This is a genomic window from Bacillales bacterium (genome assembly GCA_035700025.1).
Classification (GTDB): Bacteria; Bacillota; Bacilli; order Bacillales; family DASSOY01; genus DASSOY01.
In genome coordinates, this window is record DASSOY010000073.1 from 1 (window position 1) to 44,742 (window position 44,742).

Genomic DNA, 44,742 nt, shown 5'->3' on the forward strand with positions numbered 1-44,742 from the left:
TATATCATTCGTCATGGAGAATTGATTGTTTTTACACCGGAAGCAGCTGACAATGACAATACATTGAGCAGAATCACCGCTGTTTCCTACGATCATTACAAAGCGGAAATGTATCGTTGGAAGGATCGAATTTCTGAACAGACCAAGCATCTACGGTTTAAAAGAGACCCAGAAAGATATCTTAAAGCAATTGAAGAGAAGTGGATAACGGAATAATTGTGCTAATTATTCCGTCCAAGAAAAAAAACGCCGCCGACAGCGGCGGAGTCTTCGAACGTATTTCTGCGATGGACAGGAGGGGACACGGCGGAGTTTGCGCGCTTTTATTCTCACGCTTCCGATCCGAAAGATCGAAACGGCGATTCCAAATGGGAATCAATGTGACTCACATTCCCTCAAAAATGAAATCCCGTTAGATCACATGTTTCATAAGAAATCCAAACGCATCATATGAGCCGTTTCCAGTTCCCCCGCCGCCCCGCGTTGCAAAGAATACCGATCATTGGGCTCCGAGCGGTCTACATCCCCTTGACTAGTGGGTCCGTAAAGAACAAATAATACAAAACCGATCAGAACGGCAAGAATGAAAAACTGTAAACCCCATCTGAATACCGTGTTCCGTCGCACAATCATCATTGCCCTTCCTTTTTCTTTTCATCTATTTAGACGAAACACGTCTGCAAAAGGTTTCATGTTTTTCATATATTTGCAAAATGATTTTTCAAACGTGTAAATAGAAGTAACGGACACCTCATCTCCTAGAAGCTCCTTACTCCATACCCATGAAAAAGGTCGAAAAAAGAGCGCTAAGCGGATCAAATGTCCGTTTTCCAAAACGATCAGTTTCTACAGCCAAACGAAACGCTTACATGTCCTCGTTCGACTTCTCTTTGGCCGCACGTTTTTCTTCTTTCATTTTCGGCACGGTCACGTCGCGGCTCGCGGGTGAACCGTGAACGCCGAATTCTTCGGCAATCTCTTCTTTATGACGATCAAGCATCGCTTCAATGCCGGTAACGATCAGTTTGTTTTTTGCGCTCATCGCAAAGCCTCCATTTCGTGTCGTTTACGCATTAGCATAACCGATCGAGACGGATATTATTTTTTCGAAGCTGCGAAATCTTGCTCCAACCGATAGACAAAGGCGAATACTTCCGCCACCACTTGATACAAATCGGGCGGAATCGATTCGTTGATGTTCAACTCCGATAAAACCGCGACGAGCGAAGGATCTTCCTGAATCGGCACTTCATGCTGCTCGGCGAGCCGAATGATCCGTTCCGCTGCATCCCCCTCACCTTTTGCGGAAACATGAGGGGCTTCCCGTTTCTTTTCATCATAAGCCAGTGCGACCGCCCGTTTTCGCTCCGTTTCTTTTCTCATACGCGGTAATCGACCCCTTTTTGTTGGTTGAATTCGTTCGCTTGTCGTGGTTTTTCCGCTTTTCCCTCCGCTTGGATAAAGGAAGACAGCTGATAACCGGACGTTTCAAGATGCTCCCTCAAGGCCGGTAAGCAAGCTTCGATGAGGTCGCGCAAATCGTACGATTCATTGTACAGTTTCACGGAGACGATCCGTTTTTGAACGTTGACGTCAAGAGCTGTTTCATGTAAATGAGCCAAATTTAGGTAAAATAAAATGCGGCAATGGTCCGCGTCCCATTCCCCGTTTTTCCGTTTCTTCCCATGCCATTCGATGGTGATATCCGTAAAAGATTTGCCGTTGTAAAAAGGCAACTGAATGACCGATTGGTACGGAGCCGCCGCCTGCAACTGACTGCCGGTCACATGGTTTAGAAGCGTTTGCGCCGCTTGTTTCGTCTCGGCATTCGGCACCTGTTGAAGCACCTCCATCAGCATCGCTTTCAACGGCAATGCGCGCGGAGGACCGCTGGTTGCCGTACCGTCGGATGACGCTTGATGGGAGATAACGAAGCGAAGTAGTTCCTTGAAAAATTTCGGGCGGCGCGAGGCAGTCAAGTCTTCGGAAAGCTGCACCAATAACCGATTTGCCTCCGTTTTCACGTCGGGAATCGGGGACTGGCCGCTCATATGCGTGAGCATCGTTTTCACTGATTCTTCCACCGTCGATCGCGACCCGACGGCTTTCGCAACGGCTTGTTCGTAAGACAATCCAAGGGTGTCGATCGCTCTTTGCAACTGTGCCTTCATCTCCGTGCCTGAAGGCCGCATTTGCAAAAACAAATCGCCGATTTGCTTACGCACCGTTTTAGCCGCCGCGTCATCGATACCGCTTCCGCCGGCGGACAACAATGCAGCGAACAGGTTCAACGACTCAGACAGAGGTGTCTTTAAGGACGTGAGCAACCCGTCAAAAACGGTTTTCGAAAACGGCAGCTGTTGTTCGAACATCATTTGCAACGCACGAAACGCGGATTCAGTCGCACCGGCTTGTTTCAACCATCCGGCGCCGCTCTCTACGACAGAGCGAGAAAGCGGAAGGTCCGCTTCCAATATCATTTTCACGAGTAGTTGATGCGTTCGGTCATTCGGCAGACCCAGCTTTTCAAGCAATTGGCCAATCGTTGCTCCCATCGAAGCTTCGGCACGCGTCGGCAACACTTTCAACTCCGGTGTTCCGTTTGCATTTTTCACTTCCAGCCAATAGAAATTTCCGGCAACAAGCGGTGCATACACTTTTGCTCGAATGTGACGGCCGGCTAATTCGACGACCGCCAAGTTTTCCGGAAACCACCGCAAAAGTTTACCCCTGTAGATTTGTCCTTCCATAAGTTTCAACGGTTTCGTTTCAAGCCGTTGATTCATCTTCATGGAATCGGGAGTCAAGCGGAGTTGATCCATCGTTTTTCGTCCCCTTTTCGATGCCGTTAATTGATCTGTTCCCGAACAGGCGCGAACGAACGCCGATGAACTTCGCAAGGACCATGCTTCCGCAACCGGGCCAAATGGTCCGCGGTGGGATACCCGAAATGACGGGAAAATCCGTACTCGGGAAAACGCCGATCCAATCGTCTCATGATTCGGTCACGGGTGACTTTCGCAACAATGGAGCCGGCAGCGATTGAGACGCTCAATCGGTCTCCTTTCACGATCGCCGTATCGGGAATCCCGCAATCGAGCCGCATCGCGTCGACAAGCACGTGCTCCGGCCGCTTATCCAAAGAAAGAACCGCTTCGCGCATCGCCCGTTTCGACGCCTCATAAATGTTCAAACGGTCGATGTCTTCCGGCTCGACAATCGCTATCGCTACGGAAGCGTTCGATTCAATGATCTTCTCATAAAGTTCCTCACGTATTTTGTCGGTCAATTGCTTTGAATCGTTTAGCCCATATAACGGCCGATCCGGATCGAGGATGACGGCAGCGGCGACAACCGGTCCTGCCAGCGGACCGCGCCCCGCCTCATCGACGCCCGCAATGCGTTCCATCCCTTGGTGCCGCAAATTTCTTTCATAACTCGACATCTCTATGTATTGCCGTTTTTGCAAAAGTTCTTTCTCCCGCAACCGCTCCCAGCGGCCGAGCAATTCGCGCACCCCTTTTCGATCATCGGCGCGGAAAGCTGCCATCTCCGCTTTCGTCGGCGTTTCGGCCGCTTCAAAAAGCCGTTTTCTAATCGCATCGATCGTTTGTTTCAACCATTGTCTCCCCTTACTAAAGAAAACTTCATGCTTTTTATTTCTACATAAAAAGATGAAGTCCTTTTCTTACGGACGCTCCAGCGAAATGCGGCCGATTTTTCCCGTTTGAAAATCCCTGATCACGACTGCGCCTGTTTTTTCGTAATCGACCTCCCCGCCGCGTACAATGCAGCCGCGCCGCCTGCCGATTTCATCAAAAAGGGCGATGTCGTCTTCCGGAACGTCCCCGATGCCGTATCGAGATTTTAATTGCTCGGCATAATGAACCTTTAAATACCGAAGCAAAGCCAATGCTGCATCTTGCGAAACGAATCGTTCGTCGCGAATCGCTCCGGTGACCGCCAGCTTGATGCCGGTTTCCTCATCTTCGAATTTCGGCCATAAAATCCCCGGCGTATCGAGCAGCTCGAGCTTGCCTTGCACTTTCACCCATTGTTGTTGTCTCGTAATGCCGGGGCGATCGCCGATTTTGGCAATTTTCTTTCCCGCAAGCCGATTGATCAACGTCGATTTGCCTACGTTCGGAATTCCGAGAATCAGGGCGCGAACCGCTCGCGGACGAACACCTTTGGCTCGCAACTTTTCATGTTTTTCCGCCATAACTTGCTCGGCTGCAATAACGATTTTCTCAGTCCCGGCCCCGGTTTGCGCATTCACCGGCAACGTTCCGGCAATACCTTGTTCGAGAAACGCGTCCTGCCACATTTCAGTCACTTCAGCATCGGCGAGATCGGCTTTATTGAGCAGCAACAGCCGCGGTTTGCCCGCCGTCATTTCATCGACCAGCGGATTCCTTGACGCCTGCGGAATTCTCGCGTCAACGATTTCAAATACGAGATCGATTTGTTTCATTTTTTCCTGTACTTGGCGTTTCGCTTTTGCCATGTGACCCGGAAACCATTGAATGGTCATGGGCAAATCACCTACTTTACGATGTGAAAATCACTGAGCGGCCAAAATTGCAGGACGACTTTTCCAACGACGTCATCTTCTTCAACGGGACCGATGATCCGGCTGTCTTTGCTGTGAAGGCGGTTGTCGCCCATCACAAACAAGTCTCCTTTCGGAACCGTCGTTTCAAAATCGCGTGTCAAATCGCCTTTCGTTTTTTGTTTATAAGGTTGCAAATACGGTTCTTTCACCTTATTGCCGTTCACATACAACGTGTCGTCCCGATAAACGATATGGTCGCCGGGAAGGCCGATGACGCGCTTAATAAAATCTTTCGTCGGCGTCGCATGAAAAACAATGATGTCGAACCGATGCGGTTCCCCGATATCGTAGGCCAACTTATTAATGATTAACCGGTCGTGATTATGAAAAGTGGGCATCATCGATCTTCCATCGACAATGATTGGAGCAAACAAGAAATAACGGATGAGCGCCGCCAAAACGAAAGCAATCAAAAGCGCCTTAGCCCACTCCCACGATTCTTTCTTTACCGACATGTTCTCTCCTCCAAACCGAAATAAAAGAGCAAAAAAGGGACTTGGCATCAAGTCCCTCATTTGCGAGATTACGCTTCTTTGATTCGTGCCGCTTTCCCGCGCAATGAACGTAAGTAGTAAAGCTTCGCGCGGCGTACTTTGCCGCGGCGTGTTACTTCGATTTTGTCGATTCGCGGTGAATGCACCGGGAACGTCCTCTCGACGCCGACGCCGTAAGAAATTTTGCGAACCGTGAACGTTTCGCTGATTCCGCCGCCGCGCCGCTTAATGACGACGCCTTCAAACACCTGAATTCTTTCTCGTGAGCCTTCAACGACTTTCACGTGTACTTTCAACGTGTCGCCGGCGCGAAATTCAGGAATGTCCTGTTTCAACTGCTCTTTCGTAATGTCTTGAATTAAATGATGCATGGTCGTGATTCCCTCCTTCTGGCCACGTTCTTGTCCGTCCATGACAGCGGAACATGGTGATCACACAGGCATAATGCCACAAAAAATATCCTATCACATCCAGATGCAACTTTCAAGCGTCGTCGGACGGCACGTTCTTTTTGATTTCGTGCAACATTCGTTTTTCTTCATCCGACAAATGGATCGTTTCAAGCAAATCCGGACGCCGCTGCCACGTTCTTCGAAGCGATTCCTTTTTGCGCCAGCGATCGATTTTTTCATGGTGGCCGGACAGCAGCACATCGGGAACGTTCATTCCGCGAAACTCGGCGGGACGCGTATAGTGGGGATGTTCTAACAGTCCGTTGCTGAACGAATCATTCAAGTGCGATTGTTCATTCCCGAGCACGCCGTGCAGCAACCGCACCACGCTGTCGATAACAACCATCGCCGCCAGCTCGCCGCCGGTCAACACATAGTCGCCGATCGAGATTTCATCGTCGGCCAATGCCGTGCGAATGCGTTCATCATACCCTTCATAATGGCCGCAAATAAACAACAAATGGTCTTCTTTCGCTAGTTCCTGCGCTTTTTTCTGATCGTAACGCGCTCCTTGAGGAGACATGAGCACAACGCGAGGGTGCGTCTCACCGGTGCTTTTCAAATGGTCGACGGCGTCGAAGATCGGCTGCGGCATGAGAACCATGCCTTGACCGCCGCCGTAAGGATAATCATCGACCTTTCGGTGTTTGTTTTTCGAAAAATCGCGATAATCAGTGACGGAAAATGAGACCGCGCCTTCATCTTGAGCCTTTTTCATGATCGATTGCCGGAAGACGCCGGAAAACATGTCCGGAAACAGCGAAAGCACGTCAATCTTCATCGATGAGCCCTTCCAGCAGATGAATGGTCACTTGCTTGTTTTCAACGTCGACTTTTTTGACGACATCTTCTATGTAAGGAATCAATGCATCTTTGCCAAATTGGCGCTTGACGACCCAAACGTCATTCGCACCCGTCTCCAAAATTTCTTTGATGGTCCCGATCGTTTTCCCATCATCGGTTACGACGCGGCAGCCGATAATTTCATGATAATAAAATTCTCCCTCGTCAAGCAGGTCCAAATCTTCAATCGGAATTTTCAGTATGGCGCCGTTCAACGCTTCGACATCGTTAATCGTGCCGTAACCTTCAAAGCGGATGAGTTCAAATTGCTTGTGTGTGCGGCGTGTTTCCACGACAAGCGGCTTTTTCGGCTTGTCCTTCCCTTCATCCAAATACAGCGTATTTCCCGGCGCAAAACGTTCGTCGGGAAAATCGGTCGTCGCATAAACTTTCACTTCGCCGCGCAGTCCGTGCGGCTTTGTGATTTTTCCGACGTTCAGCCATTTCGACATCGTCAATGTCCTCCCTGGCGAATTTCAAACACTTTTCCGTTTTTGATGACGACGGACGGTTCCGACATGATCTTGTCCCAATCGTCGCCAATGTCCACGTCGACGATCATGTCGACTTCTCCGTCATTCAGCTCACTTCCGAGCGGCAATACGTCGAGTTGTTCAATTTGGTATTCCAACAGCTTACTCTTTTCTCGCCTGCGGTCGATTTCCTGCTCAAAATGTTGTTTCAGTGAACCTTTGTCGAATTTTCGCTCTCGCCCCTGGCGCCGCAACTCAAACGTGAGCTGCTCACATTCTTTTTGCACTTTCATTTCGAAAGTTTTCCAACATCGTTCGCTTGCTTTGTTCAGTCAAAACTTTTTTTACGGTTACGGGCCTTATAAGTTTCATACCATCACTCCGAGGTTCACGATTTGAAAAAAATTCGGCCGACCGTGCAGACGAAAAAAGCTGAAAAGGAGAGGCATCCCTCCCCTTTTAGTCCTCGATATCGAGATGTACTCTTTGGTTGGCCCCGGACGCAGCCGCGCTTAAGACGGTGCGAATCGCCTGAGCGATCCTCCCTTTTTTACCGATCACCTTACCCATGTCTTCCGGGTTCACGGAGAGCTTATAAGTGACTGATCTTTCGCCGGGAATCTCGGTGATCTTGACGTCTTCTGGATAATCAACGAGTGATTTCACAATCGTCTCCAATAAGCGTTCCATTATTCGCCCACCTATTGAGCTTGATTTTTCAGTTTGGCGTTGTGGAGTTTTTCCATCAATCCTTGCTTCGAGAACAAGTTGCGCACCGTATCGGAAGGTTTCGCTCCATCGAGCATCCATTTCAAAGCTTTTTCCTCATCAAGGTTCACTTCTGCCGGATTCACGAGCGGATTGTAAGTCCCCACTTGCTCAATGATACGGCCGTCGCGCGGCGAACGGGAATCCGCAACGACTACGCGATAGAACGGACGCTTCTTCGATCCCATACGTTTCAAACGAATTTTTACTGCCATGATTCATCAGCCTCCTAAAATTGTAACAACCATAACGATTGTTGTTTCCATTCATTATTTTTCGTCGTGCTTTGTTCCACCCGCCGAACACTAAATCCAAATGCAGAACATTTCGATCGGTCGGGCAAACAGCTTACATAAAGGGGAATTGAAAAGGATTTTTCTTGCCTTTCCCTTTTGTCGCACTCGTCATTTGCTTCATCATTTTCTTCATGTCTTCGAACTGCTTAATCAACCGGTTCACATCTCTTACCGAAGTGCCGCTCCCTTTCGCGATTCGTTTCCTCCGGCTGGCATTGATGATTTCCGGCTGTTGCTTTTCCTTGCCCGTCATCGATTGAATGATCGCCTCGATGTGGCTGATCTGCTTTTCATCGATTTGTAAATTTTTCATGCCCTTCATCTTGTTCGCTCCAGGCATCATCGCAAGCAGTTCGTCGAGCGGCCCCATGTTCCGCACCTGTCCGAGCTGTTCGAGAAAATCATCGAACGTGAAGCTGGCGGTACGCATCTTTTGCTCAAGATCTTTCGCTTTCTCCTCATCGACGGACGATTGTGCCTTTTCAATGAGCGTCAGCACATCGCCCATGCCGAGAATTCTCGAAGCCATCCGTTCCGGATGAAACGGTTCGAGCGCGTCGAGTTTCTCGCCGGTACCGATGAACTTAATCGGTTGATCGGTGACTGCCTTGACGGAAAGCGCAGCCCCGCCGCGGGTGTCGCCGTCCATCTTCGTCAAAATGACGCCCGTGAGGCCGAGTCGTTCGTTAAAACTTTCCGCAACATTCACCGCATCTTGACCTGTCATCGCATCAACCACGAGCAAAATTTCATCCGGTTGGACGGCGTTCTTAATGTCGGAAAGCTCTTCCATCAGTTTTTCGTCGATATGGAGGCGCCCGGCCGTATCAATGAGCACATAGTCATGATGGTCTTCCTTCGCCTTTTCGACAGCACCCTCCGCGATTTTGACGGGGCTTTCCTTATCGCCGAGCGAAAATACCGGCAAATCCAATTGCTTCCCGAGCGTTTGCAGCTGATTGATCGCCGCGGGGCGATAGACGTCTGCCGCCGCGAGAAGCGGCTTCCGATTATGCTGTTTGCGTAAATGGTTCGCCAGTTTGCCGATGTGCGTCGTTTTTCCGGCGCCTTGCAATCCGACGAGCATGACGACCGTCGGCGGCTTGTTCGCCGCGGCGATTTTGCTCTGCTCACCGCCCATCAAGCGCGTCAATTCTTCTTGAACGACTTTGATGACCTGTTGTCCCGGCGTCAAGCTTTTGAGCACTTCCTGACCGACGGCGCGCTCTTTGACGCGTTTAATAAAGTCTTTGACGACTTTAAAGTTGACGTCCGCCTCAAGCAAGGCGAGGCGCACTTCACGCGTCATTTGTTTGACGTCTTCCTCGCTTACTTTCCCTTTTCCGCGAATCTTCTTGATTGTTTCTTGAAGCCGATCGGCTAACCCTTCAAAAGCCATCGCAAACGACGCCTCCCAACGTGATCGTTACTCAAGATTTTCAAGAGCATCAATGATGTCGAATAGGTTGTCGGACGAGCCGTCCGCTTGCACGAGCGAACGCAATTGTTCAAGCAAGCCGGAGCGACGTTGAAATCTCGCAAGCAGCCCGAGCTTCTCTTCGAAATCCTCCAGCATCGCTTCCGTCCGCCGCAGCGTATCATGCACCGCCTGTCTCGAAACGTGAAACTGTTCGGCGACTTCGCCGAGCGAATAATCGTCCATGTAATAGAGAGCCATGTATTGCCGCTGCTTCTCGGTTAAAAGCGGATGATAAAAATCGTACAGATTGCTCATCCGCATCGTCTTTTCCAACATTACGGCATCTCCTCGGGATTGTAAAGTGAAACGCCTTTACACATAAAAACAGTTTAGTACCGACACCGATGTTTGTCAAGGTGGGCTGCAAAAAAATCCCCGCTGCTAAGCGGGGAAGCAATCATCATTCGTCTTGCGGCTCCGCAAACAAGCCGAAGACGAATTTCTCTGGGTCGAACGGCTGCAAATCATCGATGCCTTCACCGAGTCCGACAAGCTTCACGGGAATGTCAAGTTCGTTGCGAATCGCGAAAATGATGCCTCCTTTTGCTGTGCCGTCCATTTTCGTTAAGGCAATGCCGGTCACGTCCGTCACCTCGCCGAACATTTTCGCTTGTTGCAGCGCGTTTTGGCCCGTTGTCGCGTCGAGCGCGAGCAACACTTCATGCGGCGCACCTGGCATTTCCCGCGAGATGACTCGTTTTACTTTTTCGAGCTCTTTCATCAAGTTTACTTTGTTTTGCAAGCGTCCCGCCGTATCGCACAGCAGCACGTCGACGTTCCGAGACCGCGCGGCTTGCAACCCGTCATAAATGACGGCTGCCGGATCGGAGCCTTCTTGGTGTTTGATCACGTCGACACCAACGCGTTCCCCCCACACCGAAAGCTGTTCGATCGCACCGGCGCGAAACGTATCGCCGGCCGCAAGCAAGACGGACTTTCCGTCGCTTTTCAGTTGATGCGCCAATTTGCCGAGCGTCGTCGTTTTGCCGGCACCATTGACGCCGACAACGAGAATGACCGTCAACCCGTTCGTTTGCATGTTCAACGCATTGTCACTCTTGCCGGATTGCAAAAACTCGGCAAGTTTCTCGGATATGACCGACTGCAACTGCTCCGTATCTTTAATATTGCGCGTGCGCGCTTCGTTTTTCAGCTCTTCAACGAGATCCATTACCGTTTCAACGCCGACGTCGGCGGTAATCAAAAGTTCTTCCAATTCTTCGAAGAAATCTTCGTCGACCTTCCGGTAATTTTTTACGAGATCATTCACTCGCGAGGCAAACGAATTTCGCGTCTTAGAAAGCCCGCTTTTAAATTTTTCCGTAGCCGTGTCAGAGGTACCGGTAAATTTTTCCTTTAAATTTTTCAAAAAACTCATTGCGTAAACTCCCGTTCTATCAAGATTCAACCAGTTGTTTCGTTTCTTCCAGGCGGACCGATACGAGATTGGAAATGCCGGATTCTTGCATCGTCACCCCGTACAAGACGTCCGCCTCTTCCATCGTACCCCGACGATGCGTGATCACTACAAATTGCGTATGCTTGCTGAACGTTTTTAAATAGTGGGCGAACCGATCGACGTTCGCATCGTCAAGGGCCGCTTCCACTTCATCCAGCACGCAAAACGGAACGGGTCTTACTTTTAAAATCGCAAAAAGCAACGTAATCGCCGTCAATGCTCGTTCTCCGCCGGACAATAAAGCGAGATGCTGAAGCTTCTTGCCCGGCGGCTGTGCCATGACTTCGACGCCGGTATTCAGCAAATCATCCGGATCGGAAAGGCGCAAATCTGCGCGGCCGCCCCCGAACAACTCGCGAAACACGAGACGAAACTGTTCTTGCACTTGGCTGAACGTATGCTCAAACCGCTTCACCATTTCCTCGTCCATTTCCGAAATGACGGTGAGCAAATTTTGTTTGGCCGCGAGCAAATCGTCCTGCTGTTCTTTCAAAAACGCATACCGTTCTGAAACCCGCTCATATTCCTCAATCGCACCTAAATTGACCGTTCCGAGCTCATCAATCGCCCGCTTGATCAGCTTCACTTGCTTGCGCGCCTGCTCGGGATCTTCCGGCACCGCATACCGTTCTCGCGCCGCCTCAAAACTGAGCTCATATTCTTCGCGAAGCGTGTTCAACAAATGATCCAACTCGACATCGAGCCGATTTTGTTTCACCTCTTGGCCGCGAAGCTGCTCGGAAAGCCGCTTCTGCGCCCGCTTCCGCTCCTTCAACTCCCGCTCCTTGTCCTCGATCGCCAATTGCAGCTCAACCCGCCGCTGCCGCTTCCCGCTGATCTCCTCCATCGTCGCGTCCTTTTTGCTCCGCTGCCGCTCAATGCGCTCGTCCAGTTGCTCTTCGCCGGACGAATGATCGCTCATTTCGCCTTCCAGCTGCCAATATTCCTCTTCCGTTTGCTGGCGCAAACGATCCGTCTCTTCCCGTTCGCTTTCATGCTGAGCGATCGCATTCCGCAAATACCCGACGCGCTGCTCTTGTTCCGCCGCTTGTATTTTCAACTCCGTCATCGCCGACTGCGCATCTTCCTTCGACGATTGCTGCCGCTGCAGCACTTCCGTCACCGTTTCGATCTCGCCTTCCAACTGCTTTTCGCGACCGCCGAGTTGCTCGGCCTCCGCCTCCAATTTCCCGAGACGATCGGCGATTTCCGCCATCTCCTCGTCATAGCTAGCTTTCTCGCGATCGTACAGCGTCAACCGGTCGTCCGCATTTTTCGCTTCGACCTCGATCTCGCGCCGTTCGCCGTCTTTCTTTTGCTCTTCAAGGCGGAGCGCTTCCCCTTGTTCGCGCAGCGTTTCAAGCCGGCCGGAAGCTTCCTCGACCTTTCTGCGCAAAGACTCGTACGTTTGCTCGAAACGGAGCGACTCCTTCTCGGCGCGCCGCAGCGCTTTCACCGTTTGCTCCAATTCGCGCTGCCGCCCGAGCAGCGAATGGTTTTGCGCCTTTCGGCTGCCGCCCGACATCGAACCGCCGGGATTGACGACATCACCGTCAAGCGTCACGACGCGTACACGATGGCGCAACAGCCGCGCCAATTCGTTAGCGCCGCGCAAATCTTTCGCAACGACGATGTTGCCGAGCAAATGGTCGACGACAGTTTGGTAACGCTCGTCATGGACGACCAGTTCGGAAGCTGCGGCCACGAAAGCTTCATGCGCCGCGACCGCCTGGCGGTCGGCCGCCGTCAACTGACGCGGGCGAATGACCGACATCGGCAAAAACGTCGCACGGCCGCGGCCGCTCCGCTTCAAATGCGCAATCGCCTCGCGCGCATGCTTTTCGCTTTCGACGACGACATGTTGCATCGCCCCGCCGAGCGCCGTCTCGACCGCCGTTTCATACGCCCTCTCGACCTGGATCAGTTCTGCGACCGCCCCTTCAATTCCTTCGAGCCGCCGCTTCGCTTTCAACACTTCTTTCACCCCGTGAAAGAAGCCGGAATAATCGTCCTGCATCGCTTCAAGCATTTCTTTTCGCGATTTCTTCTGCTGCCACTCGCGCTGCGCGCGCTTCCATTCATTCTCCGCTTCCACGAGCTTTCCGCGGTCCGCTTCCAGCTGCTCTTTCGTCTTGACGTATTCGATCCGCGACCGCTCCAGCTCCGCGCGCTGCTCCTCCAACTCCGCAAGCAGCAGCCGCTTGCGCTCGCGAATCGCTTCCCGCATCGCTATGTACTTTTCGTGATCGTCGTCGAGCCGCCGGCTCTTCTTGAGAAGCTGCTCGCGCTGTTCTTCGAGATAGCGCATTTCGTTGCGCTTGCCGGCGCGTTCGTTCAACACCTCGATATATTCCGATTTCAGCCGCTCCAGCTCCGACTCCGCATCTGCTTCGTGTGCATCGAACTGCTCCGCTTCCTTCCGAAGCGAGTCTTTGATCTCTCGCAAGCGCTCCTCCGCTTCGGCGAACTCTTCTTTTTTCGCGGCAATCTCCCGATCTTTTTTTTCAAGCCGTTCCTTCGCGTCATCGATTCGCTGCTTCAGCAATGCCCGATTTTGCGTCGCATTTTTGCGGCGCTCCTTGAGCACTTCCTTTTGCCCTTCGAGTTTTTCAAGCTCCTCACTGTCGGTCAACAACGCTTCTTGCAGCTGTTCAATGACTTCGTCGAGCGTTTTCATCTCGCTGCGCTGTTTCTCGACCTCCGCATCTTCGCTTTGAATTTCCGCAGACATCGCAATATCTTCGGTTTCGAGCGATTTTACCGATGCGGAAACTTCTTCCCACCGCCGGTGACGATCTTCAATTTCGTGGACGATCAACGCCACCTCGGTTTCCTCGAGTTCTTGCTTTTTCTGCAAATAGTCTTTGGCGACCGAAGCCTGCAATTTTAACGGTTCGACTTGATTTCCAAGCTCGTGAAGAATGTCGTCGACGCGTGCGAGATTGTCTTGCGTATCCGCCAGCTTTTTCTCCGCTTTTTGTTTGCGCGTCTTGTATTTCAATACTCCGGCCGCTTCTTCGAAAATTTTACGTTTTTCTTCCGATTTGCTGTTCAAGATTTCATCGATCTTCCCTTGCCCGATGACGGAATAAGCTTCGCGTCCGAGCCCGGAGTCCATGAACAAATCGACAATGTCTTTCAGCCGGCAAGGCTGTTTATTCATCAAGTATTCACTGTCCCCGGAACGATAGACCCGGCGTGTGACACTGATCTCGTTGTAATCAAGCGGCAAATAGTGATCTTCATTGTCAAGCGTGAGCGTCACTTCGGCGACGTTCAACGGTTTTTTCGCGTCACTGCCGCCGAAAATGATGTCTTCCATTTTACCGCCGCGCAGCGATTTCGCCGATTGCTCGCCAAGCACCCAGCGGACCGCGTCGCTAATGTTGCTTTTCCCGCTTCCGTTCGGGCCGACGACCGCCGTCACACCCGGAACGAACTCGATGTTCACCCGGTGGGCAAACGATTTGAAGCCGACCAAATCCAACTGTTTCAGCAACATTTCATACCCTCCCCCCTTCTTGGTTTATCGGCCGATGGGCGGCCAGCCTTCACATGCAGGCAAAACATGTTACAATAAGTGCAAAGAATGAGAAAAAAACGAGGGATCAAACGATGAATTTATCCGAAAAAAATGAAGAAAACATCCAAGCGATGATCAACGGGTTAAAGGAAAAACTTCAGCTCGTCAATCAAGACGTTTTGCAAGCCGACAAATACGATGTCGAGCAATATGAACCGTTGAAAGACGTTTATGAATGGGTAATGAGCAAGCCGAACTTAACCGTGAGCGAAAAAGAAGCGATCCTCTCGGAACTCGGCCAATTGCGTTCCAAGTGAGCGATACATGAATCCCCCCTGGTGACAGGGGGGTCATTTCGCAGCTTTTAATTTACCCATGCCCTTCTCGGCGGCTTGCTGTTCCGCTTCTTTCTTCGAGCGTCCGCATCCGATGCCGACCGGTTCCGAGGCGACGGTGACACGGGCGACGAATTCCCGGTTATGCGCCGGGCCTTTTTCTTGAATGATTTCGTATTGAATCTCCCCGAGGTTGTTGCGCTGCACGTATTCCTGAAGCTGGCTTTTGTGATCCATCACATGCGAAAAAGCACCTGCGTCGATTTTCGGATAAATGTACTTCCTTAGAAAAACGACGACTTGATCGAGCCCGTTGTCCAAATACAAAGCGCCGATGAACGCTTCGAAAACATCCGCCAGCAATGCCGGCCGTTCCCGCCCTCCTGTCACTTCTTCCCCTTTTCCGAGCAAGATGAAATGCCCGAAACCGAGGTCGCTTGCAAAAGAGACGAGCGAAGGCTCGCAAACAATCGCGGCTCTTAACTTCGTCAATTCCCCCTCAGTCATGTGCGGGTATTTCTCGAACAAATAACGCGAGACCGTGAGCTCGAGTACGGCATCCCCCAAAAACTCGAGGCGCTCGTTATCCTCAAACGGCCTGCGGCGATGCTCATTCACATAGGATGAATGGGTAAAGGCTTGCTTCAACAACGCGGGTTCACGGAAACGGATTCCGTAGTTTTCTGTAAATGCTTCGAACTGAAACGATTTTTGAGTTTTGTTCATGGCACGGCCTCCGATACTTCCGATAAAAATAGAACGAATGGTCACAGACGAAAAGAAAAATGAGATAAAGATCCCGTAAAATCAGGTTACGGGATCTTTTCTTTATTGGCGACCTTTTATGTACTCAATCACGTCACCAACGGTTGTAATTTTTTCCGCATCTTCATCGGAAATTTCCATATCGAATTCGTCTTCCAATTCCATGACGAGTTCCACTACGTCAAGAGAATCGGCATCAAGGTCGTCTTTGAAAGAAGCTTCCGGTTTAATTTTATCCTCGTCGACGTCCAATCGGTCCGCGACGATTTTTTGCACGCGCTTTAAGAGATCCTCGCTCATTGGTCTTCACCTCCCTCTCAATAAAATACCAAAAGTTTGTCCGAGAAGCAAAGCGAATTTATTGCATCACCATGCCGCCGTCGACACAAATCGTCTGGCCGGTGACGTATCCGCTCTCATCCGACGCAAGAAAACGGACGATCGCCGCAACGTCATCCGGCTGACCCAGCCGTGCGAGCGGAATTTGCTTCAACATTTCTTCCTTCATCGCTTCGTCCAGTTCATCGGTCATGTCGGTCGAAATAAAGCCGGGAGCGACCGCGTTGACCGTGATGTTTCGCGCGGCCAGCTCGCGGGCGCTGCTTTTCGTCAACCCGATGATGCCCGCTTTCGCAGCCGCATAGTTCGCTTGTCCGGCATTGCCGATGATCCCAATCACGGACGCGATGTTGACAATCCGGCCGGATCGCTGCTTCATCATTTGCCTCGTCACCGCTTTCGTGCAATGAAAGACACCTTTCAAATTCGTATTCATCACGGCGTCCCAATCGTTTTCTTTCATTCGCATCATTAGCGTGTCGCGGGTAATCCCGGCGTTATTGACGAGAATGTCAAGCGACCCGTACGCATCGGTTACTTGTTTCACCATCGCCTTCACCGCATCGGCATCGGAAACATCCGCTTGGATCGCCATCGCTTTGACACCGAACGTTTCCGCTTCTTGCACGACTTGTTCGGCTTTTTCGCGGTTTCCGGCATAGTTCACCGCAACGTTCGCCCCCGCTTTCGCGAGCGACAGCGCGATCGAACGCCCGATCCCGCGCGAAGCGCCGGTGACGAGCGCCGTTTTCCCTTCAAGCATTAAGCATTCTCCTTCCATTTTGCCAACGCCTTCTCAAGACTTTCTGGATCGTTCACCGGATAAGCTTGAGCGCGGCGATTCACTCGTTTCACGAGTCCGCACAACACATTGCCCGGACCGATTTCGAAAAACGTGTCGACACCTAAATCAAGCAATTTGCGCACCGTTTCTTCCCAACGGACCGGTGAATACATTTGTGCGAGCAAGTTATCGTAAATCATCCCCGCATCCTTCATCTCATCTGCCGTCACGTTCGCGATCACCGGCGTTTCGGCGTTGCGAATTTCAATTTCGTCAAGCACTTGCTTAAACTTGTCAGCTGCCGGTTTCATGAGCCGCGAGTGAAACGGTCCGCTCACATTCAACGGCAATACTCGTTTTGCGCCGGCCGCGGACGCTTTATCACCGGCGATCCGCACCCCTTCGGCCGTTCCGGAAATGACGATTTGTCCAGGCGCGTTCAAGTTGGCCAAGTCGACCGATTCACCTTCGGCGGTCACGCTATCGGCAATCTCCCGCAGCACAGCGTCTTCGAGACCGAGAATGGCGGCCATCGCTCCTTCGCCGGCAGGCACCGCCTCTTCCATATAAAGCCCGCGATGCCGTACGGCATATACGGCGTCCTCAAAGGACAGCGCTCCCGCAGCAACAAGGGCGCTGTATTCACCGAGACTATGTCCGGCCGTATAATCAGCTTCAATACCTGTTTCGCGAAAAACCTCCCATGCCGCGAGGCTCGCTGTCAAGATGGCCGGCTGTGTGTTCTCGGTCAATTTTAATTCCGTTTCCGGACCTTCGAAAATGACTTTCGAAAGCGGAAACCCGAGACGTTCGTCCGCTCGCCGGAAAATGCTGCCGGCTTGTTCGTTTTGGTCTTTAAAGGCTGCTCCCATGCCAACGGACTGTGATCCTTGACCCGGGAACAAAAAAGCGATTTTACTCATTCGTTTCCCCCTCTTTCTTTTGCACCGTTTCGGCAATTTTTGCGGTCACATCGCGCGAGACGATTTCCCTCGCCTGACGAATCGCATTGAAGATCGCCCGTCCGTCCGACGATCCATGTGCTTTCACGACCGGCGCGGCTAGCCCGAACAACCCGGCCCCGCCGTACTCGGAATAATCCATCGTGTTTTTCAAGCCTTTCAATCCCGGTTTCAACACGGCGGCCGCCACCTTGCGTATCGTCGTACGCGTCAGTTCCCGCTTTAGCAATGACATGACCGTCATCGCCGTGCCTTCGATCGATTTCAGCACGAGATTGCCGGAAAAACCGTCGCATACAACGACATCCGCTGCGCCTTCCATCAACCCGCGCGCTTCAACGTTTCCGACGAAATTCACCGGAGCTTGTTCCAGCAGCGAGAAAGCTTCCTGGCTTAGCCGGTTGCCTTTGCCTTCCTCGGTGCCGATATTCAACAACCCGACGCGGGGACGCTGAATACCGCGCACCTTCTCGACGTAAATCGATCCCATTAACGCATAATGATACAGATGTTCCGCTTTCGCATCCGCATTGGCACCGACGTCAATTAACAAAAACCCTTTGCCGTCCGTCGTTGGCAGCGTCGGCGCCAATCCGGGACGGCTGATGCCTTTCATGCGTCCGACGAGAAACAAACCCGCCGCGACGAGAGCGCCGGTGTTTCCCGCGGATATGCAAGCATCCGCTTTTTTTTGCGACACTTCGCGAGCGGCGATGACCATCGAAGCGTCTTTTTTCGCGCGCACCGCCTTGACCGGACTGTCGTTCGGTCCAATCACTTCATTCGTATGTATGATTTCTGCTCGGGACGTCGCCGACAAATACGGGCGGATTTGGTTTTCATCCCCGATCAAAGCGATTTCCAAATCGCCGAACGTCGCGAGTGCTTGCTCGGCTCCGGATACAATTGCTTTCGGCGCGTGGTCACCACCCATAGCATCTACGGCAATTCTCATGGTTGAGTTCCTTCCTTCTGTTTGCTTGTTGACCGATACATCGTGAATGTTCCGGAAAAAACCTGTTCTTGATCCACATAACTGTCGACGGCAACGACGGTGAAATGTTTTTCATGTTTATCGATCCGCGCTTTCGCAACGACGCGTTCCCCTTGCTTGACTTGCCGGTTGAAGCGGATGTCCGCTTTTGCCGTCAACGCCAGCTCGTCATTAATGATCGCGACGGCAAGCGAATTCGCCTGAGCAAACAAGTGGTGGCCGCGGACGATTTTCGTCCTTGAAAAAACATGTTCCGGACCGATGTCCAAAATCGAAATCGCGCTTTCGTCAAGCTGCAGATCGACGATTTCGCCGATCACTTCTTCCAACGGAAGAGCTTTCACCTCATCGAGCTGCCTTTGCGCCACCGCTTTAATTCGCTGCCTCACTTCCGGAATCGACAATTCCATCCGATCGAGCCGAATCGTCTGGACGCTCACTTGAAACTTGCGGGCCAACTCCTCGTCGGTAATAAACGGAAAATCCGCGATTTCGCTTTTCAACAGCTTTTGCCGTTCTTTCTTTCCTTGCTTCATGCTTCACCACCTAATTTGCAACGCCTATTCGTACCGAGTTTCATGAACGTTGAACGATGAATGATCAACGATGAAAAACGTTTCCCGCGATCCCGCCGGAACAAGGTCGTTTCGCTATGCTTTCAGTTAGATGCCATCCGGTCTTATGACTAGGTACTAATAGCAGTATAGGACGAATCCCGTATTTCCGCAAGCGATTCCCGACCCGCCTCGGAACTTCGATGCGTTCAGTCGATTTTCTCCAGCTGAAGCGCACCGGAATCTTCAAGATAACGCCGCAGCGAGGCATAATCTTTGTCGGTCCAGAATGCCGGTTGCTCGACGAGCTTAGCAGCGTCTTCGCGCGCTGCCTTCAACGTGCGGTAATCGTGATTCAAGTCAGCCAGCTTAAACGCCGGCAATCCGCTTTGCGCGCTGCCGAAAAAATCACCAGCACCTCGCAATTTCAAATCTTCTTCGGATAGGCGGAATCCGTCGTTCGTTTCCGTCATGATCCGCATTCGTTGTTTGCCGTTTTCTGACTTCGGATCGGCAAGCAAAAGGCAGTACGACTGGGCGTTTCCTCTTCCGACCCTCCCCCGCAATTGGTGCAGTTGGGAAAGTCCGAAACGTTCGGCGTCATAAACAACCATCACCGTCGCATTCGGCACGTCGACGCCGACTTCAACGACGGTCGTAGAAACAAGCACGTGGCAGCGATTGGCGGCAAACGCCTCCATCACCGCTTCTTTTTCATCTGCGGACATCCGGCCGTGCAGCAAGCCGACATTTATCCCGGTTCCAGAGAATTCGTTCGCAATTTGTGCGTGCACATCAATCGCATTTTGCACGTCCAGTTTATCCGACTCTTCGATGAGCGGACAAATCACGTACGCTTGATGGTCGTGAGCAATTTCCCGTTTGACAAAACGAAGAACGCGCGAAAACATTTCCGGTTTCGCCCAATACGTTTCGATCGGTTGCCGGCCGGCCGGCATTTGATCGATCGTCGAGACGTCCATGTCGCCATACAGCGACAACGCGAGCGTGCGCGGAATCGGAGTCGCCGTCATGTATAAAACATCTGGAGAGTGACCTTTCGACGTTAAATGCCTTCTTTGCATCACACCGAACCGATGTTGCTCGTCGGTTATTGCAAGTCCGAGCCTATGAAAGCGGACCTCGTTTTGAATAAGCGCATGCGTACCGATAACGACATCGATCTCCCCGCTTTCGAGAGCGCGCATCATCGTTTTCCGAACGTTTCCTTTCACCGAGCTCGTTAAGACGGCAACACGAACGCCTTGTGGAGTGAGCAAATCATGAAGCGAAGCCGCATGTTGTTCCGCTAAAATTTCGGTCGGCACCATGAGCGCCCCTTGAAAGCCGGCACGGACGGCGGCATACAAAGCGATGGCGGCGACCACCGTTTTTCCGGAACCGACATCCCCTTGCAGCAAACGATTCATTCGTTGATTTCGACACATATCTTGTAAAATTTCTTGCGTTACCCGCTGCTGGGCATCCGTGAGCGAAAAAGGCAGCCCTGCGGCAAACCGGCGGACGTCCTCCTCTTTAAATCGCATCGCGACCCCGCCGCTGCGCTCGCGCCGGATTTTTTTAAACATCTGCATTTTCAATTGGAACAGCAGCAATTCTTCGTAAACGAGCCGTCGTCGCGCAAGCCTGATTTCCTTATGGTTTTTCGGAAAGTGCATCGCTCGGACCGCTTCCGCCCGTGCGGCCAACCGATACGTTTTCAGCAAAGAATCAGGCAGCACCTCGGGAATCGCTCGTCCGTATTGTCTCCAAGCGGCGGCGATGATCTTTCGCAGCTGTTTCACCGTCACGTTCGCTTTCACCGAATATACCGGAGCGATCGCGTCCCCGGTACGCCGTCCTTTTTTCCATTCCGCTGCCGTAATCGTTTTCCGGTGCAAGTCCCATTTACCGGTCACGGTAATTTCGTCGCCGACGTTCAGCTGTTTTTTTGCGAACGGTTGATTGAACCAGACCGCTTTCACCAAATAACGGTCGACGAGCAATCGCACCGTCAAACGCGACTTTTTGCGGCCATAAAACGAGAGAGAAGGTTCGCCGTGAACCTTCCCGATAATTGTCGTCTTTTCATTGTGGGCGACTTGGCTCAAATCTTTGATTTCGTAATGGTCATAGCGAAACGGGAAGTAAAACAACAAATCCTCGACCGTATGCACCCCGAGTTCCGCCAGAGTTTTCGCCCTTTCCGGACCGATGCCGTTCATCTCCGACACCGGCATCGTCAAGTCCTGCGCCGTCATTTCCGGTGCAGCGGCATGCCGAAAATGCGCCGCTCAAGCTCCCGTCCCGTCGGCGTCGCTGCAAGACCTCCCTGTGCCGTTTCCTTAAGCGCGACCGGCATCATTTGCCCGATCTTGTGCATCGCGTCAATCACCTCATCTGCCGGAATGCGGCTCTTTACCCCGGCAAGCGACATGTCGGCGGCCACGATCGCGTTCGAAGCACCGCCCGCGTTCCGTTTGACGCACGGCACCTCGACGAGTCCGGCCACCGGATCACACACGAGGCCGAGCATGTTTTTCAAGGCAATCGCCATCGCATCGGCCGATTGCTGCGGCGTTCCGCCGGCCAGCTCGACGATCGCCGCGGCCGCCATGCCGGACGCCGAACCGACTTCCGCCTGGCAGCCGCCGCCGGCTCCGGAAATCGAAGCGTTGTTCGCGATGACGTAGCCGAACGCCCCCGCCGTGAACAAATAGCGAACCATTTGTTCACGGGTCGGCTTCAGCTTATCCTTCAAGGCAAACAACGTGCCCGGCACAACGCCTGCCGAACCGGCGGTCGGCGTCGCGCAAATCGTCCCCATCGCTGCGTTCACTTCGTTCGTCGCCATCGCTTTGCTCACGGCGTCGAGCAAAAGCGGTCCGGCAAGGGTATCGCCTTTTTCAATGTACTTTTGAACGAGTACCGCATCCCCGCCAGTGAGCCCGGAGCGGGATTTCACCCCTTCCGTCACACCTCTTTCCACCGCTTTTTCCATCACTTCGAGATTTCTCTCCATTTGCGCGAATAGGTCCTCGCGGCTTTTCCCGCCTTCTTCCATTTCCATTTCGATCATTATTTCCGATATCTTTTTATTTTCTTGTTCGGCCATTTCCACGAGTTCGGCTATATTGCGAAACATCGTCTTCCCTCCTTCACGATCGTCAATTCTCAAGCTTCGACGCGTTCAACACGTTCGGAAGCGTCATCAATTCCGCTAAAACCCCGTCGCTTATGTTTTGATCGACTTCTATGACCATCAACGCCTGTTTTCCTTTTTCCTTGCGGGAGACTTCCATGTGGCCGATGTTGATTTCATGCTTGGCAAGCAAATTGGCCACTGCGGCAATGACGCCGAACCGATCGTTATGCACGACGAACACGGCTGGATAATTCCCGCTTAACCGCAACTCAAATCCGTTCAATTCGGTAATCTCGATTTTGCCGCCCCCGATCGAGATTCCGACGACTTCCAGTTGTTCGTTGTCGTCGCCAAGGCGGAGCCGGGCCGTATTCGGATGGTCGGCGTTTGCATCTTCCGGTGTAATTTTCACCTTCATGCCTAATTTCTCGGCTGCCGACAATGCTTCGACAATGCGCGTATCGTCGGTTTCGTATCCAAGCAGTCCGCCGACGAGCGCAACATCGGTTCCGTGCCCTTTGTACGTGTTCGCGAACGACCCGTACAACGAAATCTCCACCCAATCTGGTTGTTTTCCAAACAACGTGCGCGCCACTTTGCCGATTCGCGCAGCGCCGGCCGTGTGAGAACTTGACGGCCCGATCATGACCGGACCGATAATGTCGAACACGCTTCTGTATTTCATCGTATTTCCCCCTTTCGTTCTAGTTACTCAACTGAAACAATATACGAATAAACGGGCTGGCCGCCGTTTTGAATTTCGACGTCGACCTCAAACTCGTCTTCCGCAAACGACGCCAGTCGTTCGGCATCTATTTCGCCCGCGTTCGCCCCGAAAAAGATCGTCACCAGTTCCGCATTGTCCGTTACCATTTGCCGAAGCAACGCTTTCGCGGCATCTTCTTCCTGCCGTTCGACGGCAACGATTTCTCCGCCGCAAATGGCGAGATAATCACCGCGTTTAATGGAAAAACCGTCCTTTATCGCATCGCGAACAGCATGCGTGACTTGTCCCGATTTCACTCGTTGCACGGCGTCTTCCATCGTCGCTTTGTTCGTTTCCGCATCCGCTTCGGGATGAAAAGCAATTAACGCGGCAATTCCTTCAGGAATCGATTTCGTTTCCACAACCGTTACAAACGCATCCGCCATCTCTGCCGCCTGCCGTGCCGCCAACAATACGTTGCCGTTGTTCGGCAGCACAAAAACGTGCTTGGCGCCTGTTGCGCGAATCGCTTCCACCATGGCTTCCGTGCTCGGATTCATCGATTGCCCGCCTTCAATCACTTTCACAACGCCCATGCTTTCGAACAACGCGCGCAACCCTTCTCCCGATGCAACGGTGACAAATCCATACGGCTCTTCTTTTTTCGTATTCGCTTCTTGACGCGTGTCGCCCGTACCTTTTACAATGTCTCGATGCTGTTCCCGCATATTTTCAATCTTGATTCGAAGCAGTTCCCCGTACGTTTGTCCCTTCGTCAACACTTCTCCAGGTTTTTCCGTATGGATGTGCACTTTCACCCATTCCGGGTCGGCAGCGACAAGCAAAGAGTCACCGTGTTTCTCCAATTCGCTGCGAAACGTTGCTTCATCGAAAGCATCGCCGTGTTTCAATCCAACCGTAAACTCGGTGCAATACCCGTATTCAATCGCGTCCGTCTCGAATCGAACTTGCGCCTTCTTGTGATGGACCGCCTTGATCATCTCGTTCATCGATGGACCTTCGTCGCTCGCGGCCGGCACGTTCCCCGTCAATCCTTCGACGAATCCCTCGTAAATCGCGACGAGTCCTTGTCCGCCGGAATCGACTACCCCGACTTCTTTTAACACAGGCAGTTGTTCCGGTGTCTTCTTTAACGCCGCTTTCGCCTCACGGACGACTTCTTCGAGCAGTTTGACGACATCGTGATTGTTGGCGGCAGATTGAACCGCCCGTCTCGCGCTTTCCTTCGCGACTGTCAAAATCGTCCCTTCCACCGGTTTAATAACCGCCTTGTAAGCAGCATCAACACCGGCTTGCAACGCATCGGCGATTTCTGTTGCCGACAGCTCAGCGTTCCCGGCGACGCTTTTCGCGAACCCGCGGAACAATTGCGACAAAATCACGCCCGAATTACCGCGAGCGCCCATCAACATTCCTTTTGAAAGCGCTTGCGCGCATTCGTTCGCTTTCCCCGAAGAAACACGTTCAAGCTCCGCGACCCCCGACGACATCGTTAAATTCATGTTCGTGCCCGTATCCCCGTCGGGAACGGGAAACACGTTCAATGCGTCTATCGATTCCGCTTGAGAAGATAGATGCGCCGCACCTCCCTTGACCATTTTTATAAATTGAGATCCATCCATCTTGTTCATCAGGCACAACTTCCTCCTTCGCATTCGGCCAGAAACCGCCTGCGGCATTAACGATCGGCGATTCGAACACCTTGCACGTAGATATTGACAGAATCTACCGAAAGACCGAGCATTTGGTCGAGCGTATATTTCACTTTCGTCTGCACATTGTGCGCCACCTCGGAAATTTTCGTTCCGTAGCTGACGATGATGTACATGTCGATATGAACTTGATCTTCTTCTTGACGAACGACGACACCGCGGCTGAAATTTTCCTTCCGCAGCAATTCACTCAATCCGTCTTTCAATTGTTTTTGGGATGCCATGCCGACAATACCGTAACAATCCAGCGCAGCCCCGCCGGCGATCGCCGCGAGCACTTCAGTGGAAACGTCAATGGCTCCATAGTTCGTCTTCATTTCAATCGACATCGCAATCGCTCCTTTGTGCGTACAGTCATAATCATTTTACAATACTTTGCCTTACCGCCACAACCGATGCTGTTTCTTGACAAAGGGGGGCACGACGGTTTTTTTACTTGGCGAATCCTTGAAATCAGGCGAAGAAGATGCTAACATGATAACGTTGCATAAATGCAGACTGGAGGGAATCACATGAGCAGAAAATGTGTCGTGACGGGGAAACAAACACGTCATGGAAATAAACGTTCTCATGCCTTGAATACGGCGAAGCGCACGTGGAAAGCAAACGTGCAGAAGGTTCGCATCATGGTCAACGGAAAACCGAAACGGGTTTACGTGTCGACGAGAGCGCTGAAATCCGGCAAAGTGGAACGCGTATAACCGCATTATGGAATGCGACAAAAAAAGCACCGGTCGGGGTGCTTTTTTTGTTTAATCCTTTTTGACGCTTCCCATGATCGCCCTGATAAATCCACCAAGGAACTTTGGAAGCTTGATCGTATAAAATTTCATACTCTTCCTCCTTCGTCATTCATGAAGCAGTGCCGATTCCGAGCATCTCTCTCATTCATGATGAAGATTTATTATCAGCCTATTCATGGGATGCGGAATAAGTACCTACACATGATGAAATGAGCACATCTATGAATGATCGCGGCTTCTTATTACCATAGCTATGCCGCTGGAAAAGGAATAAGTACCTGTTTTTTCAACGAGTTCGTTGCTCACGGTAAGCATCGCATCCAAATCGATGTCTGCTTTCGTAAGCGGATACTTGAAGCCTCGCAACGTTAACCCTTTGATAGATTCACCGAGCGAAAAAAAGGAAACATAAGGATACGTTTCGTCTCGTTCAATGACATGTTCGCCGGGCATTTTGCATACGAGCTCGTTTTGCCGATCAATGACGGAAGCCTCAACGCCGGCAACAGCTGTTTTTTTCAACAGCAGCTGATTGACCCATTGATGATCAAGCCTGCCTCCGGTCGCCCCGTAAATTTCGAGCCTCTCGGGCTTTTGCCTGACTGCCCAGTCGACAGCGATATGCAAATCGGTCTTCGCCTTTCGCGAAGGAAAGACTTCCTTGCCGTGTTTCGGAGTGATTCTCTCCCTCTCCGCTGAAGTAATAGAATCAAAATCACCGAAAGCGTAATCAGGCTGAATGCCCCGGCTGGCAAGCTCGACAGCTCCCCGATCGACACCGATCCATAGGCCGTCGTTTTTCCGAAACGCTGTTTCCGGAATGAGCGAAGAAGGACCGCCTGCAACAATACGTATCACCATCCTCAGCTCTCACTCGCTTGAAACAGTTTCGGCGCGCCGAAATAGAGCAAAATCAATACAACCGCCGACAAAAGGAATGAAGGAATCATGTAGCCGAGATTGTAGACGAGAGAGTAGACGACGACCGGTGTTCCTTCCGGCGCATACGATCCCCACCAAACGATACCCGAAACAAAATGGGCCGCAAACCGCAAGCCGCTGCCGAGAAGAGTTCCGAGAAACAGGCGTGCCCCGTTCAGCAAGCGTGCGTCCCCTGCTTTCAGACGAAACACCCCGGCAATCCCGACCAACAAAAAGGCGAGCGGATAGTCTACTAAAATGGAAACCGGATGCACCAAATAAGGGTTCAACAAAAAATTGACAATACCGAAAATCAATCCCGTAACTAAGCCAGCTTCGACGCCTCTCCGAAACGCCATCAACAAGATCGGCACCATTTCCAAGGAAATCGACCCGCCGTATGCCCACGGCGCATCAAATTTCACATAACTGAGAACCACCGCGAGCGCCACCATGACCGCCGTTTCCGTAATCAAACGTGTCCGTTTCAAATTCATTCGAAAAACAACCTCCTTCAATAGTCAATAAACGAGTGCGGAGCAGTTTGCATAAAAAAAACAGTTCCACGCACGCAAAGGGGAACTGTCTTCACCGACAATTAACCACAATCCCTACGCAGGCATGATCCATACTCAGGTTTCAAGGGTCGGAAGACTACTTCCCTCTCAGCTCCTCAATCGGAACTCCCCCTGTGGAAGAACGATTCAATTGTATTGAAGTCACTTAGTCGCCGCGAATCGCACGAATCGCCGCGGCACGGTCTTTCTTGTTGAAAATCGCCGAACCGGCCACGAGCACGTCAGCGCCGGCCTCGATGCACGACGAAGCATTTTCTGCAGTAATCCCGCCGTCCAATTCAATTTCAATCGGTCGATTTTCTTGTTTTAGTTTATCAGAAAGTGAACGAATTTTCGATAAAACGCCTTCGATAAAAGATTGACCGCCGAATCCCGGATTTACGGTCATTAACAACACAAGATCGACATCGTCGATGATATGGCGGATGGTCTCGAGCGGCGTTGCCGGGTTCAACACAACGCCGGCCTTCGCCCCGTGGTTTTTAATCGCATGAACGGTCCGGTGCAAATGCGGACACGTTTCCACGTGCACCGAAACGATATCCGCTCCCGACTTCACGAAATCTTCAATGTAACGATCCGGCTGCTCAATCATTAAGTGGACGTCAAGCGTGAGCTCTGTCAGCGGTCGAATCGCCGAGACGACTTGCGGTCCCATCGTAAGGTTCGGCACGAAATGTCCATCCATCACGTCAATATGAATGTAATCGGCTCCTCCTTGTTCAACGTCGCGAATTTCATCTCCGAGTTTCGCAAAATCAGCAGCCAAGATTGACGGCGCAACTTTCATGGGTCAGTACCTCCGTTTTTGTCCTTGAATTTCTTCATAAAATTGTTTGTAATGCTCATGGCGATATGCCGGGATTTCCTTATTGGCGACCGCTTCTTTCACTGCGCATTTCGGCTCCGCCAAATGCGTGCAGCCGCGAAATTTGCATTCGGCCGCCAACGCACGCATTTCTGGAAAGCAATACGACAAGTCCTTCGCTTCGAGATCGCGGAAATCGAGCGAACTGAATCCCGGCGTGTCAGCGACGTAACCGCTCCCGATAGGGAGCAGCCGAATCCGCCGTGTCGTATGTTTTCCTCTTCCGAGCGCTTCGGAAATCGCACCTGTCTTCAATTCGAACCGCGGATCGAGTGCATTAAGCAATGACGATTTTCCGACACCCGATTGGCCGGCGAAAACGGACGTTTTCCCGTCCAAAAGCCGTGTGAGCGTTTCAAAGTTTCGTTGATCAGCAGCAGAAGTAAACAATACCTCGTAACCGATCTTGCGATAATCGGCGGCAAAACGCTCCATTTCTTTACGAATGGCGTCGTCCGCCAAATCCGTTTTCGAAAAACAAATGATCGGCAAAATATCGTCCGCTTCCAGCCTGACGAGAAAACGGTCAAGCAAGAGCGGTTGAAAGTCCGGTTCCACCGCCGAAAAGACGAGGATCCCTTGGTCCAAATTGGCCAATGGGGGTCGCAGCATTTCGTTCTTACGCGGTTTGATCTCGAGAACGTAACCTTCTTTGAAATCGACGATGTCCCCGACAAGCGGGGTCACTTTTTTTTGCCGAAAGTTTCCCCTTCCCCGGCAACGGTAAATCTCGCCGTCGTGCTCGATATCGTAATATCCACTTAGCGATTGGATGATTTTTCCTTCAGGCATTGTCGTTAGTTGTCACTCGTTTCCTTCGTGATTTGATCGTAGCTTTTTTTTATCGTTTGATGCAACTTTCCGTTTTCATATACCCAAATGGTGATACTGCCGTCCGGATTTACGGTCATCGTCAATTCATACGTTTTCGTATCCTTCAACTTTTCCTCGACGAAAACGGCCTTGTCATGATTGGCATCGCTGTACACGATTTTCACGTCGATCGGCTTGCCTTGATCCGGACCTTCCACCGTAATCGGCTGCTTGAAAGTGAACGGCTCTTCCGGATCTGGTTTCGGTCCTTTCGAAACCGTAAACTCAACCTCGTCACCTTTCGTCAATTCCGTTCCCGGCTCTGGAGATTGCGTCAACACAGTCCCTTCCGGAACGGTGTCACTGTATTCGCTGCCTTGAAAATTCGGGACAAGCGACTGTTCCATGATCGCGTTCTCCGCTTCTTCGCGGGTCATACCGCTCAAATCGGGAACGCCCACCGGCTGGGGCCCTTTGCTGTAAAAAAGGACAAGTTTCGTATTTTCCGGAACGACCGTCGTTCCAGCGTCCGGCTCCTGATCGAACACTTCCCCTTTCGCATAATGGGAATCGTACACCCCGCGAAAATCAACGTTTCGAAACCGTTCTCCAGAGACGAGCAGTTCCACCGTGTCTTTATTTTTTCCGATATAATTTTCGAGCACGATTTTCTCTGGACCTTTGCTGACGAACAAGTGAACCGTCCGGCCTTTTTTCAACATCGTTCCCGAAGCCGGATTTTGTTTCGTCACTTCGTCCTTTTCGTATTCGGTGCTGTACACTTTTTCCGTGTCGACCTTCAATTGTTTCTCCTTAATCAATTCGCGCGCTTTCTCAATGTTCATACCGACCACTTTCGGCACCTTAACGTCCTCGACATACAACAAATCCGGAATAATGCCGAGAGCAGCAACAGCTGCACCGCCCAACAGCAATAATCCGAGTATGACGGCAAAGATCGTTTTTTTCGCTTTTCCTTTATACTTCGCAGGCTTATTCCCGTCACCGCCGGATCCTCCCGAATCCATGCTGCCGGTCGACCCGGACCCGCCCGCTCCTGAACCGCTGGCGGAGGCAACGACCGGGGGCATGACTTTCGTCGTTTGCTCGCCGTCATCCGGAACGGAATATTTCGGTTCGTTCAGGCGGTCGGGATCAAGCGCCGTCTTCAAATCTTCCCGCATCGCCTCGACTTTGTCATAACGATGGGCCGGGTCTTTCGCCAACGCCTTCAACACGATGTTTTCAACGCTTTGCGGAATCGCCGGGTTGATTTCCCTCGGATCGGGTATATCTTCCTGAAGGTGCTTCAACGCTACGGAAACGGGTGAAGTGCCGGAAAACGGCAGTTCCCCGGTCAACATTTCAAATAGAACGATGCCGAGCGAATAAATGTCGGATTTCGTGTCTGCGTAAGCCCCCCTAGCCTGTTCCGGCGAAAAATAATGGGCCGAACCGAGCACTGAATTCGTATGAGTAATTGTGGCGGACGATGCGGCAAGGGCGATGCCGAAATCCGTCACTTTCACGTTTCCGCGCAAATCGAGCAAAATATTGTGCGGTTTAATGTCGCGATGAACAATATCATGTTCGTGGGCGTGCTCGATCGCCGAAGTGACTTGATCCATGATCCAGAGCGCTTGTCCGACAGATAACGGCGCTTCGCGCTTAATCAAGTCCTTCAGTGTTTCTCCTTCAACGTATTCCATCACAATGTAGTACACGTTTTCACTGTCGTCGCCGATATCGAAAATGTTGACGACGTTCGCGTGCGACAAAGTTGCAACGGAACGGGCCTCGCGACGAAAGCGGCGAATGAAGTCTTCATCATCGGAAAATTCCGACCGAAGCACTTTCACAGCCACATAACGATCAAGGATCAAATCGCGCGCCTTGTATACAAGCGCCATGCCGCCTCCGCCAATCACCGAGATGAGTTCGTAGCGATCTCCGACTCGCTTGCCGATCATCCAGCATCACCAGCCTTGTCACGCCGTTCTCCTTCTGCGTTCTGGTCTTCCTCATTCGTGCTGCTGCGAACCTTTTCTTCTTGCAATTCGTCCGCCGTTTCAGCGTTGCGAACGAGCGTTAACGTGATGTTGTCGTCACCGCCTGCCGAATTGGCGAGCCGGATGAATTCGTCCGCCTGTGTTTGCAGCGGCTCCCCGCTTGCCAACACTTCGTGAATCGTTTCGTCTGAGACGTGATTCGTCAATCCGTCCGAACATAACATAAGAACGTCGTCCGTTTGCCACTCGAGCACATGGGTTTCGATGTTCACTTCACCTTCGGTTCCGAGCGCTTGCATAAGCACGTTTTTACGAGGATGTGTCTCGGCCTCTTGTGCGGAAATTTGTCCTTGGCGAACGAGTTCATAAACGAGTGAATGATCGTTCGTCACTCTGCGGAGTTCATCGCGGCAAAGCCAATATCCCCTGCTGTCGCCTACGTGGGCGACGACCGCAAAATCGCGCGTACAAACGGCAAGGACGACCGTCGTCCCCATCCCTTTGCACTCGGGATGACTTTCGGCATGAGACATAATTTCTTTGTTCGTCATCGCAACGACACGGCATAGCCAGCCGACCGCATCGTCCGTTGTCTCTAACCGTGTTTCTTCTTTCTCCCACTCGCGGCGAACGACGCTTAACGCCAACGCACTTGCGACATCGCCGGCCTGGTGGCCGCCCATTCCATCGGCGACGACCGCGAGCAAACATCCGTCCCCGCGTTCAAACAGCCCTCCAGAATCTTCGTTATGCGAACGGATCCGGCCGCGATCCGTTTGAAACCCCTTTTCCATCGTTACGATACCCCCTGTTTCTGTAAAGCCGCAATGAAAAATCCGTCCGTCCCCGCTTCATGGGGTAAAATTTGCACCATGCCTTTGTCTTCAGAAAGCCGCAAACGCTCTGGCATTCGTTCGCACAATGTACGATCAAACGTAAAATCCGCGTGGTTTCGCAAAAAGTCGCGGACGACTTGCTCGTTTTCTTTTCTTTCGATCGTGCACGTACTGTAAACCAGCGTCCCGCCTGGCTTTACGAGCGGTGCGACAGACGCGAGAATATCGCCTTGGATGCTGGCGAGCCGCTCGACGTCCTCCGGTCGTTTGCTCCACTTAATGTCCGGCTTGCGGCGAATGACGCCGAATCCAGAACACGGTGCATCAATAAGGATGCGGTCGAACGTTTCGCGGCCGAACGATTCCGCGGCCAACCGGCCGTCCAAGTTCGCAGCGTGGATCGACTTAACCCCGAGACGCGCCGCCAATTGTTCAATTAGTTTGACTTTATGATTATGTATGTCAAGCGCGACAATCTCGCCTTCATCGTTCATGAGCTGCGCGAGATGTGTCGTTTTCCCTCCCGGTGCCGCGCACGTGTCAAGCACTCGCATCCCCGGCTTAACGTCGAGCGCATGCGCGGCAAGCATCGACGCTTCATCTTGAATCGTCAACAAGCCTGCGGCAAAACTTTCCGCCTGCTGAACCGCTCCGCTTTTCACAACGACCGCTTCCGGAGCGAGCGCCCCCTCTTCTACCGTCACACCTTCTTCGCGAAGCGTGCGCATCAACGATTCTCTCGTCGTTCTCAATGTGTTCGTTCGCACGGTCACGTTCGGGAGCTCGTTGTTTGCTTCGCATATGTTCGCGACCGTGTCGCGGTCATAATCATTCATCCACTGTTCCAACAGCCACCGCGGGTGACTCGTCTCGATCGCAAGCCGGTCGAGCGGATCGTGAATCACTGCAAAGTCGACTTCGCCGTTGCGCTGATACGCCCGCAATACGCCGTTGACGAGGCCCGCGATCCCGCGATGACCGCGGCGCTTGGCGATTTCCACCGCTTCGTGAAGCACCGCGCGGTCGGGAACACGGTCAAGCTCCGAGAGTTGATACAACGACAACCGCAGCAAAACGCGCACCCACCTTTCCGGTTCTTTTTTCAAGAACCGGTCCAACATGAAGTCCAACGTGTTTTTTCGCTGCACCGTTCCGTAGACGATCCTCGTCAGCAAAGAAAGATCTTTGGCGTTAAGCCGCCTTTCGCGAGCCGCGGAATGAATAAGCAAATGGCTGTACGCCTGGTTTTTTTCAATTTTCATCAAAAGATCGAGCGCGGTTTCGCGCACGTTGCTTGGCCTCATGTCAAACTCCCATTCTGTCTCCCGGATTCATGCCGGCTCCTTGCAAAAACGCTTCGGCGCGCATTCTTTTTTTCCCTGCTGGCTGCAGTTCTTTTACACGGACGGCGATGTCGTCGCCGCATTTGACGAGAAACGAAGTTTTGTCCACTTCGAGAACCGTTCCCGGCTCCGCCTCGTCCGCTCGTTTTTCTTTCGCGGCGCTCCAAATTTTCATGACTTTCCCATTGTATCGGGTGTAAGCGACCGGCCACGGGTTCAGTCCGCGGATACGATCATACACAGCCGTCCCCGGGGCGTGCCAATCGATTTTTTCATCGTCGCGGGTAAGGTTCGGCGCGAACGTCGCGGCTTCGTCGTTTTGCGGAATCGGATTCAACTCACCCGCCCGCAACGCTTTCAACGTCTCTGCCAACAATTGTTCGCCAGCGCGGCTTAATTTGTCGTGAAGCGTGCCGACCGTGTCGTCCTCCTCGATCGGTACGGTCATTTGCGATAAAAGGTCCCCGGCATCAAGCTTTTCCGCCATATACATGATCGTAACCCCGGTTTCTTTCTTTCCATCGAGAATCGCGCGATGAATCGGTGCTCCTCCGCGGTATTCAGGCAAGAGCGAAGCATGCACATTCACGCAGCCGAAGCGGGGAGCGTCCAGCAGCTTTTTCGGTAAAAGTTGTCCGAAAGCCGCAGTTACGACGATCTCGGGCCGTAACGCGAGCACTTTCTCGACTTCTTCCGGCAGCCGGATTTTTTTCGGCTGCAGCACGGGAATGCCGTGTTTTTCCGCTTCAACTTTCACCGGCGGCGGAGTCAATGCCTTCCTGCGCCCTTTCGGTCGATCCGGCTGGGTAACGACGGCGGCCACCTCATGGCCGTCGGCCACAAGCCTCCGCAAGATCGGCACGGAAAAATCAGGCGTTCCCATAAAAACGATGCGCATCCAATCACTGCCTTTCAAACATTAAAACTATTGTTGACGATCCTTTTCATTTATAATCCCGATTGCAAGACTCACATGAGCAGCTGCGGGGTAAGATCGATCGAAATTTGCAAGTCTTTGTTTTGCGCCGGCTTTCCGTAATGCTCCTGAATTTCCTTTAATGCACGGATCAATTCCGGTTCGCGCTTATATTTTATCACGCACTGGTAGCGATATCTATCTTTGATCCTCGGAATGGCGGCAGTAACTGGCCCGAGAATGATGGCCCGTTCCGTCAGCGCCCCTTTCAAATGAGCGGCGATCTTCTCCGCGATCGCGGCCGTCTTCGTCACATCCGGATCGGAAACCGTGACGAGCGCCAGAAAATAATATGGCGGGTATTTGCGCAGCCGCCGCTGTTCCATTTCTTTCTGGTAAAAAGTCATGTAGTCATGGCGCGAAGCGAGTTCGATACTGTAATGGGAAGGCGTATAGCTTTGAACGACGACTTCGCCCGGAAGTTCATGTCTCCCCGCCCGACCGCTCACTTGTGTCAACAGTTGAAACGTTCGTTCCGCCGAACGGAAATCGGGCAAATGCAGCATCGAATCGGCGGCAAGCACACCGACAAGCGTTACGTTCGGAAAATCGAGGCCTTTCGCGATCATTTGCGTGCCGAGCAAAATATCCGCTTTACGGTCAGCAAACGTTCGCAGCAATTTCTCGTGCATCCCTTTGCGCGAAGTCGTATCGACGTCCATACGGATGACACGCGCCTCAGGCAGCACTTTCGCCAATTCTTCTTCGACCCGCTGTGTACCCGTTCCGAAAAAACGGATGTACGTACTTTCGCACGAGGGACAGGCATCCGGCGGCGATTGCTTATAACCGCAATAATGGCATTTTAACGCGGAGACATTTTTATGATACGTGAGCGAAATGTCGCAATGCGGGCATTCGGGGACGAATCCGCAGTCCCGGCACATGAGGAAGGTCGAAAACCCGCGCCGATTCAACAACAACACACTTTGCTGACCGGCTGCGATCCGCTGTTTTAAGGCGTCAAACAAAAGCGAAGAAAACATCGAACGATTATCGTTGCGAAGCTCTTGCCTCATGTCAACCACCTGAACGGCCGGCAACGCTTTTCGGTTAATGCGTTCTTTCAGCGAAGCGAGCCGGTACACTTTCTTCTCCGCCCGCGCATAAGTTTCCAACGCCGGTGTAGCGCTTCCAAGCACGACCGGGCACCGGTGCGCTTCCCCTCGCCGGATTGCAACATCGCGCGCGTGATATCGCGGAGTTTCTTCTTGTTTGTAGCTTGATTCATGCTCTTCATCGATAATGATAAGGCCGATGTTCGAAAAGGGAGCGAATACCGCTGATCTTGCTCCGACGGCGACGGTCACTTCCCGGCGCTGAATCTTCCGCCATTCGTCGTATTTTTCCCCTTTCGAAAGGCCGCTGTGAAGGACGGCCACTTGCGACCCGAACCGTCCTTTGAACCGGGAAACCATTTGCGGGGTCAAGGCAATTTCCGGCACGAGCACGATCGCTTCGCGGCCGCGCCGCAACACGTCGGCAATCGCCTGCAAGTAAATTTCCGTTTTCCCGCTCCCCGTCACACCGTGCAGCAAAATCGTTTCGTGAACGCCTTTCGATACGGCCGCGGCAATCGGCGCGATCGCCGCCTCCTGCTCTTCCGTCAACCGCAAGGGCTTGGACGGCCGAAACGAGTTTTCCCGATATGGATCCCGGTAAGTCTCCCGGTCCTCTTGCTTAAGCAATCCCTTTTTGACGAGAGCATTCACCGTCGCCCGCGACGTATCGATGGCAACAAGTAGTTCTTTCAACAGAACCGGTTCATCGGATTCGACGAAAAAATCGAGCACCCGTTTTTGCTGAAACGCTCGGTCGGAAAGCGCCTTCCTTTCTTCAATGAGACGATCCTTTTTCACGGCGGGCAGCACGTAACGCTCGGTTTTCTTTCCCATGCCGTCCCGTACGTGATGAACGACTTCGAGCTCACCGGTACGTACATGGCGTTGAATGGCGGGAAGCAAGTCGCCCGCTTCTTTCGCCACGTCGTCCCAAAGCACGCGGCGGCCGCTTGAAAACAAGGTTTGCAACGGCTCGGGCAATTCCGGTTCATTTCCTTCACAGACACGAATTTCTTTTTTATAAGAAGCCTTCAAAGCAGCCGGAAGCATTGCTTGAAAAGCGGAAATGGCAAAACACGCCGTTTGTTCCGCCATCCAAAACCCAAGGTGGATCAATTCTTCGGTCAGCACCGGTTCGACGTCGCGAACATCATTGATCGTTTTTAATTTCCGTTCGGTATCAGGCTTGTCCTTGATGTCCACGACGAAACCTTGGATTTTCCGCGGACCGAAAGGTACCGTCACGCGTGTGCCGACTTGCACCGTTTCGGTAAATCGTTCCGGGATCTCGTAATCGAAAAGACGGTCCGTCGAAGATGCCGGGACGTCGACGACAACACGGGCAATCATTTTGACCTCCGCCTTTTCAACCGTTCGTAAACTTCATCGACGATTCGTTCAGCGACTTCGTCTTTCGACAAGAGCGGCCATTGCGCCGCTTCCCCTTCCCGGCTCACCACCGTCACTTGGTTCGTATCTGTGCGAAATCCTGACCCCTGTTGGCTAATGTCATTGACGACAATGAAATCGAGGTTTTTCTTGCGCAGCTTTTCCGATGCATGCCGCTGCACATCGTTCGTTTCTGCCGCAAAACCGACAAGCACTTGGTCTTTTTTGCGCGCGCCAAGCTCAGCGAGGATGTCTTGCGTCCGTTCCATTTCAACGACCCATTCGCCGCCGCCTTTCTTGAACTTTTCCGAAAACGTCCGTTTCGGCCGATAATCGGCAACCGCCGCCGCTTTAATGACGGCGTCTTGGGCGGCAAAGCGTTCGACCACCTGCTCGTACATTTCAGCGGCGCTCGTCACGCGAACAACTTTGACGCCTGCGGGAGGCGGAAGTTCCGACGGGCCGGATACGAGCGTCACCTCAGCGCCGCGCGCAGCGGCAGCCTTCGCCAATGCGTACCCCATCTTTCCCGAAGAATGATTGGAGAAATACCGGACCGGATCAATCTTTTCTTGCGTCGGACCGGCGGTCACCAGAAACTTTTGGCCTCGGAGCGGTTGATCTTTACCCGCTTCAAAATGGCGCAACACAGCGTCGGCGATAACTTCCGGTTCCGCCAAACGTCCTTTGCCGATCCATCCGCAGGCGAGCAAGCCTTCCCCCGGTTCCAACAGCTTGACGTTCATGCGTCTCAACTGCTCCAAATTGTTCTGAACCGCCGGATGGTTGTACATGTTGACGTTCATGGCCGGAGCAACCCAAACCGGCGCTTTCGTTGCCAAAATCGTCGTCGAGACGACGTCGTCAGCGATGCCGTTCGCCAGTTTGCCGATCACGTTCGCTGTGGCCGGGGCGACGATGACGAGATCGGCACGATCAGCCAAATCGATATGAGCGATGCTTGTCGAATCCGGTTCATCAAACGTATCTGTATGAACAGCGTTTCTTGACAACGCCTGAAAAGTAAGCGGGGTAACGAATCGCTGTGCATTTTCCGTCATCAACACGTGAACGTCGAACCCTTGCTGAGCCAACTTGCTCGTCAACGCCGCCGCCTTGAAAGCAGCGATTCCCCCGCTCACGCAGAGCAAGATCGTCTCTTTCTTCCGTGTCATTTCCCATTCCTCCGCATCTCAAAAGGAAAAAGCAACCTACTTCCCACGTAGGTTGCCGCCTTGTTTGTCAGTCTTCCGCATCCATTTCGACACTTAGCTTTCTGTCCGCGATTTCGCGCAATGCTTGCCCGACATACTTGCGCGAATGGACGTCGTCCTTATTGGCGGAACTTACGTTTTGTAATTCGCGCGCCCTTTTCGCCGAAAGGGTTACCAACATGTACTTCGAGTTCACTCTATCCATCAATTCATCGATTGAAGGTTCAAGCATCATTTTCGTCAACCTCCAGCAGTTTCAAATATTGGTCAATCAGCCGGTTTTTCCGGCAATGTTCCGCGGTTACGATCGCTTCAATCCGCTCGCATGCCAACTCGACTTCGTCGTTTTCAACAACGTAATCGTAATGGGTCATCATTTCGATTTCGTCCTTGGCAACGGCGAGCCGGTTCTCAATCAAATCGGCGCTTTCCGTGCCCCGCATCGCAATGCGATGCTTCAATTCTTTTAAATTCGGCGGCGCCAAAAACAAAAATACGGCATCTGGAAACGATTTCCTTACTTTCCTCGCGCCTTGGACTTCGATTTCCAACAAGACGTCTTTTCCTTCGTTCAACGTATCCCGCACATATTGAATCGGCGTTCCGTAATAGTTGTTCACGTATTGCGCCCATTCGAGAAATCCATCCGCTTCAATCATTTCCTCAAACTCTTCTTTCGTCTTGAAGAAATAGTCGACCCCGTGGCGTTCACCTTCCCGCGGCGGCCGGGTCGTCGCCGAAACCGAGTAATTCAAAGACGTTCCTTTGCGGCGAAGCGTTTTACATACCGTTCCTTTTCCAACCCCGGAAGGACCGGAAAGGACGAACAATATCCCTTTGTTTCTCTTCATGCTACCCCTCTTCCGACAGATCATCCTGGTTTAACAAACGTTGCGCAACCGTTTCCGGTTGAACGGAAGATAAGATCACATGATCGCTGTCCATGACGATAACTGCGCGCGTTCTTCTCCCGTATGTGGCGTCGATCAATTTGTTCCGTTCCCTGGAAATTCGAATGAGTCTTTTCACCGGCTGCGAATCCGGACTCGTCACCGAAACGATGCGATTGGCCGATGCAATGTTGCCGAATCCGATATTGACTAGTTTTAACTGACCCATAATTGTCCTCCTACTGAATTCAGCTCGCCCGTCTATTTCCTTGCAGAAGAGCGCTTTATTCGATGTTTTGAATTTGTTCCCTGATCTTTTCCAGTTCGCTTTTCAACTCAACGACGTGGACGCTGATGTCGAAATCGTTCGCCTTAGCGCCGATCGTATTAATCTCGCGGTTCATCTCTTGCTGCAAGAAGTTCAGTTTTTTTCCGACGGCCTCTTCGGATCGCAAATACTTATGAAATTGCTTCACGTGGCTCATGAGCCGGGTCAATTCCTCGTCGATGTTCGCCTTTTCACTGTATACGGCCACTTCGTTTAATAATTTTGCTTCATCGATCTCAGCGTTTTGCTGCAAATACGCCTTCATCCGTTCGGCGAGGCGTTTCCGATAACCTTCGGCCACCGAAGGTGCGTATGCTTTCAACTGAACAATCGTTTCCTCCATTAAGGCGAGGCGCTGCTCCAAATCGTCGTATAAAAAGCGACCTTCGTTCCGGCGCATTTCCAGCAGTTGATCGAGCGCACCTTCCGTCGCCTCGAGCAACTTGTCCGTCACTTCGTCCGATTGTTCGTCCGTTTCTGATACGTCAAAGACACCCTCGATTTTCAACAAGTCGCTTGCCGCGAGCGTTTCCGCAAGCGAATAACGCTGGCTTGCGGCGTTTAGTTCGTTCACATATTGATCAAGCAGTTGCCAATCGACGTTCAACGTTCTCTTAGACAACTCTTTACCTTCTACGGAAATATAAACATTGATTTTCCCTCTTTCGAGGCGTTTCGTGACGAGTTTCTTGATGCGATCCTCACATGGCAGGATGGGGCGCGGGAGTTGGATTGAGCACTCGAGAAATCGGTGATTGACCGATTTCATTTCGACGAGAACGGAATAAGCGTCGGTTTGCACTGATTTTCGCCCGTAACCGGTCATACTTTTGATCATTATACCACTTCCAACGTTCTGATGTGAACTAACTTTCAATCTCTCCGTTTTATGTAATTTCCTTTGCTCATTGTAACGGATATTGCCGACGGCAACAAGTCTTGCGTCCGCCTCACCGCGGTCGAGGCAAAAATAAGAAACCGGAACAGAACCGGTTTCTTGGAAAACCATTTACGCCCGTGAAGACGGTTTCTTGAACGCAGCCGGCAAAAAGGTCGGCAGCGCAGCGAAAACAACGACGCTCAACCATCCGAATGCCGAAAGCGGGGTCGTGCGGAAAACGTCTTGCAACGGCGGTACGTAAATGACGAACAACAACAATAAAATGGAAGACAAGACCGCACCGACGAGATACAAATTGCCGAACGGATTCCGTTCAAAAACGGATTGGTCGCAGCGGCAGTCGAAGACGTGAATGAGCTGCGCGATGACGAGCGTCGAAAAAGCAGCTGTTTGCGCGCTGACGAGATCATCCGGATTCCGGTTAAGCATGAGCAAAAATACCGCGAGCGTCGAGCCGCCGATGAGAAAGCCGCGGCTGACGATTTTCCAGCCGAGTCCACGGGCAAACACCCCTTCGTCGCGCGGGCGAGGCGGCCGCTTCATGAGTTCCCGTTCCGGGGCATCCATGCCGAGCGCGATGGCCGGCAGGCCGTCAGTGACAAGATTGACCCATAAAATTTGAATCGGCACGAGCGGCAGCGGCAAAGCGAGCAGCATCGCGAACAACATCGATAAAATTTCCCCGACGTTCGACGCCAGCATGTACCGAATGAATTTACGAATGTTCTCATAGATGTTGCGGCCTTCCTTCACCGCCGCCCGAATCGTCGCGAAATTGTCGTCGCTCAAAATGAGCGCCGACGACTCCTTCGCCACGTCCGTGCCTGTTTTCCCCATCGCGATGCCGATATTCGCCGCCTTGATCGCCGGCGCATCATTCACACCATCACCTGTCATGGCCACCACATGTCCGTTCCGTTGCAGCGCCTTCACAATTTTTAACTTATGTTCCGGCGACACCCGCGCAAACACGTCCACATCGTCAATCACGCCAGCCAGCTCATCGAGTGCCATCGTTTCCAACGTCTTCCCGCTCATCACACGCCCGCCGGGCGTCACGATGTCGAGCTGCTTCGCCACCGCTCGCGCCGTATCGGCATGATCGCCGGTAATCATCACCGTCCGAACCCCGGCGTCCCGGCATTCCGCGACCGCCTGCTTCACCTCTTCACGAGGCGGATCAATCATGCCTTCCAGCCCGATGAACGTCAAATTCCGCTCGGCTTCAAACACCGACTCCGGCATTTCCGTCCGATTCAGCGGCCGGTACGCCACCGCAATCGTCCGCAAAGCGTCGCCGCCCATCGCTTCATATTCGGATCGAATTCTTTTCGCGAACATTTCCGTCATCCGCTCTTGCCTGCCGGCCCAAAGCACCTCACGGCTCTTCTCGAGCACGACGTCCGGCGCCCCTTTCGTGACGAGGAAGCGCTCCCCGTTCCGGCTCTCAATCAACACGCTCATCATTTTCCGGTTCGAATCGAACGGAAACTCTTTCACCATCTGAAACTGCTCCGCCAGCACGTCCCGCGTCAGCCCCGCCTTTCCCGCCGCTGCCGCAAGCGCTCCTTCCGTCGGGTCGCCGTTCAACACGAATTCGCCGTCACGTTCGACAATCTGTGCGTTATTGCAAAGCATGCCGAACGTGAGCAACTGCTTCAGCGCTTTCCTGTCACTCACGTCAATCTTCCTGTCCTTCTCGTAAAACGCGCCTGCAGGCTCATAACCGGTTCCGGTCACTTGCCACGAATGTCCGCCGCTCCACAACCGCGTCACCGTCATTTTGTTTTGCGTGAGCGTCCCTGTCTTGTCCGAACAAATCACGGTCGCCGAACCGAGCGTTTCCACGCTTGGCAGCCGGCGCACGAGCGCCCGTTTCTTGATCATGCGCTGCACGCCGAGCGCCAACGCGACCGTCACGATCGCCGGCAGCCCTTCAGGTATGGCGGCGACGGCGAGCGAAACGCCGGCCAAAAACATTTTATATACGTCATGGCCTTGAAGGACACCGAGAACGACGACGAGAGCCGTTAACACGAGTGAAGCCGTCACCAATACCTTCCCGAGCTGCTCCAGCCGCTGTTGCAGCGGCGTCATCAACGAATCTTGATTTTGCAGCATTCCGGCGATTTTTCCCATTTCCGTCGCCATTCCCGTCGCCACGACGACCCCAACCGCACTGCCGCGGACTGCCATTGTGCCCATGAAAACGATATTTTCCCGGTCGCCCGCATCAAGATCCCCGCCGTGGATCGGTTCCGCTTTTTTGTCGACCGCGATCGATTCTCCGGTCAATGCCGATTCCTCGGCCGCCAGACCATTGGAGCGAATGAGCCGGATGTCGGCGCCAATTCGGTCGCCGCTATTCACTTGCACGATATCGCCAAAAACCGCTTCTTTGGCGGCGATTTTGCACCATTCGCCGTTCCGCAAAACGGTCATTTGCGGGGCTGACAGTTCTTTCAGCGCTTGCAGCGATTTTTCCGCCTTGCGCTCTTGCACAAACCCAAGAATGCCGTTCATTACGACGATCAAGATAATCGTAACGGCGTCTATGTACTCGCCCAGCAGCCCCGAAATAAGCGTGGCCGCCAACAAGACGACAACCATGAAATCTTTGAATTGTTCCAAAAACACAAGTAATGCGGACGGCCCTTCACGCTCGTCCAATTCGTTGGCGCCGTTTTCCTGAAGCCGGCTTCCGGCTTCCTCATCCGTCAAACCGGAGGAAAAGTCGGTTTCCGTCAATTGTTCGATCTGTTGCGCCGAATGCTCATGCCATCTCATCTTTCCACCCCGCTTAAAAAGTCGTTGATACAAGCCATCTATATTCAGAAGGCGCGCGAAAAATGCTATACTCATGGAAGATTCATCAGAAAACGAAGGACGACCATAGGCAAGAATACGAGGTGATCGAAAATGTCTTTCGATGGAATCGTGACACGAGCCGTCGTGCACGAGTTGCAAGCTTTACAATCAGGAAGAATCACGAAAATTTATCAACCGCACCCGACGGAATTAATCTTTCTAGTGCGCGCCCAACGAAAAAATCATCGCCTGCTCTTGTCGGCGCATCCGCAGTTTGCGAGAATGCAGCTGACCGAAGAAAGCTATGACAACCCGAAAGAACCGCCGATGTTTTGCATGTTTTTGCGGAAGCATTTGGAAGGCGGCATTATCGAAAAAATCAGCCAGCCCGGCAACGAACGGATCGTGACGATCGACATGAAAACGATGGACGAAATCGGCGATGCTGCGCCGAAACAACTCGTGATCGAAATCATGGGCCGCCACAGCAACATTTTACTGCTCGACCCGTCGCGCAACATGATTTTGGATGCGGTAAAGCATTTGCCCCCTGCCGTGAATAGCCATCGGACGATTTTACCCGGCCAAACGTATATCGCTCCACCCGATCAAGAGAAAGCCAATCCGATTGATGCCGATTCGGATACGTTATTGAAAAAAATTGACTTTAACGCCGGCCGGATCGATCGTCAGCTCGTTGCCGCATTTACAGGCATTTCGCCGCTCGTAGCGCGGGAGATCGTACATCGGGCGGGGCTCGGAAACCGCGAATCGCTGGCGCACGCTTTTCAAGAGATGCAAACGCAATGGCGCGAAGAGCGGTACGAACCGGAAATCGCGGAGAACCGGGAAGGAAAAGAGTTTTTCTCGGTCGTCCGGTTGACACATGTCGACGGCGAGCGAAAAACGTTTGAAAGCGTGAGCGCGATGCTCGACCGTTATTACTTCGGGAAAGCGGAGCGCGACCGCGTGCGTCAGCAAGCGCACGATTTGGAGCGGTTGTTGAAAAACGAGCGCGAGAAAAACGTGAAGAAAATCGCGAAGCTCGAACAGACGTTAGTCGACGCGGAAAGAGCAAAGGAATTTCAACTGTTCGGGGAACTGTTGACGGCGCACATGCACGAAATTCGCAAGGGCGACGAGGCGATCGAAGTTGTCAATTATTATGACGAAAACGGCGGCAAGGTAAAAATTCCGCTCGATCCGCAGAAGAGTCCGTCGGACAACGCGCAAAATTATTTTCGCCGCTACAATAAAGCGAAAAATTCGGTCGCCGTCGTGAACGAACAAATCGAAGCGGCGAAAGCGGAAATTGAGTATTTCGAGCGGCTGCTGCAGCAAATGGATTCTGCGGCGCCGAAGGATGTCGCGGAGATTCGCGAAGAGCTGGAAGAGGAAGGATACTTGAAGCGGCGTAACACGGGATGGAAAAAGAAAAAGCCGGAAAAGCCGAAGCCGGATACGTATCGGTCTTCGGAAGGCGTCGACATTCTTGTCGGCAAAAACAATAAGCAAAACGAGTATTTGACAAACCGGCTCGCGCACGCGAATGATATGTGGCTGCATACGAAGGATATCCCCGGATCGCACGTCGTCATTCGCGGCAGCGAATTTGGCGAAGCAACGTTGCACGAAGCGGCAAACCTCGCCGCCTACTTCAGCAAATCAAAGTTTTCAAGCACGGTCCCGGTCGATTATACGCAAATCCGACACGTGCACAAGCCGAACGGCGCCAAACCAGGCTACGTCATTTATGACAACCAGCAGACGCTGTTTGTCACCCCGGATGAAGATCTCGTCCTCACATTAAAAAACAATGCCGCTCAATGAGCGGCATTGTTTTGCTGCCGATTTCCACCCAGCTGCATAGCTGAGATCCACTGCTACCTGCAATCAGTCGTTAGCCGTCTGGAGCACTAGAATCGCTGGAAAACTTACGCACCTCGGCAGATGCGTAAAAGGACTCTGTTATTGCTTCACTCTCGGTTTCGCCGGATGGCAGTCCGGCCGATTCAATTCCGTAACTTCAGCGAGCTTCGTTAAGTAATAGCATTCTTCTCGATACATATGATCAGCCATTAGCGGTGTGAACGTTGATAAAACGGTTTTGTGCATCTCCATTTCTTCCATTTCCTGCAAGAACTCTTGAAAAATCGCCATTTCCAATTTCACTTCTCGGTTGAAGCGGGAAAGCGCGGGAAAACGTTGCAAATTCGCCCGCAGGAAACCGGCCATCTCGACGGCTTTCAAATAAAAATGCTCGAAGTCTTTCGTAAATTGGCGGCTTTTGCTTCGCAGATTATATTCGGTCATTTCCAGCTCTTTTTCTATTGTTCCCGCATGA

General features: G+C 52.3%; 47 protein-coding genes, 1 pseudogene and 1 riboswitch. Of the genes and pseudogenes, 4 read left to right on the forward strand and 44 right to left on the reverse strand.

Annotated elements, in window-relative coordinates; translation table 11 throughout:
• Window positions 1–216: hypothetical protein (locus VFK44_13080; GenBank protein HET7629300.1), on the forward strand; the 216-nt coding region annotated here is incomplete at its 5' end.
• A gap of 649 nt (window positions 217–865) precedes the next feature.
• Here the strand turns inward: VFK44_13080 and VFK44_13085 are convergent.
• The 16 genes from VFK44_13085 to smc all read right to left on the reverse strand — a co-directional run bounded on the left by VFK44_13085 (window position 866) and on the right by smc (window position 14,382).
• On the reverse strand, window positions 866–1,042 hold the full coding sequence (locus VFK44_13085) for a hypothetical protein (GenBank protein ID HET7629301.1): 177 nt from the start codon (window positions 1,040–1,042) through the stop codon (window positions 866–868).
• 56 nt (window positions 1,043–1,098) lie between these two features.
• Window positions 1,099–1,383 carry an EscU/YscU/HrcU family type III secretion system export apparatus switch protein gene (locus VFK44_13090; GenBank protein HET7629302.1) on the reverse strand — a complete coding sequence of 95 codons (285 nt, stop codon included), beginning with the start codon at window positions 1,381–1,383 and terminating at the stop codon, window positions 1,099–1,101.
• Entirely contained in the window at window positions 1,380–2,822 is a 1,443-nt protein-coding gene (locus VFK44_13095) for a hypothetical protein (protein ID HET7629303.1), read from the reverse strand. Before VFK44_13095 ends, VFK44_13090 begins: the two co-directional genes overlap by 4 nt.
• Window positions 2,823–2,848: 26 nt before the next feature.
• The gene (locus VFK44_13100; GenBank protein ID HET7629304.1) at window positions 2,849–3,619 is read right to left on the reverse strand and encodes a ribonuclease HII; all 771 of its coding nucleotides are present in this window, start codon (window positions 3,617–3,619) and stop codon (window positions 2,849–2,851) included.
• 69 nt (window positions 3,620–3,688) lie between these two features.
• Window positions 3,689–4,534, reverse strand: a complete 846-nt coding sequence (gene ylqF, locus VFK44_13105; protein HET7629305.1) for a ribosome biogenesis GTPase YlqF — start codon at window positions 4,532–4,534, stop codon at window positions 3,689–3,691.
• 11 nt (window positions 4,535–4,545) lie between these two features.
• On the reverse strand, window positions 4,546–5,070 hold the full coding sequence (gene lepB / locus VFK44_13110; GenBank protein ID HET7629306.1) for a signal peptidase I: 525 nt from the start codon (window positions 5,068–5,070) through the stop codon (window positions 4,546–4,548).
• 68 nt (window positions 5,071–5,138) lie between these two features.
• Window positions 5,139–5,480: a 50S ribosomal protein L19 gene (gene rplS / locus VFK44_13115; GenBank protein HET7629307.1), complete on the reverse strand. Its 342-nt coding sequence runs from the start codon at window positions 5,478–5,480 to the stop codon at window positions 5,139–5,141.
• A 112-nt stretch (window positions 5,481–5,592) separates the two neighbouring features.
• Window positions 5,593–6,342: a tRNA (guanosine(37)-N1)-methyltransferase TrmD gene (gene trmD, locus VFK44_13120; protein ID HET7629308.1), complete on the reverse strand. Its 750-nt coding sequence runs from the start codon at window positions 6,340–6,342 to the stop codon at window positions 5,593–5,595.
• Window positions 6,332–6,856: a ribosome maturation factor RimM gene (rimM, locus tag VFK44_13125; protein HET7629309.1), complete on the reverse strand. Its 525-nt coding sequence runs from the start codon at window positions 6,854–6,856 to the stop codon at window positions 6,332–6,334. Before rimM ends, trmD begins: the two co-directional genes overlap by 11 nt.
• 2 nt (window positions 6,857–6,858) lie before the next feature.
• Window positions 6,859–7,170 (reverse strand): YlqD family protein, encoded by a 312-nt coding sequence (locus tag VFK44_13130; GenBank protein ID HET7629310.1) that lies wholly within the window; start codon window positions 7,168–7,170, stop codon window positions 6,859–6,861.
• A 166-nt stretch (window positions 7,171–7,336) separates the two neighbouring features.
• The gene (locus VFK44_13135; protein HET7629311.1) at window positions 7,337–7,567 is read right to left on the reverse strand and encodes a KH domain-containing protein; all 231 of its coding nucleotides are present in this window, start codon (window positions 7,565–7,567) and stop codon (window positions 7,337–7,339) included.
• 11 nt (window positions 7,568–7,578) lie between these two features.
• Window positions 7,579–7,860 (reverse strand): 30S ribosomal protein S16, encoded by a 282-nt coding sequence (gene rpsP / locus VFK44_13140; protein HET7629312.1) that lies wholly within the window; start codon window positions 7,858–7,860, stop codon window positions 7,579–7,581.
• 133 nt (window positions 7,861–7,993) lie between these two features.
• Window positions 7,994–9,340: a signal recognition particle protein gene (ffh, locus tag VFK44_13145; GenBank protein HET7629313.1), complete on the reverse strand. Its 1,347-nt coding sequence runs from the start codon at window positions 9,338–9,340 to the stop codon at window positions 7,994–7,996.
• A 27-nt stretch (window positions 9,341–9,367) separates the two neighbouring features.
• Window positions 9,368–9,697 carry a putative DNA-binding protein gene (locus VFK44_13150; protein ID HET7629314.1) on the reverse strand — a complete coding sequence of 110 codons (330 nt, stop codon included), beginning with the start codon at window positions 9,695–9,697 and terminating at the stop codon, window positions 9,368–9,370.
• A gap of 124 nt (window positions 9,698–9,821) precedes the next feature.
• Window positions 9,822–10,799 carry a signal recognition particle-docking protein FtsY gene (gene ftsY / locus VFK44_13155; GenBank protein ID HET7629315.1) on the reverse strand — a complete coding sequence of 326 codons (978 nt, stop codon included), beginning with the start codon at window positions 10,797–10,799 and terminating at the stop codon, window positions 9,822–9,824.
• Window positions 10,800–10,818: 19 nt separating this feature from the next.
• A complete protein-coding gene (gene smc / locus VFK44_13160; protein HET7629316.1) occupies window positions 10,819–14,382 on the reverse strand; it encodes a chromosome segregation protein SMC in 3,564 nt (1,187 codons plus the stop codon).
• A gap of 113 nt (window positions 14,383–14,495) precedes the next feature.
• On the opposite strand from smc, the gene VFK44_13165 reads away from it, so the two are divergent.
• Window positions 14,496–14,720, forward strand: a complete 225-nt coding sequence (locus tag VFK44_13165) for a DUF1128 domain-containing protein (protein ID HET7629317.1) — start codon at window positions 14,496–14,498, stop codon at window positions 14,718–14,720.
• 33 nt (window positions 14,721–14,753) lie between these two features.
• Here the strand turns inward: VFK44_13165 and rnc are convergent, their stop codons facing one another.
• The 11 genes from rnc to VFK44_13220 form a co-directional block, all read right to left on the reverse strand.
• On the reverse strand, window positions 14,754–15,464 hold the full coding sequence (rnc, locus tag VFK44_13170) for a ribonuclease III (protein HET7629318.1): 711 nt from the start codon (window positions 15,462–15,464) through the stop codon (window positions 14,754–14,756).
• A gap of 102 nt (window positions 15,465–15,566) precedes the next feature.
• Window positions 15,567–15,803 carry an acyl carrier protein gene (gene acpP, locus VFK44_13175; GenBank protein HET7629319.1) on the reverse strand — a complete coding sequence of 79 codons (237 nt, stop codon included), beginning with the start codon at window positions 15,801–15,803 and terminating at the stop codon, window positions 15,567–15,569.
• A 58-nt stretch (window positions 15,804–15,861) separates the two neighbouring features.
• Window positions 15,862–16,605, reverse strand: coding sequence for a 3-oxoacyl-[acyl-carrier-protein] reductase (gene fabG, locus VFK44_13180; protein HET7629320.1), 744 nt, complete (start codon window positions 16,603–16,605; stop codon window positions 15,862–15,864).
• The gene (gene fabD, locus VFK44_13185) at window positions 16,605–17,549 is read right to left on the reverse strand and encodes an ACP S-malonyltransferase (protein ID HET7629321.1); all 945 of its coding nucleotides are present in this window, start codon (window positions 17,547–17,549) and stop codon (window positions 16,605–16,607) included. Before fabD ends, fabG begins: the two co-directional genes overlap by 1 nt.
• The gene (gene plsX / locus VFK44_13190) at window positions 17,542–18,543 is read right to left on the reverse strand and encodes a phosphate acyltransferase PlsX (GenBank protein HET7629322.1); all 1,002 of its coding nucleotides are present in this window, start codon (window positions 18,541–18,543) and stop codon (window positions 17,542–17,544) included. Before plsX ends, fabD begins: the two co-directional genes overlap by 8 nt.
• Window positions 18,540–19,118: a transcription factor FapR gene (gene fapR / locus VFK44_13195; GenBank protein HET7629323.1), complete on the reverse strand. Its 579-nt coding sequence runs from the start codon at window positions 19,116–19,118 to the stop codon at window positions 18,540–18,542. The genes plsX and fapR overlap by 4 nt, the downstream gene beginning before the upstream one ends.
• Before the next feature lie 227 nt (window positions 19,119–19,345).
• Entirely contained in the window at window positions 19,346–21,397 is a 2,052-nt protein-coding gene (gene recG, locus VFK44_13200; protein ID HET7629324.1) for an ATP-dependent DNA helicase RecG, read from the reverse strand.
• Complete coding sequence (gene sdaAA, locus VFK44_13205; protein HET7629325.1) at window positions 21,394–22,281, reverse strand: L-serine ammonia-lyase, iron-sulfur-dependent, subunit alpha; 888 nt, start codon at window positions 22,279–22,281, stop codon at window positions 21,394–21,396. Before sdaAA ends, recG begins: the two co-directional genes overlap by 4 nt.
• A 22-nt stretch (window positions 22,282–22,303) precedes the next feature.
• A complete protein-coding gene (gene sdaAB, locus VFK44_13210; GenBank protein ID HET7629326.1) occupies window positions 22,304–22,966 on the reverse strand; it encodes an L-serine ammonia-lyase, iron-sulfur-dependent subunit beta in 663 nt (220 codons plus the stop codon).
• 23 nt (window positions 22,967–22,989) lie between these two features.
• The gene (locus VFK44_13215) at window positions 22,990–24,639 is read right to left on the reverse strand and encodes a DAK2 domain-containing protein (GenBank protein HET7629327.1); all 1,650 of its coding nucleotides are present in this window, start codon (window positions 24,637–24,639) and stop codon (window positions 22,990–22,992) included.
• 47 nt (window positions 24,640–24,686) lie between these two features.
• A complete protein-coding gene (locus VFK44_13220) occupies window positions 24,687–25,049 on the reverse strand; it encodes an Asp23/Gls24 family envelope stress response protein (protein ID HET7629328.1) in 363 nt (120 codons plus the stop codon).
• 183 nt (window positions 25,050–25,232) lie between these two features.
• Between VFK44_13220 and rpmB the strand changes: the two genes are divergently transcribed.
• Window positions 25,233–25,421: a 50S ribosomal protein L28 gene (gene rpmB, locus VFK44_13225; GenBank protein HET7629329.1), complete on the forward strand. Its 189-nt coding sequence runs from the start codon at window positions 25,233–25,235 to the stop codon at window positions 25,419–25,421.
• 51 nt (window positions 25,422–25,472) lie between these two features.
• On the opposite strand, the gene spoVM is transcribed toward rpmB, so the two are convergent.
• The 16 genes and pseudogenes from spoVM to VFK44_13305 all read right to left on the reverse strand — a co-directional run bounded on the left by spoVM (window position 25,473) and on the right by VFK44_13305 (window position 42,377).
• A complete protein-coding gene (gene spoVM, locus VFK44_13230) occupies window positions 25,473–25,553 on the reverse strand; it encodes a stage V sporulation protein SpoVM (protein HET7629330.1) in 81 nt (26 codons plus the stop codon).
• 129 nt (window positions 25,554–25,682) lie between these two features.
• The gene (locus VFK44_13235; protein ID HET7629331.1) at window positions 25,683–26,324 is read right to left on the reverse strand and encodes a thiamine diphosphokinase; all 642 of its coding nucleotides are present in this window, start codon (window positions 26,322–26,324) and stop codon (window positions 25,683–25,685) included.
• Window positions 26,325–26,326: 2 nt separating this feature from the next.
• Window positions 26,327–26,881, reverse strand: coding sequence for an energy-coupled thiamine transporter ThiT (gene thiT, locus VFK44_13240; GenBank protein HET7629332.1), 555 nt, complete (start codon window positions 26,879–26,881; stop codon window positions 26,327–26,329).
• Between the two features lie 93 nt (window positions 26,882–26,974).
• Window positions 26,975–27,084, reverse strand: a riboswitch (TPP riboswitch).
• Window positions 27,085–27,107: 23 nt separating this feature from the next.
• Window positions 27,108–27,752 (reverse strand): ribulose-phosphate 3-epimerase, encoded by a 645-nt coding sequence (gene rpe / locus VFK44_13245; GenBank protein HET7629333.1) that lies wholly within the window; start codon window positions 27,750–27,752, stop codon window positions 27,108–27,110.
• 3 nt (window positions 27,753–27,755) lie between these two features.
• A complete protein-coding gene (gene rsgA / locus VFK44_13250; protein HET7629334.1) occupies window positions 27,756–28,622 on the reverse strand; it encodes a ribosome small subunit-dependent GTPase A in 867 nt (288 codons plus the stop codon).
• 5 nt (window positions 28,623–28,627) lie between these two features.
• Complete coding sequence (gene pknB / locus VFK44_13255; protein HET7629335.1) at window positions 28,628–30,613, reverse strand: Stk1 family PASTA domain-containing Ser/Thr kinase; 1,986 nt, start codon at window positions 30,611–30,613, stop codon at window positions 28,628–28,630.
• A complete protein-coding gene (locus VFK44_13260) occupies window positions 30,610–31,446 on the reverse strand; it encodes a Stp1/IreP family PP2C-type Ser/Thr phosphatase (GenBank protein ID HET7629336.1) in 837 nt (278 codons plus the stop codon). The genes pknB and VFK44_13260 overlap by 4 nt, the downstream gene beginning before the upstream one ends.
• 2 nt (window positions 31,447–31,448) lie before the next feature.
• Window positions 31,449–32,792 (reverse strand): 16S rRNA (cytosine(967)-C(5))-methyltransferase RsmB, encoded by a 1,344-nt coding sequence (gene rsmB / locus VFK44_13265; GenBank protein ID HET7629337.1) that lies wholly within the window; start codon window positions 32,790–32,792, stop codon window positions 31,449–31,451.
• A 1-nt stretch (window position 32,793) separates the two neighbouring features.
• The gene (gene fmt / locus VFK44_13270) at window positions 32,794–33,729 is read right to left on the reverse strand and encodes a methionyl-tRNA formyltransferase (protein ID HET7629338.1); all 936 of its coding nucleotides are present in this window, start codon (window positions 33,727–33,729) and stop codon (window positions 32,794–32,796) included.
• Between the two features lie 71 nt (window positions 33,730–33,800).
• A complete protein-coding gene (gene priA, locus VFK44_13275) occupies window positions 33,801–36,218 on the reverse strand; it encodes a primosomal protein N' (protein ID HET7629339.1) in 2,418 nt (805 codons plus the stop codon).
• Complete coding sequence (gene coaBC / locus VFK44_13280; GenBank protein ID HET7629340.1) at window positions 36,215–37,432, reverse strand: bifunctional phosphopantothenoylcysteine decarboxylase/phosphopantothenate--cysteine ligase CoaBC; 1,218 nt, start codon at window positions 37,430–37,432, stop codon at window positions 36,215–36,217. The genes priA and coaBC overlap by 4 nt, the downstream gene beginning before the upstream one ends.
• Before the next feature lie 67 nt (window positions 37,433–37,499).
• Complete coding sequence (gene rpoZ / locus VFK44_13285) at window positions 37,500–37,706, reverse strand: DNA-directed RNA polymerase subunit omega (GenBank protein HET7629341.1); 207 nt, start codon at window positions 37,704–37,706, stop codon at window positions 37,500–37,502.
• Window positions 37,696–38,322, reverse strand: a complete 627-nt coding sequence (gmk, locus tag VFK44_13290) for a guanylate kinase (protein HET7629342.1) — start codon at window positions 38,320–38,322, stop codon at window positions 37,696–37,698. The genes rpoZ and gmk overlap by 11 nt, the downstream gene beginning before the upstream one ends.
• A 1-nt stretch (window position 38,323) precedes the next feature.
• The gene (locus VFK44_13295; protein ID HET7629343.1) at window positions 38,324–38,590 is read right to left on the reverse strand and encodes a DUF370 domain-containing protein; all 267 of its coding nucleotides are present in this window, start codon (window positions 38,588–38,590) and stop codon (window positions 38,324–38,326) included.
• A 55-nt stretch (window positions 38,591–38,645) separates the two neighbouring features.
• Window positions 38,646–39,527: a YicC/YloC family endoribonuclease gene (locus VFK44_13300; protein HET7629344.1), complete on the reverse strand. Its 882-nt coding sequence runs from the start codon at window positions 39,525–39,527 to the stop codon at window positions 38,646–38,648.
• 140 nt (window positions 39,528–39,667) lie between these two features.
• A pseudogene (locus VFK44_13305) lies at window positions 39,668–42,377 on the reverse strand (calcium-translocating P-type ATPase, SERCA-type).
• Window positions 42,378–42,509: 132 nt separating this feature from the next.
• On the opposite strand from VFK44_13305, the gene VFK44_13310 reads away from it, so the two are divergent.
• A complete protein-coding gene (locus VFK44_13310; GenBank protein HET7629345.1) occupies window positions 42,510–44,228 on the forward strand; it encodes an NFACT RNA binding domain-containing protein in 1,719 nt (572 codons plus the stop codon).
• 138 nt (window positions 44,229–44,366) lie between these two features.
• Here the strand turns inward: VFK44_13310 and VFK44_13315 are convergent.
• Window positions 44,367–44,742: DUF2935 domain-containing protein (locus VFK44_13315; protein ID HET7629346.1), on the reverse strand; the 376-nt coding region annotated here is incomplete at its 5' end.

What these genes read in the sequence shown, in the direction of transcription:
- rnc (HET7629318.1), bottom strand. Translation starts at nt 15,464, where the DNA reads ATGAACAAAACTCAAAAATCGTTTCAGTTCGAAGCATTTACAGAAAAC.
- sdaAA (HET7629325.1), bottom strand. Translation starts at nt 22,281, where the DNA reads ATGTTTCGCAATATAGCCGAACTCGTGGAAATGGCCGAACAAGAAAAT.
- pknB (HET7629335.1), bottom strand. Translation starts at nt 30,613, where the DNA reads ATGATCGGCAAGCGAGTCGGAGATCGCTACGAACTCATCTCGGTGATT.
- fabG (HET7629320.1), bottom strand. Translation starts at nt 16,605, where the DNA reads ATGCTTGAAGGGAAAACGGCGCTCGTCACCGGCGCTTCGCGCGGGATC.
- VFK44_13235 (HET7629331.1), bottom strand. Translation starts at nt 26,324, where the DNA reads ATGGTGATACGTATTGTTGCAGGCGGTCCTTCTTCGCTCATTCCGGAA.
- VFK44_13135 (HET7629311.1), bottom strand. Translation starts at nt 7,567, where the DNA reads ATGGAACGCTTATTGGAGACGATTGTGAAATCACTCGTTGATTATCCA.
- ftsY (HET7629315.1), bottom strand. Translation starts at nt 10,799, where the DNA reads ATGAGTTTTTTGAAAAATTTAAAGGAAAAATTTACCGGTACCTCTGAC.
- fmt (HET7629338.1), bottom strand. Translation starts at nt 33,729, where the DNA reads ATGCGCATCGTTTTTATGGGAACGCCTGATTTTTCCGTGCCGATCTTG.
- rpe (HET7629333.1), bottom strand. Translation starts at nt 27,752, where the DNA reads ATGAAAGTTGCGCCGTCAATCTTGGCTGCTGATTTTGCGAAACTCGGA.
- VFK44_13220 (HET7629328.1), bottom strand. Translation starts at nt 25,049, where the DNA reads ATGTCGATTGAAATGAAGACGAACTATGGAGCCATTGACGTTTCCACT.
- VFK44_13300 (HET7629344.1), bottom strand. Translation starts at nt 39,527, where the DNA reads ATGATCAAAAGTATGACCGGTTACGGGCGAAAATCAGTGCAAACCGAC.
- priA (HET7629339.1), bottom strand. Translation starts at nt 36,218, where the DNA reads ATGATTGCCCGTGTTGTCGTCGACGTCCCGGCATCTTCGACGGACCGT.
- ffh (HET7629313.1), bottom strand. Translation starts at nt 9,340, where the DNA reads ATGGCTTTTGAAGGGTTAGCCGATCGGCTTCAAGAAACAATCAAGAAG.
- spoVM (HET7629330.1), bottom strand. Translation starts at nt 25,553, where the DNA reads ATGAAATTTTATACGATCAAGCTTCCAAAGTTCCTTGGTGGATTTATC.
- recG (HET7629324.1), bottom strand. Translation starts at nt 21,397, where the DNA reads ATGACGGCGCAGGACTTGACGATGCCGGTGTCGGAGATGAACGGCATC.
- VFK44_13215 (HET7629327.1), bottom strand. Translation starts at nt 24,639, where the DNA reads ATGAACAAGATGGATGGATCTCAATTTATAAAAATGGTCAAGGGAGGT.
- sdaAB (HET7629326.1), bottom strand. Translation starts at nt 22,966, where the DNA reads ATGAAATACAGAAGCGTGTTCGACATTATCGGTCCGGTCATGATCGGG.
- rimM (HET7629309.1), bottom strand. Translation starts at nt 6,856, where the DNA reads ATGTCGAAATGGCTGAACGTCGGAAAAATCACAAAGCCGCACGGACTG.
- trmD (HET7629308.1), bottom strand. Translation starts at nt 6,342, where the DNA reads ATGAAGATTGACGTGCTTTCGCTGTTTCCGGACATGTTTTCCGGCGTC.
- VFK44_13165 (HET7629317.1), top strand. Translation starts at nt 14,496, where the DNA reads ATGAATTTATCCGAAAAAAATGAAGAAAACATCCAAGCGATGATCAAC.
- rsgA (HET7629334.1), bottom strand. Translation starts at nt 28,622, where the DNA reads ATGCCTGAAGGAAAAATCATCCAATCGCTAAGTGGATATTACGATATC.
- lepB (HET7629306.1), bottom strand. Translation starts at nt 5,070, where the DNA reads ATGTCGGTAAAGAAAGAATCGTGGGAGTGGGCTAAGGCGCTTTTGATT.
- smc (HET7629316.1), bottom strand. Translation starts at nt 14,382, where the DNA reads ATGTTGCTGAAACAGTTGGATTTGGTCGGCTTCAAATCGTTTGCCCAC.
- acpP (HET7629319.1), bottom strand. Translation starts at nt 15,803, where the DNA reads ATGAGCGAGGATCTCTTAAAGCGCGTGCAAAAAATCGTCGCGGACCGA.
- rpmB (HET7629329.1), top strand. Translation starts at nt 25,233, where the DNA reads ATGAGCAGAAAATGTGTCGTGACGGGGAAACAAACACGTCATGGAAAT.
- thiT (HET7629332.1), bottom strand. Translation starts at nt 26,881, where the DNA reads ATGAATTTGAAACGGACACGTTTGATTACGGAAACGGCGGTCATGGTG.
- VFK44_13090 (HET7629302.1), bottom strand. Translation starts at nt 1,383, where the DNA reads ATGAGAAAAGAAACGGAGCGAAAACGGGCGGTCGCACTGGCTTATGAT.
- VFK44_13085 (HET7629301.1), bottom strand. Translation starts at nt 1,042, where the DNA reads ATGAGCGCAAAAAACAAACTGATCGTTACCGGCATTGAAGCGATGCTT.
- VFK44_13310 (HET7629345.1), top strand. Translation starts at nt 42,510, where the DNA reads ATGTCTTTCGATGGAATCGTGACACGAGCCGTCGTGCACGAGTTGCAA.
- VFK44_13295 (HET7629343.1), bottom strand. Translation starts at nt 38,590, where the DNA reads ATGGGTCAGTTAAAACTAGTCAATATCGGATTCGGCAACATTGCATCG.
- rplS (HET7629307.1), bottom strand. Translation starts at nt 5,480, where the DNA reads ATGCATCATTTAATTCAAGACATTACGAAAGAGCAGTTGAAACAGGAC.
- fapR (HET7629323.1), bottom strand. Translation starts at nt 19,118, where the DNA reads ATGAAGCAAGGAAAGAAAGAACGGCAAAAGCTGTTGAAAAGCGAAATC.
- ylqF (HET7629305.1), bottom strand. Translation starts at nt 4,534, where the DNA reads ATGACCATTCAATGGTTTCCGGGTCACATGGCAAAAGCGAAACGCCAA.
- fabD (HET7629321.1), bottom strand. Translation starts at nt 17,549, where the DNA reads ATGAGTAAAATCGCTTTTTTGTTCCCGGGTCAAGGATCACAGTCCGTT.
- gmk (HET7629342.1), bottom strand. Translation starts at nt 38,322, where the DNA reads ATGAAGAGAAACAAAGGGATATTGTTCGTCCTTTCCGGTCCTTCCGGG.
- VFK44_13260 (HET7629336.1), bottom strand. Translation starts at nt 31,446, where the DNA reads ATGGAAAAGGGGTTTCAAACGGATCGCGGCCGGATCCGTTCGCATAAC.
- VFK44_13150 (HET7629314.1), bottom strand. Translation starts at nt 9,697, where the DNA reads ATGTTGGAAAAGACGATGCGGATGAGCAATCTGTACGATTTTTATCAT.
- coaBC (HET7629340.1), bottom strand. Translation starts at nt 37,432, where the DNA reads ATGACACGGAAGAAAGAGACGATCTTGCTCTGCGTGAGCGGGGGAATC.
- VFK44_13130 (HET7629310.1), bottom strand. Translation starts at nt 7,170, where the DNA reads ATGAAAGTGCAAAAAGAATGTGAGCAGCTCACGTTTGAGTTGCGGCGC.
- VFK44_13095 (HET7629303.1), bottom strand. Translation starts at nt 2,822, where the DNA reads ATGGATCAACTCCGCTTGACTCCCGATTCCATGAAGATGAATCAACGG.
- plsX (HET7629322.1), bottom strand. Translation starts at nt 18,543, where the DNA reads ATGAGAATTGCCGTAGATGCTATGGGTGGTGACCACGCGCCGAAAGCA.
- rpsP (HET7629312.1), bottom strand. Translation starts at nt 7,860, where the DNA reads ATGGCAGTAAAAATTCGTTTGAAACGTATGGGATCGAAGAAGCGTCCG.
- rpoZ (HET7629341.1), bottom strand. Translation starts at nt 37,706, where the DNA reads ATGATGCTTGAACCTTCAATCGATGAATTGATGGATAGAGTGAACTCG.
- rsmB (HET7629337.1), bottom strand. Translation starts at nt 32,792, where the DNA reads ATGAGGCCAAGCAACGTGCGCGAAACCGCGCTCGATCTTTTGATGAAA.